At 58.4% G+C, this 56,225-nt stretch carries 53 protein-coding genes (1 of these 53 running past the window's edge); 20 read left to right on the forward strand and 33 right to left on the reverse strand.

Translation table 11 applies throughout. The features are described 5' to 3' along the window. Window positions 1-328: 328 nt before the first annotated feature. Window positions 329-1,006, reverse strand: a complete 678-nt coding sequence (locus AUK77_RS02730) for a DUF4197 domain-containing protein (protein ID WP_296125826.1) — start codon at window positions 1,004-1,006, stop codon at window positions 329-331. A gap of 211 nt (window positions 1,007-1,217) precedes the next feature. On the opposite strand from AUK77_RS02730, the gene AUK77_RS02735 reads away from it, so the two are divergent. Then, the gene (locus AUK77_RS02735; RefSeq protein WP_296125942.1) at window positions 1,218-2,678 is read left to right on the forward strand and encodes a lytic transglycosylase F; all 1,461 of its coding nucleotides are present in this window, start codon (window positions 1,218-1,220) and stop codon (window positions 2,676-2,678) included. A 1-nt stretch (window position 2,679) separates the two neighbouring features. Here the strand turns inward: AUK77_RS02735 and AUK77_RS02740 are convergent, their stop codons facing one another. Beyond that, complete coding sequence (locus tag AUK77_RS02740; RefSeq protein WP_296125827.1) at window positions 2,680-2,901, reverse strand: hypothetical protein; 222 nt, start codon at window positions 2,899-2,901, stop codon at window positions 2,680-2,682. A 212-nt stretch (window positions 2,902-3,113) separates the two neighbouring features. Then, window positions 3,114-5,597, reverse strand: coding sequence for a glycerol-3-phosphate 1-O-acyltransferase PlsB (gene plsB, locus AUK77_RS02745; protein WP_296125829.1), 2,484 nt, complete (start codon window positions 5,595-5,597; stop codon window positions 3,114-3,116). 369 nt (window positions 5,598-5,966) lie between these two features. On the opposite strand from plsB, the gene AUK77_RS02750 reads away from it, so the two are divergent. The 3 genes from AUK77_RS02750 (at window position 5,967) to AUK77_RS02760 (ending at window position 9,511) form a co-directional block, all read left to right on the forward strand. Then, entirely contained in the window at window positions 5,967-7,298 is a 1,332-nt protein-coding gene (locus tag AUK77_RS02750) for a porin (RefSeq protein ID WP_296125831.1), read from the forward strand. 85 nt (window positions 7,299-7,383) lie between these two features. Next, window positions 7,384-8,301: a ParB/Srx family N-terminal domain-containing protein gene (locus tag AUK77_RS02755; protein ID WP_296125833.1), complete on the forward strand. Its 918-nt coding sequence runs from the start codon at window positions 7,384-7,386 to the stop codon at window positions 8,299-8,301. Between the two features lie 82 nt (window positions 8,302-8,383). Then, window positions 8,384-9,511, forward strand: a complete 1,128-nt coding sequence (locus AUK77_RS02760) for a GNAT family N-acetyltransferase (RefSeq protein WP_296125835.1) — start codon at window positions 8,384-8,386, stop codon at window positions 9,509-9,511. Between the two features lie 21 nt (window positions 9,512-9,532). Here AUK77_RS02760 and AUK77_RS02765 read toward each other — a convergent pair whose 3' ends face one another. Genes AUK77_RS02765 through AUK77_RS02775 form a run of 3 tightly spaced genes read right to left on the reverse strand, consistent with a single transcriptional unit; the run spans window position 9,533 to window position 11,852 of the window. After that, window positions 9,533-10,087 carry a peptidylprolyl isomerase gene (locus AUK77_RS02765; RefSeq protein WP_296125837.1) on the reverse strand — a complete coding sequence of 185 codons (555 nt, stop codon included), beginning with the start codon at window positions 10,085-10,087 and terminating at the stop codon, window positions 9,533-9,535. Window positions 10,088-10,099: 12 nt separating this feature from the next. Next, window positions 10,100-10,912 (reverse strand): alpha/beta hydrolase, encoded by an 813-nt coding sequence (locus AUK77_RS02770; RefSeq protein WP_296125838.1) that lies wholly within the window; start codon window positions 10,910-10,912, stop codon window positions 10,100-10,102. Between the two features lie 13 nt (window positions 10,913-10,925). Further along, a complete protein-coding gene (locus tag AUK77_RS02775; RefSeq protein ID WP_296125840.1) occupies window positions 10,926-11,852 on the reverse strand; it encodes a LysR family transcriptional regulator in 927 nt (308 codons plus the stop codon). Between the two features lie 84 nt (window positions 11,853-11,936). Between AUK77_RS02775 and AUK77_RS02780 the strand changes: the two genes are divergently transcribed. The 3 genes from AUK77_RS02780 (at window position 11,937) to rarD (ending at window position 14,584) form a co-directional block, all read left to right on the forward strand. Further along, the gene (locus AUK77_RS02780) at window positions 11,937-12,251 is read left to right on the forward strand and encodes a 3-phosphoglycerate kinase (RefSeq protein ID WP_296125842.1); all 315 of its coding nucleotides are present in this window, start codon (window positions 11,937-11,939) and stop codon (window positions 12,249-12,251) included. Between the two features lie 145 nt (window positions 12,252-12,396). Then, a complete protein-coding gene (locus AUK77_RS02785; protein WP_296125844.1) occupies window positions 12,397-12,996 on the forward strand; it encodes an FMN-dependent NADH-azoreductase in 600 nt (199 codons plus the stop codon). Between the two features lie 682 nt (window positions 12,997-13,678). Beyond that, window positions 13,679-14,584, forward strand: a complete 906-nt coding sequence (gene rarD / locus AUK77_RS02790) for an EamA family transporter RarD (protein ID WP_296125846.1) — start codon at window positions 13,679-13,681, stop codon at window positions 14,582-14,584. Here rarD and AUK77_RS02795 read toward each other — a convergent pair. Further along, window positions 14,574-15,227 (reverse strand): 7-cyano-7-deazaguanine/7-aminomethyl-7-deazaguanine transporter, encoded by a 654-nt coding sequence (locus AUK77_RS02795; RefSeq protein WP_296125848.1) that lies wholly within the window; start codon window positions 15,225-15,227, stop codon window positions 14,574-14,576. The genes rarD and AUK77_RS02795 overlap by 11 nt on opposite strands. A 233-nt stretch (window positions 15,228-15,460) precedes the next feature. Here AUK77_RS02795 and AUK77_RS02800 point away from each other — a divergent pair, with 233 nt between their 5' ends. Beyond that, window positions 15,461-16,810 carry a DEAD/DEAH box helicase gene (locus tag AUK77_RS02800; RefSeq protein ID WP_296125850.1) on the forward strand — a complete coding sequence of 450 codons (1,350 nt, stop codon included), beginning with the start codon at window positions 15,461-15,463 and terminating at the stop codon, window positions 16,808-16,810. A 53-nt stretch (window positions 16,811-16,863) separates the two neighbouring features. Here the strand turns inward: AUK77_RS02800 and AUK77_RS02805 are convergent, their stop codons facing one another. Further along, window positions 16,864-17,844 carry a zinc-dependent alcohol dehydrogenase family protein gene (locus AUK77_RS02805; protein ID WP_296125851.1) on the reverse strand — a complete coding sequence of 327 codons (981 nt, stop codon included), beginning with the start codon at window positions 17,842-17,844 and terminating at the stop codon, window positions 16,864-16,866. Between the two features lie 159 nt (window positions 17,845-18,003). Between AUK77_RS02805 and AUK77_RS02810 the strand changes: the two genes are divergently transcribed. Beyond that, window positions 18,004-18,732, forward strand: coding sequence for a transporter substrate-binding domain-containing protein (locus AUK77_RS02810; protein WP_296125853.1), 729 nt, complete (start codon window positions 18,004-18,006; stop codon window positions 18,730-18,732). 2 nt (window positions 18,733-18,734) lie between these two features. Here AUK77_RS02810 and AUK77_RS02815 read toward each other — a convergent pair whose 3' ends face one another. Together AUK77_RS02815 and AUK77_RS02820 are read right to left on the reverse strand one after the other, a co-directional pair. Beyond that, a complete protein-coding gene (locus tag AUK77_RS02815; protein WP_296125855.1) occupies window positions 18,735-20,957 on the reverse strand; it encodes an LTA synthase family protein in 2,223 nt (740 codons plus the stop codon). 203 nt (window positions 20,958-21,160) lie between these two features. Next, window positions 21,161-21,349, reverse strand: coding sequence for a hypothetical protein (locus AUK77_RS02820; RefSeq protein WP_296125856.1), 189 nt, complete (start codon window positions 21,347-21,349; stop codon window positions 21,161-21,163). 312 nt (window positions 21,350-21,661) lie between these two features. Here AUK77_RS02820 and AUK77_RS02825 point away from each other — a divergent pair, with 312 nt between their 5' ends. Together AUK77_RS02825 and AUK77_RS02830 are read left to right on the forward strand one after the other, a co-directional pair. Next, complete coding sequence (locus AUK77_RS02825) at window positions 21,662-22,504, forward strand: S1-like domain-containing RNA-binding protein (RefSeq protein WP_296125858.1); 843 nt, start codon at window positions 21,662-21,664, stop codon at window positions 22,502-22,504. Window positions 22,505-22,587: 83 nt separating this feature from the next. Beyond that, the gene (locus AUK77_RS02830; protein WP_296125860.1) at window positions 22,588-22,923 is read left to right on the forward strand and encodes a hypothetical protein; all 336 of its coding nucleotides are present in this window, start codon (window positions 22,588-22,590) and stop codon (window positions 22,921-22,923) included. A 1-nt stretch (window position 22,924) separates the two neighbouring features. On the opposite strand, the gene AUK77_RS02835 is transcribed toward AUK77_RS02830, so the two are convergent. From AUK77_RS02835 to sstT, 13 genes are all read right to left on the reverse strand, one after another. Continuing rightward, window positions 22,925-23,308, reverse strand: coding sequence for an abscisic acid-deficient protein Aba4 family protein (locus AUK77_RS02835; RefSeq protein ID WP_363079355.1), 384 nt, complete (start codon window positions 23,306-23,308; stop codon window positions 22,925-22,927). A 158-nt stretch (window positions 23,309-23,466) separates the two neighbouring features. Continuing rightward, window positions 23,467-24,129 (reverse strand): peptide-methionine (S)-S-oxide reductase MsrA, encoded by a 663-nt coding sequence (gene msrA / locus AUK77_RS02840; protein WP_296125861.1) that lies wholly within the window; start codon window positions 24,127-24,129, stop codon window positions 23,467-23,469. 2 nt (window positions 24,130-24,131) lie between these two features. After that, window positions 24,132-24,647: a peptide-methionine (R)-S-oxide reductase MsrB gene (msrB, locus tag AUK77_RS02845; protein WP_296125863.1), complete on the reverse strand. Its 516-nt coding sequence runs from the start codon at window positions 24,645-24,647 to the stop codon at window positions 24,132-24,134. Window positions 24,648-24,753: 106 nt separating this feature from the next. Then, entirely contained in the window at window positions 24,754-25,746 is a 993-nt protein-coding gene (locus tag AUK77_RS02850) for a GGDEF domain-containing protein (RefSeq protein ID WP_296125864.1), read from the reverse strand. 137 nt (window positions 25,747-25,883) lie between these two features. Then, on the reverse strand, window positions 25,884-26,309 hold the full coding sequence (locus AUK77_RS02855) for a GNAT family N-acetyltransferase (protein ID WP_296125866.1): 426 nt from the start codon (window positions 26,307-26,309) through the stop codon (window positions 25,884-25,886). A 313-nt stretch (window positions 26,310-26,622) separates the two neighbouring features. Then, complete coding sequence (locus AUK77_RS02860) at window positions 26,623-27,510, reverse strand: hypothetical protein (protein ID WP_296125868.1); 888 nt, start codon at window positions 27,508-27,510, stop codon at window positions 26,623-26,625. Window positions 27,511-27,612: 102 nt separating this feature from the next. Beyond that, a complete protein-coding gene (locus AUK77_RS02865) occupies window positions 27,613-29,352 on the reverse strand; it encodes an amidohydrolase family protein (RefSeq protein ID WP_296125869.1) in 1,740 nt (579 codons plus the stop codon). A 116-nt stretch (window positions 29,353-29,468) separates the two neighbouring features. Beyond that, the gene (locus AUK77_RS02870; RefSeq protein WP_296125873.1) at window positions 29,469-29,795 is read right to left on the reverse strand and encodes a DUF2025 family protein; all 327 of its coding nucleotides are present in this window, start codon (window positions 29,793-29,795) and stop codon (window positions 29,469-29,471) included. Between the two features lie 156 nt (window positions 29,796-29,951). After that, window positions 29,952-30,572, reverse strand: a complete 621-nt coding sequence (locus AUK77_RS02875) for a hypothetical protein (protein WP_296125875.1) — start codon at window positions 30,570-30,572, stop codon at window positions 29,952-29,954. Between the two features lie 188 nt (window positions 30,573-30,760). Continuing rightward, the gene (locus AUK77_RS02880) at window positions 30,761-31,462 is read right to left on the reverse strand and encodes a YebC/PmpR family DNA-binding transcriptional regulator (RefSeq protein WP_296125879.1); all 702 of its coding nucleotides are present in this window, start codon (window positions 31,460-31,462) and stop codon (window positions 30,761-30,763) included. Window positions 31,463-31,570: 108 nt separating this feature from the next. Then, window positions 31,571-31,825, reverse strand: coding sequence for a hypothetical protein (locus AUK77_RS02885; RefSeq protein WP_296125881.1), 255 nt, complete (start codon window positions 31,823-31,825; stop codon window positions 31,571-31,573). 131 nt (window positions 31,826-31,956) lie between these two features. Further along, on the reverse strand, window positions 31,957-32,238 hold the full coding sequence (locus tag AUK77_RS02890) for a peptidylprolyl isomerase (RefSeq protein ID WP_296125882.1): 282 nt from the start codon (window positions 32,236-32,238) through the stop codon (window positions 31,957-31,959). A gap of 83 nt (window positions 32,239-32,321) precedes the next feature. After that, a complete protein-coding gene (sstT, locus tag AUK77_RS02895) occupies window positions 32,322-33,542 on the reverse strand; it encodes a serine/threonine transporter SstT (RefSeq protein ID WP_296125885.1) in 1,221 nt (406 codons plus the stop codon). A gap of 276 nt (window positions 33,543-33,818) precedes the next feature. Here sstT and AUK77_RS02900 point away from each other — a divergent pair, with 276 nt between their 5' ends. Next, entirely contained in the window at window positions 33,819-34,451 is a 633-nt protein-coding gene (locus AUK77_RS02900; RefSeq protein ID WP_296125888.1) for a DUF480 domain-containing protein, read from the forward strand. A 43-nt stretch (window positions 34,452-34,494) separates the two neighbouring features. Here AUK77_RS02900 and AUK77_RS02905 read toward each other — a convergent pair whose 3' ends face one another. Continuing rightward, window positions 34,495-34,971: a phage infection protein gene (locus AUK77_RS02905; protein WP_296125891.1), complete on the reverse strand. Its 477-nt coding sequence runs from the start codon at window positions 34,969-34,971 to the stop codon at window positions 34,495-34,497. 446 nt (window positions 34,972-35,417) lie between these two features. Here AUK77_RS02905 and AUK77_RS02910 point away from each other — a divergent pair, with 446 nt between their 5' ends. The 4 genes from AUK77_RS02910 to AUK77_RS02925 are packed head-to-tail and all read left to right on the forward strand — an operon-like array spanning window position 35,418 to window position 39,332. Then, window positions 35,418-36,659: a glutamine synthetase family protein gene (locus AUK77_RS02910; RefSeq protein ID WP_296125948.1), complete on the forward strand. Its 1,242-nt coding sequence runs from the start codon at window positions 35,418-35,420 to the stop codon at window positions 36,657-36,659. Window positions 36,660-36,712: 53 nt separating this feature from the next. Then, entirely contained in the window at window positions 36,713-38,029 is a 1,317-nt protein-coding gene (locus tag AUK77_RS02915) for an MFS transporter (RefSeq protein WP_296125893.1), read from the forward strand. Next, window positions 38,026-38,718 carry a TIGR04283 family arsenosugar biosynthesis glycosyltransferase gene (locus tag AUK77_RS02920; protein ID WP_296125894.1) on the forward strand — a complete coding sequence of 231 codons (693 nt, stop codon included), beginning with the start codon at window positions 38,026-38,028 and terminating at the stop codon, window positions 38,716-38,718. The genes AUK77_RS02915 and AUK77_RS02920 overlap by 4 nt, the downstream gene beginning before the upstream one ends. Then, a complete protein-coding gene (locus tag AUK77_RS02925; protein ID WP_296125898.1) occupies window positions 38,715-39,332 on the forward strand; it encodes a TIGR04282 family arsenosugar biosynthesis glycosyltransferase in 618 nt (205 codons plus the stop codon). Before AUK77_RS02920 ends, AUK77_RS02925 begins: the two co-directional genes overlap by 4 nt. A gap of 19 nt (window positions 39,333-39,351) precedes the next feature. On the opposite strand, the gene AUK77_RS02930 is transcribed toward AUK77_RS02925, so the two are convergent. The 4 genes from AUK77_RS02930 to flgA all read right to left on the reverse strand — a co-directional run bounded on the left by AUK77_RS02930 (window position 39,352) and on the right by flgA (window position 41,985). Beyond that, the gene (locus AUK77_RS02930; protein ID WP_296125899.1) at window positions 39,352-40,101 is read right to left on the reverse strand and encodes a flagellar brake protein; all 750 of its coding nucleotides are present in this window, start codon (window positions 40,099-40,101) and stop codon (window positions 39,352-39,354) included. Window positions 40,102-40,179: 78 nt separating this feature from the next. Continuing rightward, window positions 40,180-40,647, reverse strand: coding sequence for a flagellar protein FlgN (locus tag AUK77_RS02935; RefSeq protein ID WP_296125902.1), 468 nt, complete (start codon window positions 40,645-40,647; stop codon window positions 40,180-40,182). Between the two features lie 78 nt (window positions 40,648-40,725). Further along, window positions 40,726-41,073: a flagellar biosynthesis anti-sigma factor FlgM gene (flgM, locus tag AUK77_RS02940; RefSeq protein ID WP_296125904.1), complete on the reverse strand. Its 348-nt coding sequence runs from the start codon at window positions 41,071-41,073 to the stop codon at window positions 40,726-40,728. Window positions 41,074-41,226: 153 nt separating this feature from the next. Continuing rightward, on the reverse strand, window positions 41,227-41,985 hold the full coding sequence (flgA, locus tag AUK77_RS02945; protein ID WP_296125906.1) for a flagellar basal body P-ring formation chaperone FlgA: 759 nt from the start codon (window positions 41,983-41,985) through the stop codon (window positions 41,227-41,229). A 73-nt stretch (window positions 41,986-42,058) separates the two neighbouring features. Here flgA and AUK77_RS02950 point away from each other — a divergent pair, with 73 nt between their 5' ends. After that, window positions 42,059-42,991: a chemotaxis protein CheV gene (locus AUK77_RS02950; protein ID WP_296125910.1), complete on the forward strand. Its 933-nt coding sequence runs from the start codon at window positions 42,059-42,061 to the stop codon at window positions 42,989-42,991. Window positions 42,992-43,035: 44 nt separating this feature from the next. Further along, window positions 43,036-43,863: a protein-glutamate O-methyltransferase CheR gene (gene cheR, locus AUK77_RS02955; RefSeq protein ID WP_296125911.1), complete on the forward strand. Its 828-nt coding sequence runs from the start codon at window positions 43,036-43,038 to the stop codon at window positions 43,861-43,863. 56 nt (window positions 43,864-43,919) lie between these two features. Here the strand turns inward: cheR and AUK77_RS02960 are convergent, their stop codons facing one another. Beyond that, window positions 43,920-46,997, reverse strand: coding sequence for a transglycosylase domain-containing protein (locus AUK77_RS02960; RefSeq protein WP_296125912.1), 3,078 nt, complete (start codon window positions 46,995-46,997; stop codon window positions 43,920-43,922). A 367-nt stretch (window positions 46,998-47,364) separates the two neighbouring features. On the opposite strand from AUK77_RS02960, the gene AUK77_RS02965 reads away from it, so the two are divergent. Continuing rightward, a complete protein-coding gene (locus tag AUK77_RS02965) occupies window positions 47,365-47,775 on the forward strand; it encodes a hypothetical protein (protein WP_296125913.1) in 411 nt (136 codons plus the stop codon). 67 nt (window positions 47,776-47,842) lie between these two features. On the opposite strand, the gene AUK77_RS02970 is transcribed toward AUK77_RS02965, so the two are convergent. From AUK77_RS02970 to metR, 4 genes are all read right to left on the reverse strand, one after another. Beyond that, entirely contained in the window at window positions 47,843-50,992 is a 3,150-nt protein-coding gene (locus AUK77_RS02970; RefSeq protein ID WP_296125915.1) for an efflux RND transporter permease subunit, read from the reverse strand. A 1-nt stretch (window position 50,993) separates the two neighbouring features. Continuing rightward, a complete protein-coding gene (locus AUK77_RS02975) occupies window positions 50,994-52,091 on the reverse strand; it encodes an efflux RND transporter periplasmic adaptor subunit (protein ID WP_296125917.1) in 1,098 nt (365 codons plus the stop codon). Next, a complete protein-coding gene (locus AUK77_RS02980; protein ID WP_296125919.1) occupies window positions 52,084-52,740 on the reverse strand; it encodes a TetR/AcrR family transcriptional regulator in 657 nt (218 codons plus the stop codon). Before AUK77_RS02980 ends, AUK77_RS02975 begins: the two co-directional genes overlap by 8 nt. Window positions 52,741-52,832: 92 nt before the next feature. Continuing rightward, window positions 52,833-53,750: a transcriptional regulator MetR gene (gene metR / locus AUK77_RS02985; RefSeq protein WP_296125921.1), complete on the reverse strand. Its 918-nt coding sequence runs from the start codon at window positions 53,748-53,750 to the stop codon at window positions 52,833-52,835. Between the two features lie 218 nt (window positions 53,751-53,968). Here metR and metE point away from each other — a divergent pair, with 218 nt between their 5' ends. Then, window positions 53,969-56,225, forward strand: the 5' portion of a protein-coding gene (gene metE, locus AUK77_RS02990; protein ID WP_296125923.1) for a 5-methyltetrahydropteroyltriglutamate--homocysteine S-methyltransferase. It continues 32 nt past the right edge of the window; only the first 2,257 of its 2,289 coding nucleotides appear in the window; it begins with the start codon at window positions 53,969-53,971; its stop codon lies beyond the right edge, outside the window.

The raw sequence follows: 56,225 nt of genomic DNA on the forward strand, positions 1-56,225 counted from the left end.
GATCGTGACGCGTTCTTCAATGCTGAGTTCGTGATAGGACATAGGGCCGACACCTTACCGAAAGGTTCAGGTGTTGCACTCAGTTTCCGCGGCCGCCCGGTCTTTTGCCGTCTTGATCATTTCTTCCAAGTAGTAGTTGGTGGCGCTGGTGTTGAGAAATTTAGCCATGGGTCTTCCTTGGGCTTCTGGACTTTACGGTCGGGCGGTGGAGTTTAAGCGAGCTAGGCTGACCGACAAAGAGTTTGGCTAGCGCATCCAGTTCTGACTTGGTGTCGCATAAAAAAGCCAGACCTCACAGCCTGGCTTTTTCACATCTACGTCACCCTTCTTACAAAGCCCCAAACACCTTTTTAGCCAAGCTAGTCGCCGCACCAGCCGGGTTTTCACGGATGCTGGCTTCCTGTTCCGCGATCATGGCAAACAGACCATCCAGCGCCTGCTCGGTTACATAGTTCTCGATATTCGCGCTTTTCGCATCGATCACGCCAAAGCTCGCGGCTTGGCCGGCGAAGCTGTTGTATTGCTTGGCCAGGCCGACCTGCGCGGTGGCTTGTTTGACGATGGGCAGGAACTTGGCGCGCAGTTGCTCGCGGCTGGTTTTGTTCAGGTATTGGGTGGCGGAGTCCTGCGGGCCGCTGAGGATGCTTTTGGCGTCTTGCACGGTCATTTTCTTCACGGAGTCGAGCAGCAGGGCTTGTGCTTGCGGCACGGCGGCTTCGGCGGCTTTGTTCATGCTCGCTTCAAGCTGATCCACCTGCGCGCCCATGCCCATCATTTTCATGGTCTTGGCGGCTTTGCCGAGGTTGCCCGGCAGTTCGATGCGCACGTCTGGGTTGTTGCTGAAACCACCGGGTTTACCCAGTTGCTGCACGGCCACTTTAGCGCCTTGGCTGAGGGCATCTTTGAGGCCACCGCTGGCATCGCCCTGGGTTAGGTCGGCGAGGGAGAGGGCCATGGCACTAGTGGAAAGCGCTAAGCCGGCAGCCAGGGTCAGTAGACGAAGCATGATGAGCATCCTTGTGGGTGAGGGGCAGGAACTGGAGCTTAACGGAGAGTGGCCCCCCAAACCACATACACAAATGACGGATGCCTGGCGCCAATACAGGGCCTGAGCCAGTATTGATGAGAGCTGACGCAGCAGGCCGGATAACTCAGGCGGGGGAGTGTGGATGAGAGGGCGTTTGGGGATGGGCAGTGCACTGTTGGTCGGGGTGCTGATGGCGGCGGTTTCGTTGTCGGCACAGGCGATTGCGCTCGACTGGCTGGCGGTTGAACTGGATGAGGCTGAAGAGGCCGAAGTGGAAGAACTGGTGTTGCCAGTGCCGGATGACTGGATTGGCGACTTCGATGGCATGCGTGAGCGCCGTTTGGTGCGGGTGCTGGTGCCGTATAGCAAAACCTTCTTTATGGTCGACCGTGGCCGTCAGCAGGGCATCAGTTATGAATTGGGTAAAGCGCTGGAGGTGTGGCTGAACCGGCATCACCCGTACCCGCAAAAGTCGCTGCGCTGGCAGGTGATGTTTATTCCGGTGGCGCGTAACGAATTGATGCCCAAGTTGCTCAGTGGCGGCGGTGATATAGCCGCCGGGGGCCTGACGATTACGGAAGGGCGGCTGCATACGGTGGACTTTGCCGCGCCATTTTCCAGCAATATCCGTGAAGCGGTCATCACTGGGCCGTCCAGCGCAGCGCTGAGTCGGCTGGAGGACTTGTCCGGGCAAGAGGTGACCGTACGCGCCTCCAGCAGCTACTTCGAGCATTTGGTGGGGATTAACCGGCAGTTCAAGGCGCGCGGGTTAAAGCCGATCAAAATCATCCCCGCGGATGAAAATCTGGAATCCGAAGACCTGCTGGAAATGCTCAACGCCGGCTTGCTCAATGCCGTGGTGGTGGACCGCTACATCGCCGAGGCCTGGAGCCCGCTGTATACCCGGTTGAAGATCCATGACAGTTTTTATATCCGTGAGGGGGCCGAATTCGCCTGGGCGATTCGCAAGAGCAGCCCGCTGTTCAAGCAGGAACTGGCGGCGTTTGTGGATAAGCACAAAGCAGGCACGGCATTTGGTAACAACCTGCGCAATAAGTACGTGAAAAACAGCACGCGTGTGCTGAACGCCGCCAGCGAAGCTGAGCTGGCAAAGTTCAATGCGTTGGTTCATTTATTCGAGAAGCATGCCGGCACCTATGACTTCGATCACCTGATGTTGATGGCTCAGGGGTATCAGGAGTCGCAGCTCAATCAGGCTGCGCGTAGCCCACGCGGTGCGGTGGGGATTATGCAACTGTTGCCCAGTACCGCTGCAGACCCGGTGGTGGGCATCAGGGGCATCGACAAAAGTGCGGATAAAAACATTGAGGCCGGCAGCAAGTACATGCGTGTGCTGGCCGATAAATACCTCAATGACCCCGAGCTGACGCCGATGAATCGCACCCTGCTGAGCTTTGCTGCGTACAACGCCGGGCCCGGCAATTTGCGCAAGTTTCGCCGTTTGGCGGAGAAGTCCGGCTTGGACAAGAACGTCTGGTTTGGCAACGTCGAACATTCAGCCGCGCGAGTAGTGGGGCGCGAGACGGTCGATTATGTCGGCAATATCTACAAGTATTACGTGGCTTACAAACTGGCCGAAGCCAAGAACCGCACCCGTCAGGAGCTGACGCAAAAGTCCGCGCACCCTTGAATCAGGTGGCGTCGCTTAGCCGCTGCAGTTCACGGCGCACCATCTGTGCATAGGTCGCGGGTTTGAGAGCGTACAACTCCGCGGCGACCCAACTCAGCCAGCGCCCGCCCAGCTCGGGCTTGGCCGCCAGCAGGCGCTGGGCTTCAGCTTCTGCGCGAGCCTGGTTGGCCTGATGAAACTCGGCGCGGGAGTGTTTGTGGGTTGGGTCGTTGTCTGGAGGCATGGCGTTCGCAGGACTTGGGGCTGTGTAGGGAGGATCGGGGCGCGCAGCTGACGCTTTATCCATCCACCAAATCGTAGGGTGGATGAAAAGAGCGTCATCCACCCTACGGTTATGCAAGTCTCGCAGAACGTAGGCGCGGGCTATGCCCGCGATGACCACGCTAGGCATGTGCCTTATTTGTGGTCATGGGCCGCTCCTACAATTCCCCTGACTTACACCGGCTCGGCGACATCCTCGTTGCGGTCCATGGCCACTTGACGGATCGACAGGCGAATCTCCGCCGGCAGCACGCGTTTGGCCGCGCCTTCGGCCAGTTCGCTGAGCAACGGGTGGTGGCTGAGTTTGCCGGCTTCATCCTGACGCAGCACGCCTTGATCCAGCAGGCTCTGGATAAAGTGGCGGAACAGGCTCTTGTCGAAAAACTCCGGGGCATTCAGGCCATGCAGGATCGACAGGCGCTGGGCCATCACGGTGCAGAGGTCTTCCAGTTCTTCGGCGCTGATGGCGTTCTGCCCGGCGTTAAGCAGCAGGGCGGTGGCCATGTAGAAACGCTGTAGGGTCTGCACGATGGCGCGGGCCAGCAGGGTCAGCAGGACGAATTCGCGCGAGCTGGGCGCCGGGCGCACGTACATGTCGCCATCCAGCTTGAGCAGGCCTTGTTCGACAAAGGCGGCCAGCCACTGATCGACCACGGCGTCCAGTTCGTCGAGGTTCCAGCGGATAAACAGCTCGGACTGCAGGTAGGGATACAGCGCGCGGGTAAAGCGCAAAATCTGCTCGCGGTTCATCCGTGCGCTGCTCTGGAAGAAGCTCGCCAGCAACGCCGGCAGGGCGAAGATGTGCAGCACGTTGTTGCGGTAGTAGGTCATCAGAACGGCATTCTGCTCGTCCAGATAGAGGATCTTGCCGAGGGCATCCTTTTGTTCGGCGAGCAGGTCCATCTTCTGCACGTATTCGATCAGCGCCTGGCCGTTGCCGTCTGGCAGGGTGGTGTGCGGCGAATAGGGCACGCTGCGCAACAGGGCCAGGTACAAGTCGAGCACCCGTGACAGGGCGCGCTCGTCCAGCGCCAGTTTGCTGGTGGAAAGTAGCGCCAAGGCCACCAGATTGACCGGGTTGATCGCCGCGGCTTCGTTGAGGTGCTGGGCCACGCGCTCGCCGAGGCGGCCGGTGGTTTCATTCAGCCACGCCGGGCGGAACTGGGTGCCGTAATCCTGCTCGCGCCAGTCGGGCTGCTCGCCGTCGAGGAATTCCGCCAGCTTGATCGGCTCGCCAAAGTTCACCCATACATGACCGAAACGCTGCTTAAGCGCGCCGATGACCTTAAAGATGTCGAAGATCGACTCTTTCTTCTTGCTCGCGCCGCGCAGCTCGCCCAGGTAGGTGCGGCCTTCCAAAACGCGCTCGTAGCCGATGTACACCGGCACGAACACCACTGGCAGGCGGTTGCTGCGCAAGAAGCTGCGCACGGTAATGGCCAGCATGCCGGTTTTCGGTTGCAGCATGCGGCCGGTACGCGAACGCCCGCCCTCGACGAAGTACTCCACCGGGAAGCCTTTGGTGAAGAGGGTGTGCAGGTATTCATTAAACACTGCGGTATACAGCGGGTTGCCCTTGAAGGTACGGCGCATAAAGAACGCGCCGCCCCGACGCAGCAGGCCGCCAATCACCGGCATGTTGAGGTTGATGCCCGCAGCGATGTGCGGCGGCGTCAGGCCATTGCGGAACAGCAGGTAGGACAGCAGCAGGTAGTCGATATGGCTGCGGTGGCAGGGCACATAGATCACCTCGTGGCCCTGGGCGACTTCCTGCACGCCCTCGATATGGTTGACCTTGATGCCGTCGGAGATCTTGTTCCAGAACCAGCTCAGCACCAGTTCAAGGAAGCGAATGGCGGTGTAGGTGTAGTCCGAGGCGATTTCGTTGCCATAGCGCAGGGCCTGGCTTTCAGCCTTCTCCAGGCTGATGTTCTCGCGTTCGGCTTCTTCGATGATCGCCTGGCGCACCTGCGGGCCATGCACCAGGCCTTTGACCAGGTTGCGCCGGTGCGACACGTCCGGGCCGATCACGGCGGCCTTCTGATTGCGGAAGTGCACGCGCAGGATGCGTTGAACCATGCGCAGGGTGCGCTCGTGGCCTTTGTCCTGCTCGACCAGCTCGCGCAGATGGATCGGCGTGGAGAACTGCACGCGGGTCTTGCGGCCGAGGATCAGGATGCTGACCAGGCGGCGCAGTCGCCCTGTAACCGCCCAGCTGTCGGCGAACAGCAGCTTCCACGGGCTGGTTTCACGGTCCGGCGATTGGCCCCAGAACACGCTGACCGGGATGATTTGCGCATCGTCCACGGCCTGTTGGCTCAGTGCGCTGACCAGGCGTTGCAAGGTCGGCGAGATGCCGCGCTTGTCCTGGCGGCCCAGCCAGCTCGGCTCCGGCGTTAGATAAAAGAACGCAGCAGGTTCCAGCAAATCGCCCACCGCCACCGGCAAGATCGGCCGTGGTAGGCCGGCTTTGCGGCATTCGGTGTCGACCACCGCCAAATCACTCGTTGAGGGCTGCTGCAGCACATAAAACACCGGCTTGCTGCGGTCGAGCTTGAGGGTAAAGGCGGATTGGTTGATGGTTTCAGAGCGCACCCAGAGGTACAGCATGCGGCGCAAGATGCCAAAGACGAGGCGGCGGAGCGGAGATCGGGACATACGGAGTCTGCAGGCTTGAAAGCGAGCACGTGCTCGGGGCGCGTAGTGTGCCGGATCGTTCCGCTTGCGGCAAAAATCTTCTGGTGGGTTTAGCACAATCAGCGGCGGGTGGTTTAACGCATTCACCGCGCGGCCTCGTCACATGCGTGAAGTTGCTCGTGACAACACCCGAAAGCATCGCTATCAAGCCATAAGCCGACCCTGGGCTGTCTGGTTATATGTAAAGGAAGTAAAAAGTTCCGTTGTCATCAAATATTCATATAACAGCAATTGAGCTGAAATAACCCCCCGCCAAGATTCCCTCCAGCACGAACGAGCCCTAGCGCTCGGGTGTTTTCAACACTTAACGTCCATTTAGAGGAATCTTCGATGATCCGTAAGCACAGCTTTCGTGGAGTAATGGCCGGCTTCGCTACCAGCGCCCTGGCCCTGGCCGTTTCCGCCCAGGCTTTCGCTGGTACCGTTACCACTGACGGCGCCGATATCGTGGTCAAGACCAAGGGTGGCCTGGAAGTAGGCACCACCGACAAAGCATTTTCCTTCAAAATTGGCGGCCGCCTGCAGGTGGATGCTGACAGCTTCGATGGTTTGTATACCGCAAACGGTAACCGCGCGGACGAAACGTATCTGCGCCGCGCCCGTCTAGAAATTTCTGGTGTTGCCTACAAAGATTTCGAATACACCTTCAACCGTAATTTCGGCGACAGCGGTACCGATGACGATTGGGATGAAGCATCCATTTCTTACACTGGTTTCAAGCCTGTGACGCTGACCATTGGCCGGATGGATCCAACTTTCGGTCTTGAAGAGGCTGTCAGCTCAAAGTGGATCACGGCCATCGAGCGCTCGGCCATCTATGATCTTGCGCCCTGGGTCAACGACCATATGAATGGTGAAGGCGTTCGTTTGCGCACAACCTTGGGTGACGTATTCCATGGGGAATTCGGTGCATACCGTCAAAACCTCGGCGATGACAACGAGTTCTTCCAAAACGAAGATGGCGAGAACAACCATGCTTTCGTTATGCGTGGCGTGTTTGCACCGATCGTCGAAGCGGATCAGGTTCTTCACTTTGGCCTCAACTACGCCACGCGTGACGTAGAAGAAGGCTATCGCGAACGCATTCGTTCACGTCTGTCCGTACGCGGCACTACTGAAGACACTGTAAACGGCAATCGCGGCACCTATGGGGATGCCTTTTTGGACGGTGATGACAGTGCTTATAGCCTGGAAGCCGCTTACATGATGGGCCCATTCTCCGTCCAGGGTGAGTACCTCAGCCGCACTGCGGAGGGTTCCGAGGCGCTGAACGGTAATGACAAAGACTTGGAGGCATCCGGCTACAACGTACAGCTGGCCTACACCCTGACTGGCGAATCGCGTAGCTATAAACTCGATGGCGGTAAGTTTGACAAGATCAAGCCAAACGATAAGCAGTTGGGCGCTTGGGAAGTGTTCTATCGCTATGACAACATTAGCGTAGATGAAACCCCTCGACTGCCGGCCGGTGCTATTGCAGGGCTGACCGCAGATAGCATCGATGCTGGTGCCAAAGTGCATACTTTGGGTGTGAATTGGTATGTCAACGAAGCCGTCAAGATTTCTGCCAACTACCTGAAAGCTAGTGCCGACGATATTGAGAACGCCAATGGCGATGATGATGGCGATGCAATAAGCCTGCGAGCTCAGTACGTGTTCTAAGTAACACCGCTCAACTGCTGCTCCTATCTTTAAGCCCCGCCTAGTGCGGGGCTTTTTTTCGCAATTTTTATGTGGGGAAGGACCGATGCGCGTTTGTGCTGTGTTGCTACTGATGGCGGGTATGAGTGCTGCGGCTGTGGCTGAGGATTACCGTGCGGCCAAACCGGGTGAGTTGTTGCAGGTGCGCCTTGAACAGTTGCACCCGACCCAGGCCGTGGTGGGTTATGACCAGATTTTTTACAAACTCGGGCGTTTTGCCAAAGAGCCGAACAAACTCTTCGATGAGTACTGCGAGGGCAATGGCCAGGGCGAAAGCAGTAAGGTGCCAAAGGGCGCCAATCTGCATCAGCCGGACAGCTTCAGTTGCCAGGGCGCAGTGGCTTCACGCAGCAGTGAGATGAAAACTGTGGTGGTCGGCCCAGAGGGTAAGTTGTACCTGACCGATGGTCACCATACGTTCACCACGTTGTGGGAGCAGCCCGAAGGCGGCGCCAAGCTGCAGATGTGGGTCAAGGTGACCGACAACTTCAGCGATAGCGCGGATCTGGCCAGCTTCTGGCAGCGCATGCAGGCCGCGCGCAAGGTCTGGCTCAAGGATGGCCAAGGTCAGGTGATTACACCGGAGCAGATTCCAGCGCAGCTTGGCCTGGCCAATCTGGGCGATGATCCCTACCGCGCGCTGGTGTATTTCACCCGCGAGGTGGCCTACGACAAACCGCGTTCGGGCGACGTGGCCCCTGAGTTTCTCGAGTTCTACTGGGGCAACTGGCTGCGTGGCCAGCTCAATCTGAGTGAGTACGACCTGCGCGACAAAGGCGACTACCGCGACGCGATTGGCGAGGCAGCCAAGCTGATGGTAGCGCTGCAGGCTGACAGCCCGGTGGGTGACAGCGGCTTCAAGGCGGCTGAGCTGGGCGGCTACTCCTCCGTCGACCGCAAGGAAATGAGCAAGATGGCCAGCAAGAAACTGCCGTATATGGTTGCCTACAAGGCCACTCGCTGACACGGTCATATCGCGCCAGGCAAGGTGTCTGGCGCTGGGCTTGGCGCTATAGTGCAGCCTTGCCCGAATCACCGAGCTACCGATGTTGCCTACCTGCCTGAACTCCATCCATGAAATTGCCGCCAGTCAGTGGGACGCGCTGCTGACTGATGCGCAGCCTTTCTTGCGCCACGCCTTTCTCGCGGCACTGGAAGACAGTGGCAGTGTGGGCGGGCGCTCGGGCTGGCAACCGGCCCATGGCGTATTAGCAGATGCTCAGGGGCAGGTGTTGGCAGCGATGCCGAGCTATGTGAAAAGTCACTCCTATGGTGAGTACGTATTCGACCACGCGTGGGCTGATGCCTGTTCCCGCGCGGGTATCGACTATTACCCCAAGCTGTTGGCGGCGATCCCCTTTTCGCCGGTAAGCGGCCCGCGCTTGCTGGGTGCGCCGGCCGCAGTTGGGCAACTGTTGGATGAGCTGACCGCCAACTTAGAGGTGCAGGGGCTGTCCAGCCTGCACATCAACTTCACCACCGAGGCTGAGCATGCATTGCTGAGGGGGCGCGAAGGTTGGCTGGAACGCTTGGGCTGCCAGTTTCATTGGCATAACCGTGGCTATCGCGATTTTCAGGATTTCCTCGACACGCTCAGCTCGCGCAAACGCAAGCAGATGCGCAAGGAACGCGAGCAGGTCGCCGGGCAAGGCATTGAATTCGAATGGCGCGAAGGCCATCAACTGAGTGAGGCCGAGTGGGATTTTGTCTACCTGTGCTACGCCAACACCTACCGTGTGCGCGGCCAGTCGCCGTACTTGACCCGCGCCTTCTTCAGCCTGCTGGCCGAGCGCATGCCGCAGATGATTCGCGTGGTGCTGGCGCATCAGGCGGGTAAGCCCGTGGCCATGGCCTTCAGCCTCATCGGTGGCGACAGTTTGTATGGGCGCTATTGGGGCTGTTTAGCCGAGTTCGATCGGCTGCATTTCGAGACGTGTTTCTATCAGGGTATGGAATACGCCATCGCCCATGGCGTGCAGCGTTTCGATGCCGGGGCGCAGGGCGAGCATAAGTTGATTCGCGGCTTTGAACCGGTGATCACCCATTCCTGGCACTACCTCTGCCATCCGGGCCTGCGCGCGGCGGTGGCGAACTTCCTCGCCGAAGAACAGCAAGGTGTGCGTGGCTACGCCGAACAGGCGCGCAGCCTGTTGCCTTATCGCCAGGCGGATTGATCACCCGCCTGGCAGGCCCGATTACAGGCGTTTGGCTTCGGTGATCAGCACCGGCTCGCGCGGGACGTTCTGATGGCCGCCACGGTTGGCGGTTGGCACTTGGGCGATTTTGTCGACCACGTCCATGCCTTTGACCACTTTGCCGAACACCGCGTAACCGAAATCACGCGAGCCGTGGTCGAGGAAGGCGTTGTCTTTGTGGTTGATAAAGAACTGGCTGGTGGCCGAGTCGCGCACCTGGGTACGGGCCATGGCTAGGGTGCCGCGTACGTTGTGCAGGCCGTTGTCGGCTTCGTTCTTGATCGAGGCTTGAGGGTCTTTCTGCTGCATGTCGGCATCGAAGCCACCGCCCTGCACCATAAAGCCCGGAATCACGCGGTGGAACTGGGTGCCGGCGTAGTAGCCGCTGTCGACATAGCTGAGGAAGTTGGCGGTGCTGATGGGGGCTTTTTCAGCATCCAGTTCGATCTCGATTTCACCGAGGCTGGTGGTCAGCAGCACTTTTGGGTTTTCTGCGGCCAGCAGGCTGCCAGCAAACAGGACGGAGCAGGCGGCGAGGGTAAGCGTCTTGAACATACAGGGAGATCCTTATTGTGGTTTAGCGGTTGAGGCGGCCTGGTCGACTTCTGCAAGGAAGGTCAGCAGGCTGCTGTTGAACTGTTCGGGTTGGTCCATCGGTGTGGCATGGCGTGAGTCTTCAATCACCAGTAGACGAGCGTTAGGCATTTCATCGACATAGGCCTGTTTGAGTGCCACCGGGGTGTAGTCACGGTCTGCGGTGACCACCAGTGTCGGACAAATAATGCGGCTCAGACGTTCCCGCACGCCCCAGCCGATAATCGCATCGAGGCTGGCCAGGTAAGCGCGTTTGTCGTTTTGCGGCCAGCGTTGGCGGATTTTCTGCCGCAACTCTTCCTGCTCTGGCTTGGGGAACAACAGCTTGCCCAAGGCTTTGGCAATGGTATCGAGGCTGAGCAAGCGCGACAGGCTCCAGCGTTTGGCGATTTCTACGTAATCACGCAGGCTCTTGGCTTTGACTTCCGGGCCGCTGTTGACGATGCACAGGCTCTTGAGCAGTTCCGGGCGATCGACGCCCAGTTGAAAGCCGATCATGCCGCCCATGGAAATACCCACCAGATGCACGGGTGGCAGGTGCAGGTGTTCGATCAACGCCGCTACATCCTCGGCAAAATCCTGGATGCTGTAGCGCTCGTGCGGTTTGTCGGAACGGCCGTGACCGCGCACATCCAGGGCAATCACCCGGTAGTGACGCGCGAGTTCGGGGATCTGGTATTCCCAGTCGCGGGTACTGGAACCAAGGCCATGCACTAAAACCAGCGGTGCGCCGTGACCGTATTCCTCGTAGTGCAACTGGCAACCGTCGTAATCAAAAAATGACATCTGGCGCAATCTCTCAGTTGGAGGGCAAGGGCGCAGCGAAGGCTGCATGCAATGGAATGGCGTCGAAGCGCTGGATCAGCTCGATCATAATCTGTGTGGCTGGGCCGAGCGGTTTGTCCTTGTTGGAATACAGGTAGAAACGCGGATTACGGCGTGCGCCTTGATCCAGTGGCAGCGGTTTGAGCAGGCCATCGGCCAGTTCACGTTCGATCAGGTGGCGCGGCAGCCAGGCAAAGCCCAGGCCGCTGCTGACAAAGGTGGCGGCGGTGGCCAGGCTGCCGACCGTCCAGCGTTGTTCAGCGCCGAGCCAGCCAACATCCTTGGGTTGCTGGCGGCCGGAGTCACGAATGACCACCTGCATCTGGGTTTCCAGATCCTGAAAGGTGACCACGCGTTGCAGGCGGTGCAGGGCGTGGTCGGGGTGGGCCACGGCCATAAATTCCACGGTACTCATCTCTGCGCCCAAAAAGCCGGGGATGTTCAGCGCGCTGATGGCCAGATCTGCACTGCCATCTTTAAGCACTTCCTCAACGCCCGACAGCACCTCTTCGCGCAGGCGTACTCGGCAGCCACGGCTTTGCGGCATAAATGCGGTGAGTGCGCGCACCAGCCGCGCGTTGGGGTAGGCGGCATCGACCACCAGGCGCACTTCGGCTTCCCAGCCTTGCTCCATGTGGTGCGCGAGGTCTTCCAGTTGGCTGGCCTGTTTAACCAGTTGCCGCGAGCGGCGCAGCAGCACATTGCCCGCTTCGGTGAGCACCGCTTTGCGCCCATCGATACGCAGCAATGGTACGCCCAGTTGTTCTTGCATACGCGCCACGGTGTAGCTCACCGAGGATTGTGAGCGGTGCAGCACTTCGGCGGCTTGGGCAAAGCCGCCGTGGTCAACCACCGCTTGCAAGGTGCGCCATTGATCAAGGGTGACGCGGGGGGCTTTCATATTCTTTTTCCGTACACGGGTTCTTGGGTGCACACGTCGGCGTAATCGCCCTAAACTGGCTTCTTTTGGCCGGAGACTGCCCTGATGAAACAACTCTGTTGCGCGCTGCTGGTCTGCTTACCCATGACGGCCATGGCCTACTCGATTGAGGTGGAAAAACAGCTCAACGGTGCCGAAGTGTCCGCCACTTCACAGGAAGTCGACCACAACATGGGCGCGTTACAGCTTTATAACTACGGCAGCAGCGATGCGAAGTGCACCGCCATTTTCCGCAGCGGCCCTGAAGCGCCGCGCACCCGCCGCGTCACTCTGCCGGCTGGTGAAAGCCACAACCTGACGTTTAAATCCAATCGCAGCATCATCAAGCTGCGCATCAAGCTGACCTGCGAGTTGCTTTAGCCTGACTCTGGTCAGAGACTAAGTCGCCATCCTTTATAAATCAATCTAGTCGATTGTTTTGTGCTGCTTTTTGCGCTTTTTAATCAGTTGTGTTGTTTGTACGCTGTGCCCATCGACGTTCTCACCCTCCGATGGAGCACGCAAAATGACCAAGGTTCTGGTAATTGAAAGCAGCGCCCGCCAGCAAGGCTCGGTGTCTCGCCAGCTAAGTCAGCAATTTATCGCTAATTGGCAGAGTGCCCACCCGGCCGATGCGATCCATGTGCGCGACTTGGCGGTTGATCAGGTGCCGCACTTGGATGCCAACCTGCTGGGCGGTTGGATGACGCCGGCCGAGCAACAAAGCGACGCCGAGCGCGTAGCGCTGGCGCTGTCCAATCAACTGACGGATGAACTGCTGGCTGCCGATGTTCTGGTGCTGGCCGCTCCGATGTACAACTTCGCCATCCCCAGCACGCTCAAAGCCTGGTTTGACCATGTGCTGCGTGCCTGCGTGACCTTCAAATACACCGAATCCGGCCCGCAAGGGCTACTCAGCGGCAAACGTGCTGTTGTCCTCACCGCCCGCGGTGGCATCTATGCCGGCGGTGCGCAGGACCATCAAGAACCCTACCTGCGTCAGGTACTGGCTTTTATTGGCATTCACGATGTCAGCTTTATTCATGCCGAGGGCCTTAACCTCAGCCCTGAGGCTTACGAACAAGGGCTGAATCAAGCGCTGGCGCAACTGACCACGGTTGCCTAAAGGACTCCACTTCTCGTATCGATGCTCTGTTTGATGCGACCAGGCGCTTAGCGCCTGGTTTTTTGTTTCTGGCCTTCAATGAATTGGCTTTTCCATGTGTGTCATGCGCTCTACTTCTCTGCAGTCAAACGGCATGGTGGTGCCACATCTGCATAGCCTCTTGTTCATGGGCGGGGCACCCAAAGGCTGTTGCGTTGGCGGTGTCTTGGCGGGGTTCGCTGCGCCAAATGGCTCATGCGTAGCGTTCTGCTCACTGTTTTGGCCACTGTGATCGGTGCTTGCGAGAGGTTCTTCAACGGGGCGCGCATTGCTGAACGCGCTGTTCACGGGTGTCAGCGATTCGCCGGAAACCGCGCCATGAGCCGCCGTGTGGCGATCATCATCGACCAGTGCGGCTGCGATGATCGGCACGGCGATCAACGGCTTAGCCTGTTGCCGGACGGTCAAGGCAGGCGGTTGTAACTGGCAGTTCAATCGTGCCAGTTCAACCGTTCCCTACCTCTGCTAGGCTCGCCAGCCATACTGCAATGTGACGGCAGGCCGTCTGCGGTTCGTCCTGCGTTTGTCTTTACGTTTTTTCACCGCCGTTGTCAGCTTACTTGTACGCGTGCTTCAGCGCGGCAGCAGACTGGTGCGGCGTTTTGCGCGTCTGGCTTAGCAGTTCAGACGCTAAGGTTTATTGATGAATTTATCCGGACGCGGTGTAGCGCTGTCGATCGCCGCATCAGGGCTGTTTGCGCTGGTGCCTGGCTATGTGCGCTTGTTGGAGCCGCTGGACGGCTTGCAGGTGTTTGCCCAGCGGGTGTTGTGGTCATTGCCGGCGGTGTTGCTGCTGGTCACGTTGATGCGGCAATGGCCGTTATTGCTGGCCGCGTGCGCGCGGGTCAGGCGCGAGCCCTGGCTGTTCGCCAGTTTGCCGCTGGCGGCCCTGTTGATGGGCATTCAGTGGGCGCTGTTTGTCTGGGCACCGCTGGCGGGGCGTATGTTGGAGGTGTCGCTGGGCTACTTTCTCTTGCCGTTGGCCATGGTCTTGGCCGGGCGGGTATTTTATGGCGAACGCCTGCGCCCATTACAGCGCTTGGCCGTGGCCTGCGCCTTACTCGGTGTGGCCCATGAACTGTGGCTGACCCAGGCATTCTCTTGGGTGGTGCTGGTCACTGCGCTGGGCTACCCGCCGTATTTCATGCTGCGTCGCTGGATGCGTCTGGATGCGTTGTCCGGGTTTGTCTTCGAGATGCTGTTTATGGCGCCGGTGGCCATCTGGCTGGTGCTGCAGTGGGGGCCGGCAGATCTGTTCAGCCAAGCGCCACAACTCTGGTGGTTGCTGCCGGGGTTGGCGCTGCTTAGCTCGTTGGCCTTTGCCGCCATGATGGCGGCCAGCCGTTTGCTGCCTCTGGGGCTGTTCGGCATTCTCAGTTATGTCGAGCCGGTGCTGTTGTTCTTGGTGGCGCTGGTGTTTTTGGGCGAGCAGTTCAACAGCGCACAATGGCTGACGTATATCCCGATTTGGCTGGCGGTGCTTTTGGTGGGTTGGGACAGCACGCGCCTGCTGCTCAAGCAGGCGCGTCAGGGCAGGCTCAGCGAGTAGCCTGAGCGCGTCCGGCCAGCATGCGTAATATGGCATTGAGCAGTACACCGTAGAGCGGCACGAACAGCAGCAAGCTGACCACCAGTTTGACACCGTAATCGACCGTGGCGATTTCCACCCAATGTTCGGCCATAAACGGGTTGCTGCTGTTCCAGAATGCCACCGAGAAGAACGTGAAAGTGTCCAGCAGGTTGCCCAAAATCGTGGAGACGGCTGGCGCTACCCACCACAGTGACAGCTTGCGCAAACGGTCAAACACCTGAATGTCGAGGATCTGCCCCAGCACGTAGGCAAGGAAGCTGGCGATGGAGATACGCAGCACAAACTCGTTGAACTCAAGCAGTGCAGCAAAACCGCGAAAGCTGGCTTCCTGAAACAACACTGAAACGCTGTATGAAATCAGCAAGGCCGGCAGCATGACTTGGGCGATCACCAGGCGTGCATGACGTTTGCCGAGCAGGCGCACGGTCAAATCAGTGGCCAAGAAGATGAACGGAAAGCTGAACGCTCCCCAGGTGGTGTGCCAGCCGAACAGGGTAATCGGCAACTGCACGAGGTAGTTGCTGGCAGTGATGATCAGGATGTGAAACAGCACAAGCGTGACCAGCGCCATTCGCAGGCGCTGAGCAGGAATCAGGGACATGGCATGACCTTTTTGCTGGATGGGGTTAGGGAACCCATGCCGTTCGGGATTGAACAGCGGCGCGCATTCTACTGGCGCAAGGCCGCGTTTGAGTAGTGAACTGACAAAAGGAGCCTGTTTGCCGCCGTGTCAGACCGGCGGCCCTGCACCTTTGGCCAGGCCGTTCGGGCTTTTAGGCGGCAGAACCGGTAATCTATGCCGCTGTATTGCTGATTTTTTGTCGAGGTATACCCGTGTTTTCCCAATTCGCCCTGCATGAACGCCTGCTCAAAGCCGTGGCCGAGCTTAAATTTGTCGAGCCCACCCCGGTGCAGTTGGCGGCCATTCCGCTGGCGCTGCAAGGAAAAGACTTGCGGGTTACCGCGCAAACCGGCAGCGGCAAAACCGCGGCTTTTGTGCTGCCGATGCTCAATCGTCTGCTGGGCGATGGCGCTTCTCAGCCACGCATGAGCGTGCGTGCGATGATCCTGCTGCCGACCCGCGAGCTGGCGCAGCAGACCCTCAAGGAAGTCGAGCGTTTCGCTCAGTTCACCTTCCTCAAGGGCGGGTTGATCACCGGTGGTGAAGATTTCAAAGTGCAGGCTGCCATGCTGCGCAAGGTCGACATCCTGATCGGCACGCCTGGCCGTCTGATCGAACACGCCAATGCCGGCAACCTGCTGCTTGATGAAGTTGAAGTGCTGGTGCTCGACGAAGCCGACCGCATGCTCGACATGGGCTTTGCCGAAGACGTGCAACGCCTCGGTGAGTTGTGCAATGCCCAGCGGCAAACCCTGCTGTTCTCCGCCACCAGCGGCGGCGCGGCGCTGCGCGAAGTCGTCGGCAATGTGCTGAAAGACCCTGAGCACCTGCAACTCAACCGCGTCAGCCAACTGAATGAAGGCACTCGTCAGCAAATCATTACCGCTGACCATAACCATCACAAAGAGCGCTTGGTCGAGTGGTTGCTGAAAAACGAGACCTACGACAAGGCGATCATCTTCACCAATACCCGCGTCCAGGCCGACCGCCTGTATGGCAAGTTGGTCGCGCACGATTTCAAAACCTTTGTGTTGCACGGCGAGAAAGACCAGAAGGATCGCAAGCTGGCGATTGACCGCCTCAAGCAAGGCGCGGTGAAGATTCTGGTGGCCACCGATGTGGCGGCGCGTGGCCTGGATGTCGACGGCCTGGATCTGGTGATCAACTTCGATATGCCGCGCTCTGGCGACGAATACGTTCACCGTATCGGCCGCACCGGCCGTGCTGGCGCTGAAGGTCTGGCGATTTCGCTGATTTGCCATAACGACTGGGCGCTGATGTCGAGCATCGAGCGTTACCTCAAGCAGCGTTTCGAACGGCGCAATATCAAGGATCTCAAGGGCATCTACCAAGGCCCGAAAAACCTCAAGGCGTCCGGCAAGGCCGTTGGCCCGAAGAAGAAAAAAGTCGACCCGAAAACCGGTAAGAAGCTGGTGAAAAAACCAGCGGCCAAAGCACCGAGCAAGCGCAACACCATCAATAAGCCAAAGGCTGATGCGCCAGTGCTGGTCAGTCAGGACGGTTTGGCACCGCTCAAGCGTCGCACGCCGGCCGCTGAGTAAGTGTCTGTTTGAATAACGGCGGATAGGCTTATCCGCCGTTACGTTCTCAAGGTTTACTTCGGCACGATCAGAATTTTACCGTCACGCTCGCCACCGGCAGCGGCGGCAACTGCTTGCTTGATCTCGCTGAGGTCATAGGTGGCGGCCACGCGGGTCTGCAGTTTGCCGCTGGCAATCAGTTGCACCAACTCGCCAAAGACTTTCATCTGCTCGGCCTGGCTGGCGTTCTGGAACCATTTGGCCAGCCAGAAACCGCGCAGGCTGACATCGCGGAAGACGAATGACGAGGGTGATACCTGGCACGGCTGACGGCTCATCATGCCGTAGTTAACCAGTACGCCACCCTCACACAGGCTTGCGGCCAGGTGATCAGTGGCTTCACCGCCCACTGCATCAATACCCAGGCGCACACTGGCACTGCCTGTGGCTGCGCGCACGCGCTTGGCCAGGTCCGGGCCGTCTACGAGCACCACATCGCCACCCTCGGCTTCAACACCGGCAACGGCTGATTCACGGCGCACCACGTTAATGGTTTTGAAACCACGCAGCTTCGCCAGTTGGATCAGGTAGCTACCAACGCCCGAGTTGGCTGCGTTTTGAATCACCCAGTCGCCTGGCTTGAGGTCAACGAATTGGCTGAGCAGCAGCGAGGCTGTAGGCGGATTGACCGTGAGCATGGCCAACTGCTGCGGATCTGCTTCCGGCAGTGGGATCAGTTTGCTGGCCGTGGCGTTGAGGTGGCTGACCCAGGTGCCGCAGCCAACCGGCAACAGCACCATTTGGCCGACTTTGAGGTTGCTTACATCAGCCCCCAAGGCTTCGACACGGCCCACGCCTTCGTTACCGCCAACGGCAGGCAGCGGGGGTAGCAGGCCGTATTCGCCGGTCAGGGTCAGAACATCGGAGGGGTTGATGGGCGCGGCCAAGACTTTGATGCGCGCTTGGCCGGCTTCAAGCTCGGGCAGGCTCAGTGCAACGGCTTCGATCACTTCTTGGGGTTGTGGGCCGCGATGCTGATATTCGGCTTTAAGCATGACTATTCTCCAGGGCTTGATTGGCTCAAATGAGTGCGCAGAGTCTAGCCCTGTGTGGGTATCGGGCGGCTAATTCGACTCAATCGATTTCAGTGATGAAGATGCGCGCAGTGTGCTGTCATCCCGCTATGCTGCTTAAGCACTTTTACGAGTATTGCCATGAAGTGGTTGTGGATGTGGGTACTGCTTTTCATCAGTCTGACTGCTTCGGCGCAAAGCCTACGGTTTGGTTTTGGCACGCACAAACCGCCGTACATTTATGAAAATCAGGCGCGCGGTTTGGAATATGACATCGTCCTGGCGGCCGCCAGCTTGGGTGGGCTCGAGGTTGAGCCCTACTACGCGCCGATGGAGCGTCTGAGCATGATGATGCGCAAAGGCCAGTTGGATGCCATGGCCACCACCAATGAGCTCAATGGCGACAGCCCGTTTTATTCGGATGTGTATATCCGCTATCAAAATGTCGCGGTGGCCCTGCGCTCGCGAAACCTCACGATCGAGCGCATCAGCGACCTGACGGCTTATTCAGTGAATGCCTTTCAGCGTGCACGCGTCATGTTGGGAAGTGAGTATCAGACCATGGCTGAGAGCAACCCACGTTACCGCGAAGAAGCGTTTCAGATCGCGCGTAATCGCATGCTCTACAGCGGCCGGGTAGATGTGGTGGTGACCGATATGCGCATTCTGCGTTACTTCAACCTCGAGGTGCATACCCAGGTTGATGTCAGCCAGCCATTGACGATCTATCCGATCTTTCCGGTGACTGACTATAAGCTCGGTTGCCTGAAGCAGAGGGACTGCGAGCGTTTCAGTAAAGGTTTGGCGCTGTTGCGCAGCAGCGGTGATTACGCCCTTATCGAACAGCGTTACGAGTACGCGGCGCCCTGAGTTTAAGGCACCGCCAGTTCTGAATCAGGCCCTTCCTGGGCCGCGAGCAAATTCTCGTCGCTTTGCAGCGGCGTGCTGCGCACCGTGAAGTCAACAATCTCGATGGCACCAGATCCTTCGCCAAGCAAGTGGAAAGAGAACGCTTTGCGCGCTTCGGGATTGTCAAAGCTGAAGCTCAGCTCAATCGGCTTGTCGCGTGTCAGCAGTGGCAGCACCGGTATTGGCAGGGCGACATCGCGATCGTATTCCTTGGTTTTCAGATGTAGGCGCGCGCCATCAGGGTCTGCGCGCACGGCACGAATTTTCAGGGTTACGGTGGTTTGCGTATCGGCCGGAAGCGTCAGGTACTGCGCGCCAACCAAATTGTCAGTCCAGTCATCACCCGCTTGCGGGCTGAGTTTAAGCGGCTGCGGATGGGCAAACTGGTAGCTCTGTTCGTCTTGGCTACTGGTCAGTGATTGATCAAGTAGGCTGGCCCGTTGACTCATCAGGCGTGCGGCTTGCCCGCTGAAACGACCTAGATAGGCGGCGCTGTCAGCAATAAAGCCTTGGCTGGCATAGCGCCGGCAGATCTGCTGAAAGTCGCATTCGGTCAGCGTGCCCAGCCCGTCATGGTGACGAATCAGCCCGTTGGTGTAAGACATGATTTCCCGACCGCTGTTGTACTCGCGCAGCATGGAACGGCCGGAGATGTTGGCCGGTACAGGGAAGGCAAAGTAATCGAGCACCGTGGCCGTGAGATCAACTGCGCCATAGGTGCCCTGCTTGCGTGATGGTAAATCGGCCTGCTCGGGAGCGAGAAGCAGGTTGAAACCCCAAGCCGAGGCCAAGCGCACATTTTCCAGTCCATGCGACTCATCTGAGGTAACCATGACTAGGGTGTCTTTGAGCACGCCTTGAGCCTGCAGTGCATCAAGGAAATCGGCGACGGCGTCATCAAGGTAGGCAATGGCGGCGAGCTTGGCGGTCGGGTGGCGTTCCAGATAGGCCGGTGGTGCGGAGTAGGGTTGATGCGTGCCGACCGTCAGCAGTGTCAGCATCCACGGTTGTGGTTTCTGGCGCAGTTGCTGGATGTATGTCAGGGCACCTTCAAAGTACGCCTTGTCATCCATGCCCCAGGGGAACTCGATATAGGGTGTGTTGCGAAACCACTCGCGGCCGAGGGTTTTATCAAAGCCCATCTGCGGCATGATCTGGTCTTTGGCCATAAAGCGCAGCCCGGCGCCCTGCAGAAAATGTGTGCTCAAGCCGCGCTCACGCAACTGAGCGGGCAAGCATTGTTCGCTGCGGGCGGGGTTGTTCAGCAGTTCAAGACCTTTGGGTGTTCCGGAATCGAGCTTGTTGTAGTCGCCGCAGAGCATGGCGTACAGGCCACGGATGGTTTGATGGCCATGCAGTACATAGTCGCTGGTCAGCATGCCGCGCTCGGCCCATTGGCTTAGACGGGGCATAGGGTCTTCGTTGTAAGCGCTGCCAATCGCCTGGCGACTGGCTTGCAGGTAGGCGCCGGTCACGCCTTCCAGGGTGATGATCAAAACGTTACGAGCACTCCCTGCCTGGGCGAGCAGTGGTGTACCACTGAGGTCGAGTTGGTTGAGTGCGCGGATGTCAGGTGGGCTATTGGGCGTATCGCTCGCCAGTTGCTCAGCAATACTTTGTTGAAAACCGCTGGCCGTTTCTGCCAACAATTTGTGCGGCAAATTGAACTGCATCCATTGATCCGCCTCACTGGGTTTGGCCAGTTGCAAGGCCGCGTGAAGGCCTAGCAGGGCGAGCGGCAGAATCAGCCAGCGATTGGACAGGGGCGCGGCGCGCCGCGGCAATTGCCAGTAGCGCAAGCCTAAGTACAGGGCAATTAATGCCGCCATGGCCAGCGCGATCAAAGGGTGACTTAGGCCGCCGCCTTGGGTCGAGTGGCTGACGAACTGTGCATCAGTCAGAAATTGCAGATCAGCGGGCTCTGGCATGCGGCCCACGGCATTGACCAGCTCCGCCGTGCTCAAGTTGAACACGCTCCAGGTCAGCAGCACGGGTACGGCCAATAGCCACGATCGCTGATGAAGGCAAATCATCAGCGCAGCGCCCACGGCTAGGTCCGACAGATGCCCGTAGGCATGCGACCAGCCCAACATAAACCGGCTCAGCATCGGCAAGGCCAGCAGTAACAGTGCAAGAACAATCAGATTGCTGGCAGGGCGTTGCAGCCATTTACAGGTAGAGCGCACATGTACTCCCGGGGCATTTGCCATTTTCAGTCACGGCAACGCCGAATCAGCCGCACAATGCGGGCTGACATGATTCTGAAACAAGGATGTGTTATGCGCCAGAGGGGAGCTGTAAATGATTGAAACAGACGTGCGGGGAAGGGCGTTACTGTGCTGGCCAGCGCCTTGTCTGAATGAGCAAAGCGCTGTTAGACCAGGGCACGTTATTTTTTGCCGATGGTGATCTGCTTGGTGGTGCCGTACACCTGACCGCTCACGCCTTTGGCGATTTGCTGAATTTCGCCGCCGGATTTCAGGAAGGCTTCGATCTGCGCATCAATTGAAGCGCTGGTTTCAACGGCTGGAGCCGGCTTGGGTTTGCTGTTGGATGCTTTGATGCGCATGACGGCCATTAACCTGTTTAAAAATTAATTTGGCCGCGCATCGTACCTGAAAAGCTTGACAATTGCTTGGTAAATAAAGATCGGATGATGTTTTCGGTGAGTAAGTTATTTTTTAAACCTACGTTGTAACTGCCGGATATATCTCTATGTTTTGCTTTTTTAGGCCTGCTACGCAGCGCCGAATATTATGTGCGACCCCTCTGGGTTATTGGCGGCACCCAGGTGGGCGCGGGAAATGTCGGTCAAGGAGCTAGCGGTCATGCTGAGTAATTCCTAGGCGAGTCGGCTAGAATGCTGGGCTGGAAACGAGGGTAGGGCATCATGGCAGTAATTGGACGAATGAATAGTTTGCAGGTCGTGAAGCACACCGACTTCGGCCTGTATCTGGATGGCGGCGCAGATGGCGAAATCCTGCTACCTAAGCGCTACATTCCAAGCGATAGCCCAAGTGAAGTGGAAGACTGGTTAAACGTCTTCATTTATTTGGACAGTGAAGACAAATTGATCGCCACCACGGAAAAGCCAAAAGTTCAGGTGGGCGAATTTGCCAGTTTGAAAGTGGTGGATATAAATCGCGTGGGCTTATTCCTTAATTGGGGCCTGCCTAAAGATTTATTGCTGCCGCACTCCGAAGAAAAACGCCCGCTACAAGTTGGCGATTATTGCGTGGTGCATGTGTTTCTCGATAAACGCAGCAAACGCATCACCGCCACCGCTCGCCTGGACCGTTACCTGGACATTGCTCCGGTCACCTACAGCGCCGGTGAAGAGGTTGATCTGTTGGTGGTTGAAAGCACCGATATGGGCTTTAAGGCCATCATCAATGGCAAGCACTGGGGCCTAATCCATAAGAACGAAGCGTTCAAATTTCTTCGCTCGGGCATGCAGGAAAAGGGTTACATCAAAGAAGTCCGCAGCGACGGCAAGATCAGCCTGAGCCTGCAGCCGATAGGCGAAGACGTGCGTGACAGCCTGGCGGAACAGATCATGACCAAGCTGCGCGAGCAGGGCGGCAGTCTGGCGCTCAGCGACAAGAGCTCGCCTGAGGCGATCAGCGCTCACTTCCGGGCGAGCAAGGGCAATTTCAAGAAAGCCATCGGCGGGCTGTATAAGCAGGGCCGCATTGTGATTCATGCTGACCGCATTGAATTGCCGGGTAGTTAAGCGGAACCTCTCTGTCGGGGTGGTGATCTGATTAACTGGCATCGATACCCAGCGCGATGTCAGTTTTAACGGCCGAGGTGCTTATGTTGAATGTCCGCTGCATTGTTGGTTTGACGGCATTGCTGTTGAGCATGCCGCTGTATGCCGAACAACAGGCGTCGCAGCCGTTGCGTGTCATTCCGAAAAGCTACATCAGCCCCGGTGCTAGCGGCAGCATCGGCACGTATCAACAGATCGAAAGCCATACGTTGTATGGCGGGCAGCGCCTGCCGAGCGGCGTTCAGCGCAACGAACAGCGCTATGACAGTCAGACGCTAGAGCATCGCGGTGCCATTCAGCAGCGTATCGAGTACCCCGGCGGCTACTCGGTGCAGCAGTACCCCGGACAGAGCAGTCACACTCAAGAGCGCAGCCGCTGATTCAGGCGGCAACCGCTATGCCCCAGCGCAGGGCCAAAAACGTCAGTAAACCCAACGGGCCGAACATCAAGGTCAGCACGTAGCAGGGCAGCAGTGCCCAATGGCTGATTCCGGCGATGGCACCCTCATGGCGAATGTACAGCCCCACCATCAGGTCGAAGGCCAGAATGTGTACCCAGGCAGCCAAAGCGGCCGTGGGTTGGCGCAGTAATGACAGCACACCCCCGAGACTAAAAAACCTGGCCTGCCTGTGCCTGGTTCCGGGCGTTGGCGCATGGCAACAAACAGCAACCAGCTGTAGATGATGGCCAGCAAAACCACGCTTAGGCCCAGCACCAACTCGTCGGTGTAGTGCCAGAACGGCAGGCAGACGAGCATTAACCAGCCGGCTAGCGCAAGGAGTGAAGTGATTTGGAACAAGGGTTTCAACGGTGCCATGGTCTGATCACGCCTGAGTTGGGTGTCTGACCATAGCTGAATTAACGATGCCCGCGACGTTGTATGAGCGTCTGAATACTCGGGCATCAGCCGATTTGAGTGGGGTTACTTAGCTTTGCCCCACAGTTGCTCCAAGCGTTGATCGCGCCCACAACCATTGCGGTAGTAGTTGTAGCGCAGCGGGTTACGCAGGTAGTAATCCTGGTGGTAATCCTCGGCCGGATAAAACGTACTGACCGCCAATATTTCCGTGACCACGGGGCCTGGCAGGCGGGCTGAGTTCTCTAATGCTGCTTTGGAGGCTTCGGCCAGTTGCTGTTCTTGCGGCGTGCTGTAGAAGATCGCGCTGCGATATTGCGGGCCACGGTCGCAGAACTGCGCGTTCGGCGTTATCGGGTCGATGGTTGGCCAAAAGGCCTCGAGCAGTTGGGCGTAGCTGGTTTTGCTGGGGTCATAGCGCACGCGCACGGCTTCAATATGCCCACTGTTGCCGGCTGAAACCTGTTCGTAAGTCGGATTAAGCACATGACCGCCAAGATAACCCGACGTGGTTTCAAGCACGCCCGGCAACTTATCGAAGTCGGACTCAGTACACCAGAAGCAGCCGCCCGCAAAGATCGCCACGCCTGCGTTGGCCACTGCCGGTTTCTCGGTTGTAGCGACCGGCGCTTGCGCCGCGCTGGGTTCACAGGCCGCCAGCAGGCCGCCCAAAACAATCAGGCTGCTGGCCAATAAACGCTCTCGCCAGGTTTTAGTCGTTGAGTGCATGGTCAGCTCCGCAGCTCAGGCAGGGGCTCGCCTTGGGCAATAAAGCGCAAGGCCACACCGTTGTTGCACCAACGCTCGCCGCGCGGTTTTGGACCATCGTTGAACACATGGCCTTGATGCCCACCACAACGCGCGCAGTGATATTCGGTGCGCGGGAAGATCAGTTTGTAGTCCTGTTTGGTGCCGATATGGCCAGCGATTGGCTGGGTAAAGCTGGGCCAGCCGGTGCCGCTTTCATACTTGTCCTGGCTGGTGAACAGGGGCAGGTAGCAAGCTGCGCAGACAAATGTGCCGTCGCGGTGTTCATTGTCCAGCGGGCTGCTGCCGGGGGCTTCAGTGTCTTCTTCAAAGAGCACTGCATAGGCTTCATCGGAGAGTAGCGAGCGCCACTCGTCGTGTGGTTTGTTTAACGGTGTGACGGTGCTGGCGATAGCTTGCGCCAGGCTTGACTGGGTGTATCCGAGAAGCGGTAGGGTCGGCAGAAGCGCCAAACCCTTGAAGAGGGTGCGTCTTTTCATGGCGATGGTCTCAAGTAACGACGGCCTATAGACCAGGCTCACGCCAAGTTGTTACAGATGCACTGGCAAAAAGAAGGGGGGACGCGTGACACGCCGTTGCGGCCGCTCAGTGAGCGGCGAGGGGCTCATCAATCATGGCGCCATCTTCGATGATGATGCAGTTGCGTCCGGCTCGTTTGGCTTGATAAAGGCGCTGGTCGGCGCGTTGCAGCAACTCTTCCCAATGCTCACCGGCCCGCAGGATTGCACCACCGACCGACATCGTTACAGGTCCGCCTGGGCCTACGAGTTTTAGGCCAACCTGCTCTTGTAACTGCTGCGCGGCTGACAGAAGACCGGATCTGTTGGTATTGGGCAGCAGCAGGAGAAACTCCTCTCCGCCAAAGCGGAACAAGCGATCTTCTTTGCGTGAAGCCCTTTTGATCAGGTCGACAAAATCCACCAACACCTGATCGCCCGCCTGGTGGCCGTGGTTGTCATTGATTCGTTTGAAGTGATCCAAGTCCATGATCAACACGCCGTAGGGATTGCCGTGACGGTGGCTGAGCGAGGTGGCGATCTTCAACTCTTCATTCATTGCCCGGCGATTACGTGCGCCGGTGAGCGGGTCCTGAATGGCCAGTTGCTGCAGCAGATCGCGCTGGTTACGGGTGCGGTAGGCAAATATAAAGCTGAGAATGCCGGCCATCATGCCTGTGACTAAAAAAGACACCATCTGATAGTCACTTTCAAACACACGCTGGGGCTGCACTTTGCCGTAAATCATTAGCGTGGCTAAGACCAAAATCGTCGCCAGTAGCGCCTTGCCTGGCGTCACCATAAAGAAATTGAACAGGATCAGCGGGTAGATCCAGAACAGACCGTTAACGCCCAGGTTGATGGCGATAAGGGTGGCACCGGCAGAAAAGACAACCGCCAAGTACACGCCGGGCTTGACCGTGTCGCCGGTGCGCCAAGCATAAATAACGGCAATTACGGTCGAGAGCACAATGACGCTGTCCGTGACACCCACTAGATAGCTGCCACTGGCCAGTCGATAGATCGCATACGGGGTTATACCCACGACACCCAGTAAGCCCATCAGCGTGATGATGGACAATTGAAAATCGTGACGCAGGCGCCTGAATAAGCGCGATATCTGCATAAAGACTCGCTATCAGTGTGGTTTCTATTAGTTAAGCACGCGGCGTCTGATCTGGCGAAAGCAAATCCCAAGGCTTTTGACTGGTTAGTGACTTAGCGGCGCAGGTTTACGCCTTGATCAGCCGGGCGATAACAGGCGCTCAAGGGTTTGCTGCGCTGGTAACGTGCCAGTCGTGACGCTAAGGCGGGCGGTAGTTGCGACGTCTGGCTGAACCCCGAGCGCTGATAAAAAGCCACCAACGACGGCTCGCAGAACAGCCAGACATCGGCGGCGCCTGCGCTAAAAGCCGCGCTCATCAACTGGCGTGCCAGCCCTTGGCAACGATGCTCTGGTGCTACCAGCAGGCTGGTTAGCCAGAGGCCGCTCTCGACGTGCTGGAGGCACAGTGCAGCGACAATCTCTTGCTCTTCAACCACCCAGACCTGTGCCTTTTTACTGGCTCGCATAGGCGAACGCTGAGCGCGATAGAAGGTGTCGGCCCGTGTTTGTTGCTCTGAGGGAAGGCAATAGATGTGCATACAGGAAGCGTATCAGGGGCGGGGTGCCTGATGACAAGTCCGTGCTTGCACCAGGCCAAAGGCAGCGGCGGTTAATGGCTGCCGAGCAGGCTTTTAGTGCCCTGTTTATCTTTTTTATCCAGACGTTTTTCGCTGGCTGTTTTTTGTGGCTTTTTCTTGGTTTGTTTTTTTGAATCCATACCTTTGCTCATGATCTTCACCTCTGACAACGTCGTGGTTGAATGTTCTGGAGCATGCCAGCTGTCACTGCAGGGCGAGTCTGGCCCAAGCAGTCTACGCCAATGGCCCAACAAGTATCTGGATTGAAGGCCTGCTAGGGCTGTGATGGCAGCGGAGTGAACCACAATTCGTCACGCTGCAAGGGCGTGGCGGCGGGTAACAGCGGATTTGTCAGTTCGATCACGGTGCGTTGAGTCAGTTGGGCCCGTTCAAGGTGGGCAGCAAAATGCTGATGAAACAGTTGGTCGAATGAACCATCGGCCAAGGCTATTTCCATGCCTTTCTGCAGGGTGTGGGCGAGGTCGGGGCGTTGTTTGGAGACGAAGAAATACAGGGCCGTGGGGTAGCGGATCAGCAGATGTTCGTCAGCGCGCAGACGCTTACCACGCGGATGCTCCAGTTCATCCCAAATCTCCAGCACCGAACGCGGGAAGTAGTCAAAACGTTGCGCCTGCAACATGCGGAATAGGCTGCCGTAGCTGGAAGACACTTTTATTGGCAGGCTGTGGCTACGCAGAATCTCAGTGTCGGGCCAGTCATGGCCTTGGCCGGCGATAAACTGGCGCAGGTCCTTTATGTCTTCAACACCCTTGAGAAGTTGTGTGCGGTCAGATGGCAGCAGGGCGATGCGCCAGCCGAACAGACCTTTGTCGAGCGGGATGCGTACTGGCAGCAGGCGTTGCTCGCGCTCAACGCTGGTCATGCTCCAGGCGACATCCAAGTGGCGGTTGTGTTCCAGGTTCACCAGTGCGCGCTCTTGCTCCATGCTGTAGCGCGAGGGGTGCAGGCGCAACGCGCTACCGGCTTTATCGAGTGCCAATTGCAGCTGAGCCAGGGCGTAGATTGAGCGGAACTCATCGCCGTCCGCGCGACGCGGGTAGCGCACAAGGTTGCTTTCGTTAGCCACCGCAGGGGTTAGCAGGCACAGCAGTAACAGGGCGATAAGCCAGCGCCAGTGGGTTGGCGAAAGCAGGCGATGCATGTCGATATGAGTCCTTTCAATCGTTCCCGGATTATTGAGCCGGGTGTGCGTCGCGCATTATGCCAGTCTGGTCCTTTTACGGTGCGCCACAGGTCGCACGCTTCATAAGCTGCGCAAGAACTGTCCATAGCCGCGCGCATGGCCAAGGTCGGGCGCAAACTCGCCGTTCTGGAAGGCAACCTGGCCATTGATCAGCACTGTCTGCACGGCTGCGCCACGATTGACCATGCGTTGCAGGCCGCCGAACGCTTCCATTGGGGCCTCTTGATAGCTGGCCAGTGAGTCATCCAACGCATGAGGGGCGATGATCACAAGGTCAGCGCGCGCACCTTCGTAAAGCTTGCCAGCATCGATGGCAAACCAGTCAGCCAGCTCGCCGGTCAGCCGCCACACGGCTGTCTCGATGGGCATCACGGGTTGGCCGCGCAATTTGGCATCGCGCACCAGTTTGAGCAGGCGCACGCCAAAGTTATAGAACGCCATGTTACGGATGTGCGCGCCGGAGTCGGCAAAACCGATCAGGGTGCTCGGTTCGCACACCAATTTTGCGACCACCTCGGGACGATGATTGGCGATCAGCGTGCGCCAGCGCAGGCGCGGGCCGTGAGCGACCAGCAAATCAAGGAACAGGTCGGCGGGGTGCTCGTTGCGCGTTTTTGCCAGCTCACCAACGCTTTTGCCGACCACGCTGGCGTCCGGGCAATCGACGATCCAGGCGTCGTCAAAATCGCGGTGCCAAACCCGTGGGCCGAACTTTTTCTCCACGTCCTGGCGAAAACGCAGGCGGTAGGCCGGGTCCTGAAACAACTCGCTGCGCAGGTCGTGGCTGGCCAGGTGCAGCGCGGCTTGCCCGGCGGGGAATTCCTCGAAGACAACAAACTCCATGCCGTCGGCATAGGTTTCAAAAGGCACGGGCAGGGTTTGCCAGCGAAAATCCGCCCGCGTCAGGCGATTAACCCAGCGCGTCAGTGGGCCGAGGACCGGGGCCAGCCAGGGATCTGCTTTGACGTCCATCAGGGTGATCAGAGTGGTCTTCAGCGGCTTGCGCCACCAACCGCCGATGCTGTCCCAGAGAAAGGCCAGCACATTAAGTTTGGTCACCAGATTCGGCGCGCCCTGATGGATGCGCCCGCGTCGGCGCAATATTTTGTTCAGTCGCGCGTACTCAGCCCAGGGTGCATACACGGAAGGCAGCGATTTTGAGCGCTGGCGGTCGCCGTCGAGTTTATCCCAAGGGTTGGTCATGCTCGACAGGCCCAGCAAACCGGCATCCAGGGCTTCTTCCAGCAGGCGTTCCATCTGCTGCAGTTCCGCTTCGCTGGGTCGCACATGGGCATCGACGGCGCGCTCAAGCCCGAGCACGGCGACGCGCAGGTCGGAATGACCGAGGAACGAGCAGATATTCGGCCCCAGCGGATGCTGATCAAGAAAATCGGCGAACTCGCGCGAACTGCTCCAGGTTTTACGCGCCTGCAGCAACGGCAGAACATGCTCGCGCGGCACCGATTCAACGCGGGTGAACAGGTCGGAACAGTCTTCTGCGCCAGACAGCACCATGCTGATCGAGCAACTGCCGATCATCACTGTGGTGACGCCATGGCGCACCGACTCCTTGAGCGCGGGGGCGGCCACCAGTTCGGCGTCGTAATGGGTGTGCATGTCGATAAAGCCGGGCGTCACCCAACGGTTTTGCGCATCGATCACCTGAGCGCAACCGCTTTCATCCAGGGCGTCGGCGCTGATACGGGCTAGCTTGCCGTCACGAATGCCCAGATGGCGCAAAAGCCCTGGGGTGCCACGGCCATCGAAAAACAGCGCGTTTTTAATCAGCACATCGAACATCGGCAATGCCTCGGGTGAATGGACTTAACCCGATGAGCTTAGCTGGCGCTGCGCGGCCTCAGTAATGGCGTATGTGAACAAGCAGGGGTCAATTCGGCCAAGTATGAGGTGCGCGTTCAGGCATTCAAGCGATGACGCTCGGCGCTGATTTCCGGCAGATCCGTGCGGCGCATGTAAACCCGCAGCGGCTCGCTGATGTTTAGGCGGTCATCGATGTTTTGTTCCAGCAGCAATTGCAGGCGTGCGCGGTCGAGGTTCATTAATTCGCCTGCAAAGGTGCGCCAAACAAATTCGCAGGTAGGGGTGATGCTGGCTTCAAGCACATCGAGGCCAAAAGAATCTTCGGAAAACCGCACGATGTAGCGGCCGGTCTTGGCGTTGAAGCCGACAAAACCCTGAAGTTGATCAGCAGCGGCGCAGATGCTGGCAGACGTAATGCTCATAAGAACCTCGACGATGGCAGTGGCAGGGCAGCGCCCTCAATATCATCGGCATAGGCTAAAGCGCTCTAGCGTGAGCATCTTGCGGTGGATCAATAAATACTACGGTGCTGGTGACAGACCGTCTCTGCAGGAGGGCGCAGAGACGGTTAGCCCGCGTTAGGGTTTGCGCGGGCTGGAGAACGCGCTGATGTTGCCGAATGGCGAGCTGTGCATGCCCACTTTGACCGCCATTAGGGGGGAATTATTGACCCACACATCATCAATCACGATGGTTTGGCCTACATCATCGTTATCAGCGGCGACCAGCAGGTAGTAGGTGCCGTCTTCGCTGGCTTCGCCATCCCAGCTGAGGCTGATTTGCCCGACCACGGCAGAGGCGCGCGAAGGTTTGTCGGCGATCACTGCGCCGTAGGCATCCAGCAGCATGGCGCGAGGTTTCAGTGCATATTTACTGACGCCCATGCAGGGTTTGTTGCACAGCGAGTGGACGTTGAGGGTGTAGCGCTCGCCTTTTTTCAGCTGCAAGGAAAAGATTCGGTAGTTGGAAATGGAGCTGCCGAAATCCAGGCGCGGTTGGTCGGCACTGATCGGCCATTGGGGCGCGAGTAGCCCGGTGTTGAGCGGCAAGGGGATGGCTTGAGTGGTGTGGATGGCTTCCAGGGCGCTCTTGGCCATTGGGCTTTTGCCCGTTTTGACCTCTTGCTGGTAGGTTGTCTGCGGGTTGCTGGCGCAGGCGCCGAGCAGCAGGCAGGCAGCCAAAATCAGAAACTTATGCACGGTAAAACTCCTGTGTGACGACGTCCTTGTGTACACGCCTGGCGCAGTTGGCGCGGCGGGCGGCGATTCTACCCGCTTTAGGTGATGCCGGTGACGAACAATCTGCCGAATCGACGAGTTGCGCACGTTGAGCAGTGCCACTCGGGGGCCTGCGGCACGTCCTGTGCGGCAGGCCGATTCGGTTGGTTTTAGCCCGCCAGTCCGACATAGACGTTTTGCACGTCATCGTGCGCATCGAGGGCTTCAAGGAAGGCTTCGACTTCTTCGAGTTGCTCTGCGCTCAGGTTGCTCACCGGGTTTTTCGGGATGAAACCGATTTTCGCCGAGTTGACGTTAAAGCCCTGTTCCGGCAACGCGCGGCATACGGCATCCAGGTCAGTGGGTTCGGTGATAAACAGGGTGTTGCCTTCATCGGCAGGTTCGAAATCCTGCGCGCCCGCTTCGATGGCAGCCATTTCCGGGTCGGCACCGTTATCACTGCTGGCTTCGATCATGCCAACGTGGTCAAAGTCCCAGGTCACGGAGCCGGAGGCTCCCATCTGGCCTTTACGGAACAGCACGCGGACTTCGGCCACGGTGCGGTTAATGTTGTCGGTCAGGCATTCGATGATCACCGGCACCTGATGCGGGGCGAACCCTTCATAGGTGGCCGAATGGAAGGTGACGGTGTCGCCCAGCAGGCCTGCGCCTTTCTTGATCGCGCGTTCCAGGGTCTCTTTGGGCATCGAGGCTTTCTTGGCCTGATGGATGGCCAGGCGCAGCTTGGGGTTCAGGTCTGGATCGGCCCCGTTGCGGGCGCAGATCATGATTTCCTTGACCAAGCGGCCGAAGATTTTGCCGCGCGCGTTGGCGGCGGCTTCTTTAGGTTTGGCTTTCCACTGGGCGCCCATGGGATATCTCGTCGTGACGGGTTGATGAATAAAGCGGCGATTCTAGCCCTTCGAGCCGTTGTCGGCACCCCTGGCGCTGCAAACGGCCGATGGGCGCTGCACCTGGCGTTAGCGCTTGCCCATTGAACGGCGGCTGCCGTTTGGGGCTGGACCGATTTTTTTGGAGTGGGCGCTCAGGTTGCGTTTCGACTGCCGTGGCTGATCGCCTTGCTTACCTGCAGCCGCTTTGGCCGCGCTAATCAAAGAGGCAAAGCCTGTGGTTTTGCGCGCAGGGGCAGGTGCGGCTTCTGCTGCGTGCGTTGCAGTGGCGCAGTCGGCAGCATGAGTGGCTGGATCGGTTTCGACGTCGGGGGTGTGAGTCATGACAAGGTCTGCGCAGCAGGAATGGCTGGCAAGTATACCCGGCTATCGCATCGGGCTTGTGGCGGGTGTTGGCTATTGCGAGTGTGCTTTCAGGTTGCGCTGGGCCAAGGCGGCCCAGCGCGGCGGCAGGATCAGTCCTGACGGCTGGTCACTTCCAGCAGGTGATAACCGAATTGGGTTTTCACCGGGCCTTGCACGACGTTGATTGGCGCACTGAATACGACGGTGTCGAATTCTTTGACCATCTGGCCGGGGCCGAAGGAGCCAAGGTCACCGCCGCTGCGGCTTGATGGGCAGCTGGAGTTGTCTTTGGCCACTTGGGCGAAGTCGGCGCCGGCTTCGATAGCGGCTTTCAGTTCGTTGCACTTGTCTTCGCTGGCAACCAGGATGTGACGGGCAGTGGCGCGGGCCATGGGGATACTCCTAATAATGAAGTGGCAAAGCCTACCGCAATCGTGCGATGAGGCAAATGTCGGGCGATGGTTGGATTGGCCGGTTAAACGCGCGGCTGCTGCGCTTGGCAGGCCGCAGCGGTAAACAGAACGTCGGTCGAGGAATTCAGCGCGGTTTCGGCAGAGTCCTGCACGATACCGATGATAAAGCCCACGGCCACAACCTGCATGGCCACCTCATTGGGGATGCCGAACAGGCTGCAGGCCAATGGAATCAAGAGCAACGAACCACCGGCTACACCGGACGCACCGCAGGCGCAGATTGAGGCCAGCAGGCTAAGCAGCAGGGCGGTTGGCAGGTCGACGGTGATGCCGAGGGTATGCACCGCGGCCAGCGTCAGTACGGTGATGGTGATGGCGGCACCCGCCATGTTGATGGTTGCGCCCAGCGGGATCGATACCGAGTAGGTTTCTTCATGCAGCCCCAAGCGCTGACACAGTTGCAGGTTGACCGGGATATTAGCCGCCGAGCTGCGGGTAAAGAAGGCTGTCAGACCGCTTTCGCGCAGGCATGTCAGCACCAGTGGGTAAGGGTTGCGGCGGATTTTCACGAAGACAATCAGCGGGTTCACCAGCAGTGCGACAAAAAGCATGCAGCCAACCAACACCAGCAGCAGGTGCAAATAGTCGAGCAGTACCGACATGCCAGATTCGGCCAAGGTGGCGGCGACCAAGCCAAATATGCCCAGCGGAGCCAGGCGAATCACCAGTTTGACGATGCTGGTGACGCCATCGGAGAGGTCGGCGAGCATCTGCTTGGTGCTTAGGCTGGCATGACGCAGGGCAAAGCCCAGGGCGACGGCCCAGGCCAGAATGCCGATAAAGTTACCTTTAAGCAGGGCATTGATGGGGTTGTCCACCACGTTCATCAGCAGGGTTTTCAGCACTTCAGCGATGCCACCGGGCGGCGAAAGATCGGCGCTGGTACTGGCCAGCGTGAGGCTGGAAGGAAAGGTAAAGCTGGCCGCCACCGCAATCAGTGCGGCGCTGAATGTGCCGATTAGGTACAGCAGCAGAATCGGCTTGATATGGGTTTGTTGGCCGTGCTGATGGTTGGCAATCGAGGCGGCCACCAGCACGAATACCAACACCGGGGCGACGGCTTTAAGCGCTGCGACAAAGACGTTGCCCAGCAGGCCCACACTGGCTGCAGCTTGCGGTAGCAGCAGCGCCAAAGCGATGCCGGCGACCAGGCCGATAAAGATTTGCAACACCAGGCTGGTGCGGTTGAGCAACTGGATTAACGGGTTTGCAGCGGCAGACATAACAGATTTCTCTACTGGGCGAGCGAGCCCGCCACCTCTTCTATGGCCGGTTGACCTGGGTGGGATGCTGGGCGGCGGATGCGCGTTAGAAGGCTTTTCACGGGGCGGTAACGCGAGGCCACGCTGAAAAATAGCGCGCGAGTCTAACACAATGGTCAGCTTTTACAGCGCATGAACCGCCCTGCACTGCCCAGCGGTGCGGGTGTCTATCAGGCCGTCAGCCTGTTAGGTTATTGAAATAACGAGGTTGTTCTATTTAACGACGAGGTGCAGGCCATGGCTGTTGAACCCCTGAGCGCTGTCGAGGCGCGGGTGTTGGGTTGTTTGATCGAAAAGCAACTGACCACCCCTGAGGCCTATCCCCTCACGCTCAACGCTTTAGTGCTGGCTTGTAATCAGAAAACCAGTCGCGAGCCGGTGCTTAACCTGACTGCCGGGCAGGTGGGCCAAGCACTGCGCAGCCTTGAGGGTCGAGGCTTGGCGCGTTTGGTCATGGGCAGTCGCGCCGATCGCTGGGAACACCGCACCGATAAAGGGCTGGAAGTGGTGGCGGCGCAGGTTGTTCTGCTGGGCCTGCTGTTATTGCGCGGGCCGCAGACCCTTAATGAACTGCTGACGCGCAGCAGCCGTATGCATGATTTTGATGATGCCGAGCAGGTGCAGCATCACCTTGAGCGACTGATGAGCCGCGAGCTGGCTTGCCTGGTGCCACGCCAGGCCGGTCAACGAGAAGATCGCTACATGCACCTGTTGGGTGATCCGGCGGATCTGCAGGCAGCCTTGGCGGCTAAAGTCAGTGAGCCGCAGCGCCCCTCATCGGTTCAGTCGGACGAGCGGGTAGAGGCGCTTGAATTGCGCATCGCTGCTTTGGAAGAGCGCTTGGCACAACTGGAAGCCGCTCTCGGCTAAACAAAAAAGGTGCTCAATTGAGCACCTTTTTCTGGGCGGGTGATCAGCTCAGGCGAATGCCAGGGGTGCGATCCGCGCCATCAGCAGCTACACGCAGACGCTCTTGCAGGCGATCTGCGCCACCTTCCGCTACGCGATTGGGGCCTACACGGTCGGCACCCTCTTCAGCGACACGCAGACGCTCTTGCAGGCGATCTGCATCACCTTCTGCTACGCGATTAGGGCCTACACGGTCGGCACCGTCTTCAGCGACACGCAGGCGCTCTTGCAGGCGATCTGCGCCACCTTCCGCTACGCGATTGTGGCCTACGCGGTCGGCACCGTCTTCAGCGACACGCAGACGTTCTTGCAGGCGATCTGCACCACCTTCGGTTTGCAGGTTGCGACCAAAGCCAGCGTCACTTTCGATGCTGCTGTCGTGTTTTTCACCCAGCAGCGGCTGTGGATTGCTCTGTGGCAGGGCGAAGGCGTTGATGGACAAGCTGCTCAGGATCAGTGCGGCGAGAATGTGCTTTTTCATGTTCAGGCTCCTCGTGAGGGCGGGTTATCAGTGAGTACGAGGGCCATCATACGGATGGAAAATTGATGAAGAAGTGCATGCTCAGCATGGTAATCATCGACAAGATTGATAGTCCATAAAAGTCCTTATTTATTAATTATTTACTGGTTTATTTGGGGGCTCTTTAAGCGGATTTACAGGGATTTATGCTGGGTCATAAATATCGAATAATTCGATTTATTAATGGTTTGCTCGCCTTGCGCGAGCATGTGTAAGCGCTTTGCTTGAAATATCGAACGGCTGATGCGTATTTTGTGCGCTTTGCCGCTCGTGGCGGCACCCCGCATACATAAGGACAAAAGCAAATGAGCACCCTCGACCGCACCGCCTTGGCTGAATTGCTGCGTGGTGTTGATGAAATCGAATGCGTGACGCCGGATCTCAACGGTGTGCCGCGTGGCAAGGTGATGACGGCCGAGGGCTTTTTAGAAGGGCGACGTTTGCAATTGGCGCGAGGGGTTTTGTTGCAATGCATCATGGGCGGCTATCCCGCGCCGCGTTTCTATGGCAGTGACGACGGTGATCTGGCGCTGAACGCTGAACCCACTCAAGTCCATCGGCTGCCCTGGAGTGATACGCCGAGGGCGTTCGTCATTTGTGATGCGGATGAACTGGATGGGCGTAGTTCGGGTTTATCGACCCGTGGTTTGCTTAAAAAAGTCATCGCACGCTACGCCCAGCATGGCTGGCAGCCGGTGGTGGCCACTGAACTGGAGTTTTTTGTGTTTGCCCGCAATGCTGATCCGCAGCAGCCGTTCCAGCCTCCGTTGGGCTTAGACGGTCGGCGTGAGGATGGCGCTTCTGCTTTCAGTGTGAGCTCTAATAATGGTTTGCGGCCGTTCTTCCAAGAGGTCTATCAGTGCATGGCGGCGCTGGGGTTGCCGCGCGATACCTTTATGCATGAGATGGGCGTCAGCCAGTTTGAGATCAACCTGCTGCACGGCGATCCGCTGCTGCTGGCTGATCAGACGTTTCTGTTCAAGCACCTGCTCAAAGAGGTCGCACTCAAGCATGGGCTGACGGTGGTGTGCATGGCCAAGCCACTGGCGCATACACCGGGCAGCTCCATGCATATCCATCAAAGTGTGGTCGAGCAGGGCAGTGGGCAGAACATCTTCAGCGCCGCCGACGGTCAGGCCACGCCAGCGTTCTATCACTTTATCGCCGGTCAGCAGGCGGCTATGGCTGATTTCACCTTGCTGTTCGCGCCGCATGTGAACTCTTATCAGCGTCTTTGCCACCCATATGCCTCGCCCAATAACGCCTGCTGGTCTGAAGACAACCGCGCCGCTGGCATGCGTATCCCCGCCAGTGCGCCAGTGGCGCGCAGGGTGGAGAATCGCTTGCCGGGCGCGGATGCCAATCCTTATTTGGCGTTGGCGGCGAGTCTGGCGGCAGGCCTGCATGGCATTGAGCAGCAATTGCAGCCCAGCGCACCTATTCAGGGTGAGTTCGAAGTGCCGGACGAGTTAGCGCTGCCCTGCACTCTGCATGCCGCTATTGAACGGCTCAAGCGCAGTGATCTGGCGCTGGAACTGTTCGGCAAAGAGTTCATCGAAGGGTACATTGCCAGCAAGACGCTGGAACTCACCAGCTTCTATGATGAAATTACCCCATGGGAGCGCCGTGTGCTGGCGGCCCACGCTTAAATCCAGGCTGCTAGCAAGTGTTCCGGCGTCCCTACTGAGTTTTCTACAACCCCATGTCTGTGATCCTCAAGTCCTTTAGCTCGTTGTACTTCGCCACCCTGTTGATGCTACTCGGCTCAGGCCTGCTAAGTACCTATCTGGCCCTGCGCTTATCGGAAACAGCCGATGGCTTGTGGGTAGGTGCGCTGATGGCTGCCAACTACCTGGGGCTGGTGCTGGGTGGCAAGCTGGGGCACAGGCTGATTGCTCGCGTCGGGCACATCCGCGCTTACGTGGCCTGCGCGGGTGTCGTGACTGCAGCGGTGCTTGGCCATGGGCTGAGTGACTGGCTGCCCAGTTGGCTGTTGCTGCGCATGCTGGTCGGCGTGGGCATGATGTGTCAGTACATGGTGGTTGAGAGTTGGCTCAATGAGCAGGCGCAAACTGAGCAGCGTGGTCAGGTGTTTGCCGGCTACATGGGGGCTTCCTACCTGGGGTTGATCCTTGGCCAGTTGGTGCTGGTGGTGCATCCGACGCTCGGCCCGGAGTTATTGATGTTAGTGGCGCTGTGCTTTGCCCTGTGCCTGGTGCCAGTGGCGTTGACCCGCAAGTTGCACCCCGCGCCACTGCACCCCGCGCCGCTGGAGATGCGCTTTTTTATCGACCGTGTGCCGCTTTCGCTGACCACTATTGTGGTCGCGGGGCTGCTAATCGGTGCGTTCTACGGTTTGGCACCGCTCTATGGCACGCGCATTGGGCTGTCCACCGAGCAGGTGGGTTTGTTTATGGGCTGCTGCATCCTGGCCGGTTTATTGGTGCAGTGGCCGTTGGGCTGGCTTTCGGATCGGTATGACCGTGTGCGCTTGATTCGTGGCTGTGCGGCTCTGCTGGTGTTGGCCGCATTGCCTTTGGCGATTTTGCCGCAGGTCAGTTTGCCGTTGCTGTTTGCCGTCGGTTTTGTGGTTTGTGCTTTGCAATTCAGTCTTTATCCGCTGGCAGTGGCGTTGGCTAATGACCATGTTGAGGCCGATCGACGTGTATCGCTGACCGCCATGTTGTTAGTGACCTTTGGTGTTGGGGCTAGTATTGGGCCACTGCTGGCCGGTGTGCTGATGCGGTTTATCGGGGCCAACATGCTGTATGCCTTTGTCTGCGCATGTGCCTTGATTCTGGTATTTCGCGTGCGCCCTGAGCGTGTCACGCACTTGCATCAGGTTGATGATGCGCCGCTGCACCATATTCCAATGCCCGACAGCACTGCCAGCTCGCCACTGGCCGCCGCGCTTGACCCTCGTGTTGATGAGCAGATGGTGCACGAGCAGATGCACGACCAAGCGCCGCCTGCAAATGTGGGCGGTGAAACTGCGCCGTCAGCGGATGTGCGTTCATGAACTCGTTGCTCAGTGTGGTGATTCCGGTGCGCAACGAGGCGCAATCCCTGCCGTTATTGCTGGGCGATCTAGCGGGCCTGCGCGCGGGTGGCGCTGAAGTGATTGTGGTCGATGGTGGCAGCAGCGATGCCACCTGCGAGCTGGCGCGCGCCAAGGCAGATCATGTGCTTGTCTGCGAGCCAGGGCGTGCGGTGCAGATGAATGCCGGTGCTGCATTGGCCCAGGGTGAGTACCTGTGGTTTGTTCACGCGGATACGCGGGTCAGCGTTGAGGCTCTTGCTGCGTTGCAAGATGCGCTGGCAGATCGACCGTTATGGGGACGTTTTGATGTACGTCTTTCTGGTGAGGGTGCCGCCTTCAAGCTGATCGGCAAGATGATCAGCCTGCGCTCGCGATTGACCGGTGTGGCTTCTGGTGATCAAGGTATTTTCGTCCGCCGTGAGCACTTCGACGCCATGGGTGGCTACGCGCCGATCGCTCTGATGGAGGACCTGTGCCTGTGTCGTCACTTGAAGCAGCAAGCCAGGCCGCGCTGCATAAGCGTCGCGCTATCAACCTCCAGCCGCCGTTGGCAGCAGAATGGAGTGTGGCGCACCGTGATATTGATGTGGTGCCTGCGCTTGGCCTACTACGCTGGGGTTAATCCCACCACGCTTGCGCGTCATTACCGACGAGGGTCATTACTGTGAGTTTGAGTATTTCACTGCATCTGCTGGCGCGTGCGCCTGTCGCCGGACAGGTTAAAACTCGGCTTATACCGGCCTTAGGTGCGCAGGGTGCGTGTGATGTGCAACAGATGCTGCTTATGCGTGCATTGCAACTGCCAGCAACCGGGTTCAGTGAGCGTTTTTTGTGGTTGGACGGTTTGCCCGCTGCTCAATTACAGGCCTCGGCTGAGGCACTAGGCTGGACGCTGGTTGAGCAGCCCGCTGGCGATCTCGGTGAGCGGATGCGTCTTATCGCCACCTTGGGCTTGGCTGAAAGCGATGGCGTGGTGTTGATCGGCAATGACTGCCCTGCTATCGATTCTGGCTATTTGCAGGCGGCGTGTGCCGCGCTGGACGACCACTCTGTGGTGATTGGTCCAGCCGAGGACGGCGGTTATGTGTTGCTGGGCTTGCGCAAGAAGGAGGTTAACCTTTTCGCTGATATGCCTTGGGGCACTGATCAGGTGTTAGCGTTGACCTTGCAGCGCTTGAGTCAGCAAGGCTGTAAACCCGAATTGCTGCCTACTTTATGGGACGTTGACCGCCCGGAAGACCTCGGGCGGCTAGCAGCGTTGGGGATTCAGATAGACGCTTAACGCTCTTGCTTAACCGGCATCAGAAGAAACCATCGCCCTCAATGCGTCGTGCTTCGCGTTGCAGTTGGTAGACGAAACGTTCAACCAGTCTCTGTTCTTGTCCATTAATCCGGTGGAAGCGAGCGCCCACGAACGTAGTGGACAATTTTTCATCGAAAACCACGTGGCGAGCTTCAATCGCTGTGGTCATTGGGCCGAAGGGGAGCCTGACAGTCAGTCGCTCGTAAACTTGGCCCGCTTGTAGGGCATTACTCAAATTGCCGGGAAAGCGCAGCTTGCAACCTGTCGCAGAAATATCCAACAACTGACCCGGCAGCACGGTGCGAAGTTTATCTCCGGCCAGTTCAATTTTGATCAGCTCTGCTTGCTTGAGCGGGGCGCGGAAGGCGTTGCGGCGCTGGTGGTAGGTTATTTCGCTGGGCAACGTACCCAGGTAACAACGAGCCCCCTCAAGTTCGCTGATGCGCATGCTTTGCTCGCATGTCCAAGCTACGCGAACGCCTTCATGAAAAGCCTCAACGTGAAACGTCTCCCCGTTCATCAAAAAACGTTCACCGTCATTGGGCACTAGCTCATCAAGCATGAGCCTGTTCTTGTCACGATCAACCTCAACCACATAGCTCTGAAAGCGCTGGCTGCGTTCGGCAAAGGTAATAATCAGTGGGTCATGGTTTTGTTGTAATTGACGCAAGTTGGCCACAACTTCCACGGGCGTTTTCAGCACCTTGGGCGGCTGTGGTCCCTCTTCCTGATTAAAAAGGCTGGACACGGTCCGTTCGACTCCGAGCAAATTCTTTGGCACTAGCATACTGGCTAGATGACAGTATGTCCTTGTGCCTTATGAGGTTCAGGCTTGGCTGAGTGGGCGCTGCTGGCCGATTCTAGCGGCGCCTCCGCGGCTGTCATAGAGACTTGGGGTATCGTTGCCGCGCAGGATGCCAATCATACTGCGGGTCGAGGCCTGACTGGAGCGAATCAGGCGACCATTGCGCAGGTTGGCTGCTTGGCAACTTTCAAGCAGGCTGTTGAGTTGATCGCCTTGCTCGACCAAGTGCTGGCCTTGGCTAAAACCTTGTGCCAGCACATGCAGACCGGCACGGTCGGGTGTGCAGTTTAGCGATATCAGTAGTTGGCTGCGTTCTTTGCCGTGCTGATCTAAAAGGGCGAGCAGAGGTATCTTTTTGTTGAGGATATCTTGCAGCAGGTGCAGGTCACGATCACCAAGCGCTTGAAACTCGCTGTCTATCAGCTCAAGCAGCTGTGTGGCTGTGCTGATGTCATCGGTAAACAGTTCAAGTAGCTTGTTCTCGGACATGGTGAACTCTTCTGGGATATGCGTTGTTGTGTTGCGCAAAAACCTGCGCCGCTGCAATCCCCGGTCAAGCCTTGAGAACTAGCGCTGTGATTCGAGATTGAGCAGTTTGCCAGCTACGCGCATGCTGTCCACTTGGTAGCTGCCGTCTTCAATGGCTTGCTTGAGTTGAGCGACCCGCTCTTTATCAACAGCCGGCAGATCGCGCAGTTTTTCGCTGACTTTTTGCAACTGTTGGGCGTCTTTGCTCAGTTGAACAGATTCGCCACTTTTACCCGCCTGCTGCGCTTGTGCAGCAGGGCTGGGAGTCGCAGGAGCCGTTTGTTTATTGCTGATGGCTTCGTTCTGGCCACCTGCCTGAGCACTGCCAGCACGCCCTGAATTTGCAGGGGTGGCGGCATTGTTAAGCCGGTTAATGTCGATGACCATGGCGCAAAACCTCTAACAGTGTTGGATGCTTGCCTAGTTTTCGGCTTGTGCGATAAAAACTTTAGAGCAAAAACGAAATCTCATAAGTACTTAGATGCAGTGTGAAGCAGTCGTCAGTCTGTTGACAGTCTAAACCTTAATCAAAAAGCGTGCCTACATTGCAACTTCTACCTGCCCAGGCCCCACGACTCTCGCTCTTATCACGCGGTTCGAGCGTTGGTTGCGAACGCTGATCTGCTTGCCGATAACACCGTCAGACAGCGCCTCACCGGGCATTCGCACGCTAACCGTACCGCTGCGTGCGGTTATAACCACCTGATCGCCCTTGCGAATTGCTTCGGCAGGCTGCACATGGACGGGCGCAAGAACTTGGTCCGGTTGCAGTGGTCGCGTCAATTTTTTGCCGATGGCCTGGTTGAGGTCGCTCAAATAGCCCTGATTGAGTAAGCCTACATCCCGTTCTGCCAAAATTACATCCATATCCGATACGACGTTGTCACGCTTGAGTGGCCGGCTGGCGATTACCACATCTCTATATAGACGAACCTGGGCGGGAACAAAGACTGTCCAAGGTGTTGAGCCATTGCAGCGCACGCGCAGAGTGACGCGTCCGATGGGTTCTGCTGGGCTTTCCAGTGTGGTGAGCAAGGGCTCCGAGCAGAGCGGCAGGCGCAGGCGTGGGTCTAATCGGTTGATTTGCACCTCATGCCGGCCGCTTATATTGCTACGCTGCAAATAATCGCTCACCGCTTGCTCAAGAAAAGCTTCGCCTGCGCCGATAAGTTCTTCGGAACGAGTCACGGCCGCCGTCGCCACGCAGCTATAGCCGAGTGCCAGCAAAGCAGGTAAAACTGCCAGCAAGCAAATGCATTTTGTATATGGGCGTCGATTTGTTGTCGTTTCAGTTTTCATATGAGTCAGATAGCAAGGCGCGTGCCGCCTGCTAAGCTGACGATAATCTGTTACTCAAATAAGGAGTTTGGGTATGGCCGGTGTGATGGATTCGGTTAACCAACGAACTCAGTTGGTTGGGCAGAATCGTTTAGAGTTGCTGCTGTTTCGTCTGAACAGCAAGCAGTTGTACGGCATCAACGTCTTCAAGGTGAAGGAGGTGCTGCAGTGCCCGAAACTCACCATCATGCCCAAGTCCAGCCCTGTCGTGCGCGGTGTGGCCAACATTCGCGGCGGTACAATTCCGATTCTCGATCTGTCGATGGCGACGGGGAATACGCCGCTCGCCAACATTGAAAACAGTTTTGTGATCATCACGGAATACAACACCAAGGTTCAGGGTTTCCTGGTGCATTCGGTTGAACGCATTGTGAACATGAACTGGGAGTCGATTCATCCGCCACCCAAGGGCACCGGTCGTGACCATTATCTGACGGCCGTAACCCATCTTGATGACCGGATGGTTGAAATCATTGATGTCGAGAAAATCCTCGCTGAAGTGGCGCCAACGTCGGAGGTGATTTCCGATGGTGTGTTGGATGCCAAAACTCAGGCGCGTGCAGTCACCATGCGCGTATTGACCTGCGACGACTCTTCTGTAGCGCGCAAGCAAGTGACACGCTGTCTGGAGACAGTTGGCGTAGAAGTGGTGGCGCTAAATGACGGTCGTCAGGCTCTGGATTATCTAAAAGCCATGGTCGATGAAGGGAAGAAGCCTGAGGAAGAGTTCCTCATGTTGATCTCCGACATTGAAATGCCTGAAATGGATGGATACACCCTCACTGCTGAGATTCGTGCCGATCCACGCATGCAAAAGTTACACATCATCCTGCATACTTCACTTTATGGGGTGTTTAACCAGGCCATGGTTAAGAAAGTGGGTGCCGATGATTTTCTTGCCAAATTCCGCCCGGATGATCTGGCCGCACGTGTAGCGGCTCGCATCAACATCGCGGCAGGGGACTGAGGGTCAGACCCTCAGTTAAATATATGTTTGTCGAGGCTTCGCGAGTGTCTACAGGTAATTTGGATTTCGAGCAGTTCCGGACATTTCTGGAAAAAGCCTGTGGCATCCTGCTGGGCACTAATAAGCAGTATCTGGTGTCCAGTCGGTTGAATAAGCTGATGGAGCAAAACGGCATCAAAACCCTGGGTGAGTTGGTGCAGCGCATGCAAAGCCAGCCTCGCAGCGGTTTGCGTGAGCAAGTCGTTGATGCCATGACCACCAACGAAACGCTTTGGTTTCGTGATACCTATCCGTTTGAAGTGCTTAAAAGCCGAGTGTTGCCAGAGCTGATTAAGGCTAATCCCGGTCAGCGGTTGCGCATTTGGTCGGCGGCTTGCTCATCGGGGCAGGAGCCTTATTCGCTGTCGATGACCATTGATGAGTTTGAGAAAACCAATCTGGGCCAACTCAAAGGCGGCGTTCAGATTGTGGCCACGGACTTGTCGCCTTCGATGTTGATCAATTGTAAGTCCGGCGAATACGACAGTTTGGCCATGGGCCGCGGGTTGTCGCAGGAGCGTTTGCAGCGCTACTTTGATCCGAAAGGACCAGGGCGTTGGGTGGTGAAACCGGCGATCCGCAGTCGCATCGAATTTCGCGCGCTTAACTTGCTGGACAGCTATGCCAGCCTTGGTAAGTTTGATGTGGTGTTCTGCCGAAATGTGCTGATTTACTTCTCGGCAGAAGTGAAGAAGGACATCCTCACGCGCATTCACGCCATGCTCAAACCTGGCGGTTATTTGTTCCTCGGCGCCTCTGAAGCGCTCAATGGATTGCCTAATCATTATCAGATGGTGCAATGCAGCCCTGGGATTATCTACAAGGCGAAGTGAACCTTGAGGGACAACATAAGCGGGAGGCTCGTTAAACGCTGGCGCAGTTGATACACCTAGCCTTGAGTCAGTGCGCTCGTTTTACAGCGGCTCTGGCTGTCAGATTGTAGGTAGGGCTGCAGAATCGGCGCCATGCCTTTGAGTACCTGCACGGGTAGTGCGGAGGTAAAGCGGAAGTTTTCAGCGCTACGTCCCGGGACAAAGGCGGTTAGCGTGCCGTAATGGTTTGGGCCCAGATAGAACACGAAGGTGGCCGTGCGGTTCATTGCTCTGGAGCTCAACACGCGGCCACCTGTACCGACTGTTTCGATGCGGTTGTCACCGGTGCCGGTTTTGCCGCCCATTTTGAGCGGCTGGCCGTCGGGCTGTTGATAACTGCCCTGCAAGCGCCTGGCGGTGCCGTTTTCCACTACATCCGCCAGCGCGCTGCGTAACGCCGCAGCCACTTCAGCGGCCATGACACGGGTGCCTTCATTCTGATTACGCATCACCAAGGTGTCGTAAGGTGTGCCGGCAGCAAAGTGCAGGCTGTCGATGCGTGCAACGGGTTGGCGTATACCATCGTTTTGAATAATTCCCATCAGCTCGGCCAGCGCCGCTGGACGGTCGCCAGAGCTGCCAATTGCGGTGGCCAGTGACGGCACCAGATGGCCAAAGGGATAGCCCAGGTTTTGCCAGCGTCGGTGAATATCCAGGAACGCTTCCACCTCCAACATGATGCGGATACGGCTGTCCCGTGCGCTTTTATGGCGGCTGCGAAAGAGCCAACCGTAAACCTCTTGGCGCTCTGCTTGGCTGGCGGCTACGGCGTCGCCAAAGCCGGCTTGCGGCTGTTGATTCAGGTAGCTCAGTAGCCACAATTCCAGTGGGTGGACACGGGCGATATAGCCTTGATCAGGCAGGCTATAGCTGCCTGGGGCGTATTGCCGGTAAAGCTGACTGAGGCGCGAATCACTGAGTTGTTCTTGTGCCTGGTACTTGCGCAGGAAGGCCGCGAAACTGGCCTCATCGGCATGTGGGTACAGGTAACGATGTGCTGCCGCCAAGCGCGTGGGGGTGTGGCGCAGGCCATTCAGAAAGGTATCCAGGCGTTGTTGTTCCGGCTGGTCTTGGTACTTGCGCCAGAATCGCTGCAGAAAGCGGGTGCCTTCTCGGTCGGCAAATTCACTGAGATAAGCCTGTCGGCGCGGATCGTTATCGTCTTTGAGCAGTTCGGCGCTGTTATTGGGACCCTGGAAGGTGCTGTAGCGCACCAGGTCGCGCATCAGGCGGATGAACGGCAGGTTGAGCGATTCGCGCAGGGCGACACGAAGGCTGGCTACGCGTTGGTCATCTTCACGGCGAAAATTGCTGAACGTGTGCAGGCCGCCGCCGGTAAAGAACTGTTCGTGGGGGCTGGCGGAATAGCGACGCTCCAAGGCGGCATCGAGCATGCTGGTCAAATCCGCACCGGGGTTGGCCTGCAAATAGGCGACTGCCCAGCGGGTGAGATTGTCTTGGGGGTTCACGGCATTTAACTCGGCGATACTTTGCCGGGCATGACGTTGGTGCAGTTCGGCTATCACTTCCAGGTAGGTGGCCAGCACCCGCAGCTTAGCGGTGGAACCGAGTTCAAGCTTGCTGCCTTCGTTGATGTCGAAGGGTTGGTCGGTGTTATCGGTTTGCACCCTTACTACGCTGCCATTTTGCGTGCGTTCGAAGAGGGTGAAGCTGTAACGCACGTCGGCGGTTTTTTCCGGTGACAGTAGGCGTTCGCCAAACAAACCGACTTGTCCGGCAAATTGCGGGTCAGCCAACTGCTGCAAATACTGACTTACGGCTTGCTGCAAATTGTTATTCAGGGTGCTGGTGGCGCTCAGATCGAGGCGATCAAGGTCATACAACGGCATGTTGAGCAGGGCCGAAAGACGTGTACGCGAAACGCTGATGCCTTTGTTGCGCTCGACTGGCTGGATGTTCGGCTCCAGCGCCCAATCACGAAAGCTCAGCGATTGTCCCAGCGCCGCATCGCGCAATGGCGCGTCAATCAGCCCGCCGTTGGCCAGTAAGCGCAGGTGGCTGTCGGTCAATTTCGCCAGGTCATGACGGCCTTGCGCCAGATAATAGGAAGGGCGTCGCTGGGCAATCATCAGGGCAAGCACTTGGCGCAGGGCTAGGCCGCGATCAGCCGGGCTGGCACCTGCAGCGTTAGACGGATCAAGCAGCCGGTTGACCTGGATAAAGTCCGCACCAAACCAGATGCGCAGGCCATCGGCCAACCCGTGCACTTCGCCATGCCCCGGTGCGGCAGAAAGCGGCACGCTGTTGAGGTAGTCGCGCACGATGTTTTGTCGCACAGGCAATGTATTGGGGCCGCTTTGATAGGCGCGCACGCTGGCCGAGATCATCTGCTTGAGCTTTTCGTTGGCCGAGACAGTCAGGCCATCAGGTGAGTGGCGATACTTTTCCAGTTGGGTGGCCAAGGTACTGCCGCCAGCGGATTGCGCCTGCATGTCGAGTAGCTTACCGGCCTGCGACAGCGCGGCGATAACAAACCGTGGCCAGTCCACTGCCGGGTTGGCCGTTGGCTGGTTGGGGTCGAGCAGGGTGCGGTTCTCGATAAACAGCAAACTGTTGACCACTAAAGGCGGGATGTCGGTAAAGCTGGGGTAATGCTGTTGCGGGTAGCGAAACTGGTAAAACGGTGTGCCGGTGCAGTCATGGACGCGCAGGCCACTCTGGACTTTTTCCGCGTAGGGCACAAACAGCCCGCGTTGCGCGTAGTCGAGTAAGGCCGGAGAAAATTGCGCTTGGTGTTGCACGCTAAAGTCACGTTGCTGAAGGCGTTCCAGCATCAAGGGCAGGTGACTGTAACCCTGGCGTTTATCGAAGGGGCCTTCTTTAGGGTAGACAATGGCGTGGCTTGGACCGGGCTGAACGTCGTAGGTCAGGGTCTGGGCGTAACGACTGATTTCTTTCGATTGCAGGCGCGAGGTGCGCAGTTCATCCGAGATAAACAGGCCGGCAGCCGCCAGTAGCACAAGCACCAGCAACCAAATGATCAGGGTCAGCACCCGCTGGTAAAAGCGTCCGGTCGCGAGTTGTTGTTGCCGTTGGCTGGCGCTGCCAGTCGTATGGTGGCGGTGTGTGCCCATCGTCATTAAGCCTGTTACATGCGCTAAAGGGGTGCTGATTGCTCACAGAGAGCGTTCACAAAGTAGGCCGTAGTTTAACCCTTGGCATGCCGATGAGGCGGGACGGGTTTGGCAGCTGCGGCTTTACATCGCTGGTTTAGGACGGATCGAGTCCCTAGATTCGAGCAGGTTTGCATCACAGGCGGATTAGCGATGCAACGCGACCACCGATAGCAACTGCGGCTTAGCTGGCAGGCCAATGCCGATGCCTGGACCGCTGCCGAGCGTGGGCAGCGTATCGAAAGTCGCCGCCTGGTGACTGACGCCGCCATCCTGCAGACCATCCTGGCCCTTGCCCTGGCTCCCCTGCGCATTTTGGACTTGGGCTGTGGCGAAGGTTGGTTACGCCGAACTGCACACTCACGCCGCGCAACTGGGCCAGTTTGATCTGTTAGTGTGCAATTTCGCCCTGCTGGAGGAGCCGCTTGCTCCTACCCTAATTGCCCTGCACCGATTGCTAGTCAGCGATGGCAGTCTGCTGATTCAATCCTTGCACTCCTTGCACTCCTTGCACTCCTTGCACTCCTTGCACTCCTGGCGCGCCTGCCATGACGCCCATTACCGCGACGGCTGGCGAGTAGAGGCATTCGCCTGTTTGGGTGAGGGTTTTGCCGAGCCGATGCTCTGGTTCTTTCGCACACTGGAATCATGGCTGGCGCTGTTCAGCGAAACCGGCTGGCGTTTGCAGTGGCTGCAGGAGCCGCTGCACTTGCTCAGCTCTGGGCGTGAGGCCGCTTAACGATGCTGCGGCCTGAGTTGCGGTCATCAAGCGTGCGCCCAGGCCGGTGCCGACCGGGGCGCGTTGCTTAGGGCGTGCGTTGCAGTTCAGCCTTACCCGTGTTGCTGGCCAGCAGGTGTTCGGGCAGGTCGAGCAAGTCGTCGTCGAAGGTTTCCAGTGGTGGCGGGCGGCGCTCGAAGCGTGAACCGAGCACCAATAGGCAGGGTGTCAGCAGCAACGTCAGCACGGTGGCAAAGCTCAGGCCGCCGGCAATGGCGCTGGACAGTTGCGTCCACCATTGGGTCGAGGGCGCGCCCACCCCCAGGCTGGGGGTCAGCAGGTCGACGTTAATGCCCACCACCATCGGCACCAGGCCCAGCACCGTGGTCACGGCGGTGAGCAATACTGGGCGCAATCGCAGGCTACCGGTTTCCAGCGCCGCCGCACGCGGTTCAAGCCCTTGCCGGCGCAGTTGGTTGTAGGTGTCGATCAGGATGATGTTGTTGTTCACCACAATACCGGCCAGGGCGATCAGGCCCATGCCGACCATGACAATGCCAAACGACTGGCCGTTGATCAGCAAACCCAGCAGCACCCCGGCCGTGGACAGCACGATGGCCGACAAGACCAGCAGCGCCTGAAAGATGCTGTTGAACTGGGTGACCAGGATGATGAACATCAAGAAGATCGCCACCGCAAAGGCGGTGCCTAAGAAGGTGGCGGCCTCACGCTGGTCCGCTGCTTCGCCGGCAAACTTCACTTGCACATCGGCTGGCACGTCGCCCATGGCTTCGCGCAGGGCTTGTAGGCGTTCATCCAACTGCGCCCCGGCTGCCAGGTCGGCCTGTAAGGTGATGGTGCGGTTGCCATCGACCCGGCGCAGGGTGCCGACTTTGGGCGCTTGCTGCAGGGTGACAAAGTTACCCAGCGGCACTTGCCCGGCCGGGGTGTTGAGGGTCAGGCGGCCGAGTTGATCTAGCGAGCGCCAGTTGGCCGGCAGCCGCACGCGGATGTCCACTTCATCGGTGGCATCTTCCGGCCGATAGGTGGCCAGCTTCAGGCCATTGGTGACCATCTGCACCGCGTTGCCTACGCTCAGCACGTCTGCACCGAAGCGCGCGGCGGCCTCGCGGTCTACTTCAATGCGCCATTCAATGCCGGGCAGGGCGCGGTCATCTTCGATGTCCTTGAATCCGCCCAATCGCTGCATGGTCTGGCGAACCTCGTCGACCCACTGGTCAGCGGTGTCCGGGTTTATGGCACTGATCTGCAGTTTGACCGGTTTGCCGCTGCTGGGGCCTTCTTCCTGTTTGCGGAACTCCAGCACCACGCCGGGAATGTCCGCTGTGCGAGTGCTCATGTCGGCCAAAATCTCTGTGGCTGAGCGCCTCTCGTACCACTCCACAAACTGAAATTGCAGGGTGCCGATCACGTCCGCACCGAGCTGGCTGTCTGGTTGGGCGAGTGAGCGTGCGTACAATGCCTTGACCTCACTCATGCCGAGCAGGCGTTTTTCCACCCGTTGTAGCAACACATCTTTCTCCTGCACGGATAAGTCGCCGCGTGCGCGCACCCAGATCTGTGCGCTTTCCGGCTCGACTTCCGGGAAGAACTCCACGCCGTGGTTGAAGCGCCCGTAGGCGGTGTAGATCAAGGCAATCAAGGCGAGCATGCCGAGCAGGGTCAGGCCCGGTCGCTTGAGTAGGGCGTTCAGTAAGCGGCGATAACCGAGGGCGCTGCGGCCTGGTTGGGTAGCTTGTGGCAGCGGTTGGCCACCGCCTGTGACTGCACCCAACACCGGGAGAAACACCAGGGCCATGGCCAGCGATGCCAGCAGGCAGAGAATCACCGTGGCCGGCAGGTATTTCATGAATTGGCCGACCACACCTGGCCAAAACAACAGCGGCAGAAATACCACCAGTGTGGTGGCGGTGGAGGCAATCACCGGCCACGCCATGCGCGTGGCGGCATTGGCCCAGGCCTGACGAGGGCTTTGCCCTTGATGCAGGTAACGGTCGGCCAGTTCGGAGACCACAATCGCGCCATCGACCAGCATGCCCGCGACCAGAATCAGGCTGAACAGCACCACAGTATTGAGGGTAAAGCCGAGCATCCAGATCAGCAGAATACCGGTCAAAAATGCCCCGGGAATCGTCAGCCCCACCAGTAGTGCTGAGCGCATGCCCATACAGGCCACCACCAGAATCAGCACCAGCACGATGGCCGTCATCACGTTGCTGAGCAGGTCGCTGAGCATGCTTTGCACCTGCTGCGACTGGTCCATGATGTAGCTGATCTGCAGGTCCGCCGGCAGCATGGGCTGCGCTTTGCTCATCAGCGCCTTGACCTGCTCAATGGTGTCGATGATGTTCGCGCCGCTGCGCTTGGAAACCTCCAGCACCACGGCCGGCTGGCCATTGATGCGTGCATAACCCGTGGGGTCTTTGAAGGTGCGGTGAATGGTGGCGACATCGCCAAAGGTCACCACACTGCCGGCCACTACTTTGATTGGCATGGACAGCACGTCGTCGAGGTCTTCGATCACGCCGGGTACTTTCATGCTCATACGGCCCGCCCCGGTGTCCAGGCTGCCGGCGGCGACCAGGCGGTTATTGCGGCTGACCAGATTGAACAGCTCGGTGTAGTCGATGCCGTAACTGTCGAGCACCTGCGGGTCGACGATGATCTCCAGCAGGTCTTCGCGGTCGCCGCCGATTTCCACTGAGAGCACTTCGGCAATGCCTTCAACGTTCTCTTTCAAGCGGCGGGCGATGTAGACCAATTCGGTTTCGGCAATCGGCCCGGAGAGGCCAATCGACAGCACCGGGAACAGCGCCACGTTGACTTCGTTGACGGTCGGTTCATCGGCTTCGTCGGGCAGTTTGCTGCGTGCGGTGTCGACTTTTTCACGCACATCGGCCAAGGCGGTTTTAGCGTCAAAACCAGCATCAAATTCGAGGGTCACCGAGGCATGGCCTTCGCTGGCCATGGAGCGCATTTCCTTGATCCCTTCAAGGCTGCGCAACTCCTGCTCCAGCGGCCGTACCAGCAGGCGCTCGGCGTCTTCCGGGCTGATGCCTTCCAAGCTCACCGATACGTAAATGATCGGAATGCTGACGTCGGGGTTGGCTTCCTTGGGGATGGCGAAATACGCGCCTAGCCCACCGATCATCAGAAAAGCCAACACCAGCAAGCTGGTGCGGCTGCGGTCGAGCGCTGCGGCAATCAGGCCGTGCATATCAGCGGCTCCCTTCGGCCAGTTGGCTGATGACTTCTTCGCCCGCCTCGACAAAACCTTGGCCGAGGATGATCAGCGCGACTTTTTCCGGCAAACCGCTGACCCACGCGCCTTGGTTGTTCACGCTGAGCAACTGCACCGGAGTGAATTCGACCCGTTGTGCGTCATTGACCCACTTGACCCCATGGCGACCGGCTTTATCCAAGCTGAGCAGGGCCGGCGAGAGGCGATGTGCCAGGGTTTCCCCGGTTTGAATGTGCAAGGTGGCGCTGGCCCCGGCCAGGCGCAACGCCTCGGGGTTATCGACTTTGACTTCAATACGGAAGCTGCGTGAGCCAGGATCGGCGGCCGCCGCAATAAAGTGCAACTCGCCTTGCAGATTGCGCCCATCGAGCAACTCGACGCGCACGGGCTGGCCCAGTTTGAGCTGGGTTACGTCTTGCTGCGCGATCTGCGCACTGACTTTCAGTTGGCCGATGTCCACCAGGGTCAGCAGGCTTTGTCCTGGCTGGAGGAAATCGCCCAGTTCCACCATGCGCTGGTCATAAATACCGGCAAAGGGGGCGTTGATCGTGGTGTTGCTCAGCTCAATGCGCGCAAGATCCAGTTCGGCGCGGGCTTTGGCCAGTTCGCTTTGCAGGCGGATCAGCTCGTTGGCGGACACCAGCTTGCGTTCACGCAAACGCTCAGCCGCGCTGACATCCGCAGCGCGCTGGCGCACATCGGCTTCACCTTTGGCCACTTGGGCTGGGCGGTTGTCGGTAGACAGGCTCAGCAGGCGCTGCCCCTGTTTGACCGTACTGCCTTTGTCCTGATCCAAGCGCTGCACGGTGCCGCTGATTTGCGCGCGTAACTCGACCCGGCGCCAAGCTTCTATCTGGCCTTGAACCACATGCTGGCGCTGCATGGGTTCAGCTTGCAGCCACTGCACCTGAACGCTGGTCAGCTCTTGCTCGGGTGAAGGCGCATCGGCGCTGGCGGTCTCCTGGGCCTTGAATACGCCGCCGCTGAACAGCCACAACAGCAATAGCACGGTGATGGCGACGGCAATCAACCAGGGACGTTTGGACAACTGACTGAACATGGCGGATTTACTCATGGCGAGAAGGGTGAGCCAGCAGGTCGGCGGCTTGGGTGCGCAGGCCAGCAATGATGAAGTCGCTGACGCGGGCGAAGTATTCGTGCAAGGAAATTGGCTCGGCCCAGTGGGCGAAACCACCGGAGGCGATGCGCGCCATCACACCGTTAACGCAAGCTTCGACACCCCACAGCAGGTTTTGACAATCCGCTTGGGTGAGTGCCTGGTTATTCAAGGTGACGCTGAGCATGTCGCGGAAAAACGCCTGGTACTGCCGCTCGATATCAAAAAACTGCAGGCGATAGGGGGCTTCGAGGCGTTCTTGAAAGTCCGGTCGGTCGCAGTGCAGGCACAGTTGGGTGTGGATCGGGTTGTCCAGCATCAGCTCAAACGAGCGCCGGATCACCTGGCGCATGGCCTCTTGCGGCGCACTGGTCGCATGCAAGGCGCGAAGCTCATGCAGGTTTTGCAGGCTGTTGTCGAGCACCAGGCGCGCATACAACGCTTCCTTGCTGGGGAAGTGTTTATACACCGTGCCTTTACCAATACCGGCGGCGATGGCCACCTCGGCAATGGTGACGCGGTCCCAGGGGGATTCGCTGAACAACTGGCGGGCCGCCGTGAGAATGGCATTTTCCCGTTGCTCGAAAAGTTGATCTTGAAGGCGCATAAACGAAGCTTCTACTGATTGTGACCGTTGGTCATGCTATGACTGTTGGTCACAATCAGCAAGCGAGGAGATGTAACAGGCTGTGCGGTTTTTCAGCGCGCCACGCTGACCCCTTCCAGATTGGCAAAGGAGGTGTCCTTGGCGGTCAGTAGAAAGTCACGCATAAACGGTGCATCGAGCATGTCGGTGCGGATGCCGGCATACAGGGTGGCAAACAGGCCTTTCTCGCCTAAGCGCTTGGCGCTGACATAACCGCGCGAGCTGTATTCATGCAGCGCCCAGTTGGGCAGGCCGCACACGCCACGGCCACTGGCCACCAGTTGCATCATCATTACCGTCAGCTCTGAGGTGCGCACTTGCGCGGGCTCGATATCGGCCGGCTCCAGAAACCGGGTGAAGATATCCAGTCGGTCACGTTCCACCGGGTAGGTGATCAGGGTCTCTGTGGCCAGATCGTGCGGCCTGATGCAGGGCTTGCTGGCCAGCGGATGTTGATTGGCCACGGCCAGCATGGCCTCGTAGGTAAACAGCGGCACATAGGTGATGCCGGCCAGCTCAATTGGGTCGCTGGTCACCACCAGATCGAGATCGCCACGGGCCAGCGCGGGTAGCGGGGCGAAGGAGAAACCGGAAGCCAGGTCCAGCTCCACTTCGGGCCAGGCGTCGCGGAACTGGTCGATGGTCGGCATCAGCCACTGGAAGCAGCTGTGGCATTCGATGGCCATGTGCAAACGCCCGGCGGTGCCGCCTGCCAACCGCGCCAAATCCCGCTCGGCACTGCGCAGCATTGGCAGCAGCGTATCGGCCAGTTGCAGCAAACGCAGGCCCGCGCTGGTAAAGCGCACCGGCTTGGTTTTGCGCACAAACAGCGGCATGCCCAGGCGTTCTTCCAGCTCCTTGAATTGATGCGAGAGTGCCGACTGGGTGAGGTGCAGGCGCTCGGCGGCATCCACCAGGCTTTCACTTTCGCGCAGGGCATGCAGGGTTTTCAGGTGGCGTAGTTCGAGCATGGCGGGCCTCAGGGTATCTCGCAGAACGGCTGTGTGTAGGGGCGAGCTTGCTCGCGATCAGGGTTGTAAAAGCATCGCCAGCAAGCTGGCTCCTACAAATATGTGGGTTAGGAGAACATGAGGAAAACTATAGATCAAGACGAATATCTTGAGTTTGTCTCACTCATCAACACTGTCGAGAATAGCTCCATCGTATTGATCAGATGGAGCGTTATGACATGGCCTTGTCCCATTCCCTTGGATTTCCCCGCATCGGCGCGGACCGCGAACTGAAAAAAGCCCTGGAGGCTCACTGGAAAGGTGAGCTGGATGAAGCAGGTTTGCAGGCAGTCGGGCGTGAACTGCGCGCCGCTCATTGGCAGGTGCAGAAAGACGCTGGTATCGACCTGCTGCCGGTGGGTGATTTTGCCTGGTACGACCAGATGCTGAGCCACTCCCTGAGCTTCGGGGTAATCCCCGAGCGTTTCCGCCCGGCTGATGGCAAGCCGACATTGGACACCCTGTTTGCCATGGCGCGCGGCGTGTCGAAGGGTTGCTGCGCTGGTGCGCATGCGCAAGAAATGACCAAGTGGTTTGATACCAACTACCACTATCTGGTGCCGGAATTTAGCGCTGACCAGCAGTTTCAACTGAGCTGGACGCAGCTGTTCGATGAAGTCGACGAAGCCCACGCCCTCGGTCATCGGGTCAAGCCGGTGCTGATTGGTCCGCTGACCTACCTGTGGTTGGGCAAGGCCAAGGGCGGAGAGTTTGAACGTCTCGACCTGCTGGAGCGCTTGTTGCCGGTCTACGGCGAAATCCTCCAGCGCCTGGCAGCACAAGGTGTGGAGTGGGTGCAGATCGATGAGCCGATTTTGGCGCTGGATCTGCCGCAAGACTGGAAGAACGCCTTCGAACGCGCCTACAACCTGCTGCAGCGCGAGCCGGGCAAGAAACTGATCGCCACTTACTTTGCCGGTCTGGAAGACAACCTCGGCCTGGCTGCCAGCCTGCCGGTGGATGGCCTGCATATCGACCTGGTGCGTGCGCCCGAGCAGTTCCCAACCATTCTTGACCGCCTGCCAGCCTACAAGGTGCTGTCGCTGGGCGTGGTCAATGGGCGGAATGTGTGGCGTACCGATCTGCACAAGGCGTTGGAGATTCTGCGCGAGGCGCAAGTCCGTTTGGGCTCGCGCTTGTGGGTTGCGCCGAGTTGCTCGCTGCTGCACAGCCCGGTTGATTTGAACCGTGAAGACAAGCTGGATGCCGAGCTGAAAAGCTGGCTGGCCTTCGCCGTGCAAAAATGCGAGGAAGTCGCCTTACTCACCCGCGCCCTGAACGACCCGCAGGATGCCCGCGTGCAAGACGCCCTGGCCACCAGTGCAGCGGTGCAGGCCGGTCGCGCAGAATCGCCACGCATTCATAAACCGGAGGTGCAGGCGCGCTTGGCCGCTGTCACGGCTGCCGACAGTCAGCGCCAGTCGCCGTTTGCCAAACGCATCGAGCAACAGCGCGCCCGCTTGCAACTGCCGGCGTTGCCGACCACCACCATTGGCTCCTTCCCGCAAACGGCGGCCATCCGCCTGGCGCGTCAGGCCTATAAAGCCGGCAAGCTAAGCCAGGCCAACTACACCGAGGCCATGTACAGCGAGATTCGTCACGCGGTTGAGGTGCAGGAAAACCTCGGCTTGGATGTGCTGGTGCATGGCGAGGCCGAGCGTAATGACATGGTCGAATACTTTGCCGAGCAGCTCGACGGCTATGCCTTCACCCGTTTTGGTTGGGTGCAAAGTTACGGTTCGCGCTGCGTGAAACCGGCGGTGATTTACGGTGACCTGAGCCGTCCCAACGCCATGACCGTGGCCTGGATCGGCTATGCGCAAAGCCTCACGCAAAAAGTCATGAAGGGGATGCTGACGGGGCCGGTGACCATGTTGATGTGGTCATTCGCGCGTGATGACATCTCTCGCGAACAACAGGCGCGTCAACTGGCGCTGGCCATTCGTGATGAAGTGGTCGATCTGGAAACGGCCGGCATTAAGATCGTGCAGATCGACGAAGCCGCTTTCCGCGAGGGCTTGCCATTGCGCAAGGCGCAGTGGCAGGACTATCTGGACTGGGCTACTGAGGCCTTCCGTCTGTGCGCCTCTGGGGTGCGTGACGAAACGCAGATCCACACCCACATGTGCTACAGCGAGTTCAACGATGTGATCGCCTCCATCGCAGCCATGGATGCGGATGTGATCACCATCGAGACCTCACGTTCGGACATGGAGTTGCTGCAGGCTTTTGAAGCCTTCGACTACCCCAATGACATCGGCCCGGGCGTTTACGACATTCACTCGCCACGCGTACCGGACAGCCGTGAAATGGCCAAGCTGTTGCGCAAGGCCGCGCAGCGCATCCCGGTCGAACGGCTGTGGGTCAACCCGGACTGCGGCCTGAAAACCCGCGCCTGGCCAGAGACGGAAGCGGCGCTGGTGAATATGGTGGCGG

Origin of the sequence: Pseudomonas sp. Ga0074129 (assembly GCA_001465025.1) — a bacterium.
Classification (GTDB): domain Bacteria; phylum Pseudomonadota; class Gammaproteobacteria; order Pseudomonadales; family Pseudomonadaceae; genus Aquipseudomonas.

What these genes read in the sequence shown, in the direction of transcription:
- AUK77_RS02730 (WP_296125826.1), bottom strand. Translation starts at nt 1,006, where the DNA reads ATGCTTCGTCTACTGACCCTGGCTGCCGGCTTAGCGCTTTCCACTAGT.
- AUK77_RS02735 (WP_296125942.1), top strand. Translation starts at nt 1,218, where the DNA reads ATGGCGGCGGTTTCGTTGTCGGCACAGGCGATTGCGCTCGACTGGCTG.
- AUK77_RS02740 (WP_296125827.1), bottom strand. Translation starts at nt 2,901, where the DNA reads ATGCCTCCAGACAACGACCCAACCCACAAACACTCCCGCGCCGAGTTT.
- plsB (WP_296125829.1), bottom strand. Translation starts at nt 5,597, where the DNA reads ATGTCCCGATCTCCGCTCCGCCGCCTCGTCTTTGGCATCTTGCGCCGC.
- AUK77_RS02750 (WP_296125831.1), top strand. Translation starts at nt 5,967, where the DNA reads ATGATCCGTAAGCACAGCTTTCGTGGAGTAATGGCCGGCTTCGCTACC.
- AUK77_RS02755 (WP_296125833.1), top strand. Translation starts at nt 7,384, where the DNA reads ATGCGCGTTTGTGCTGTGTTGCTACTGATGGCGGGTATGAGTGCTGCG.
- AUK77_RS02760 (WP_296125835.1), top strand. Translation starts at nt 8,384, where the DNA reads ATGTTGCCTACCTGCCTGAACTCCATCCATGAAATTGCCGCCAGTCAG.
- AUK77_RS02765 (WP_296125837.1), bottom strand. Translation starts at nt 10,087, where the DNA reads ATGTTCAAGACGCTTACCCTCGCCGCCTGCTCCGTCCTGTTTGCTGGC.
- AUK77_RS02770 (WP_296125838.1), bottom strand. Translation starts at nt 10,912, where the DNA reads ATGTCATTTTTTGATTACGACGGTTGCCAGTTGCACTACGAGGAATAC.
- AUK77_RS02775 (WP_296125840.1), bottom strand. Translation starts at nt 11,852, where the DNA reads ATGAAAGCCCCCCGCGTCACCCTTGATCAATGGCGCACCTTGCAAGCG.
- AUK77_RS02780 (WP_296125842.1), top strand. Translation starts at nt 11,937, where the DNA reads ATGAAACAACTCTGTTGCGCGCTGCTGGTCTGCTTACCCATGACGGCC.
- AUK77_RS02785 (WP_296125844.1), top strand. Translation starts at nt 12,397, where the DNA reads ATGACCAAGGTTCTGGTAATTGAAAGCAGCGCCCGCCAGCAAGGCTCG.
- rarD (WP_296125846.1), top strand. Translation starts at nt 13,679, where the DNA reads ATGAATTTATCCGGACGCGGTGTAGCGCTGTCGATCGCCGCATCAGGG.
- AUK77_RS02795 (WP_296125848.1), bottom strand. Translation starts at nt 15,227, where the DNA reads ATGTCCCTGATTCCTGCTCAGCGCCTGCGAATGGCGCTGGTCACGCTT.
- AUK77_RS02805 (WP_296125851.1), bottom strand. Translation starts at nt 17,844, where the DNA reads ATGCTTAAAGCCGAATATCAGCATCGCGGCCCACAACCCCAAGAAGTG.
- AUK77_RS02810 (WP_296125853.1), top strand. Translation starts at nt 18,004, where the DNA reads ATGAAGTGGTTGTGGATGTGGGTACTGCTTTTCATCAGTCTGACTGCT.
- AUK77_RS02820 (WP_296125856.1), bottom strand. Translation starts at nt 21,349, where the DNA reads ATGGCCGTCATGCGCATCAAAGCATCCAACAGCAAACCCAAGCCGGCT.
- AUK77_RS02825 (WP_296125858.1), top strand. Translation starts at nt 21,662, where the DNA reads ATGGCAGTAATTGGACGAATGAATAGTTTGCAGGTCGTGAAGCACACC.
- AUK77_RS02830 (WP_296125860.1), top strand. Translation starts at nt 22,588, where the DNA reads ATGTTGAATGTCCGCTGCATTGTTGGTTTGACGGCATTGCTGTTGAGC.
- msrA (WP_296125861.1), bottom strand. Translation starts at nt 24,129, where the DNA reads ATGCACTCAACGACTAAAACCTGGCGAGAGCGTTTATTGGCCAGCAGC.
- msrB (WP_296125863.1), bottom strand. Translation starts at nt 24,647, where the DNA reads ATGAAAAGACGCACCCTCTTCAAGGGTTTGGCGCTTCTGCCGACCCTA.
- AUK77_RS02855 (WP_296125866.1), bottom strand. Translation starts at nt 26,309, where the DNA reads ATGCACATCTATTGCCTTCCCTCAGAGCAACAAACACGGGCCGACACC.
- AUK77_RS02860 (WP_296125868.1), bottom strand. Translation starts at nt 27,510, where the DNA reads ATGCATCGCCTGCTTTCGCCAACCCACTGGCGCTGGCTTATCGCCCTG.
- AUK77_RS02865 (WP_296125869.1), bottom strand. Translation starts at nt 29,352, where the DNA reads ATGTTCGATGTGCTGATTAAAAACGCGCTGTTTTTCGATGGCCGTGGC.
- AUK77_RS02870 (WP_296125873.1), bottom strand. Translation starts at nt 29,795, where the DNA reads ATGAGCATTACGTCTGCCAGCATCTGCGCCGCTGCTGATCAACTTCAG.
- AUK77_RS02880 (WP_296125879.1), bottom strand. Translation starts at nt 31,462, where the DNA reads ATGGGCGCCCAGTGGAAAGCCAAACCTAAAGAAGCCGCCGCCAACGCG.
- AUK77_RS02885 (WP_296125881.1), bottom strand. Translation starts at nt 31,825, where the DNA reads ATGACTCACACCCCCGACGTCGAAACCGATCCAGCCACTCATGCTGCC.
- AUK77_RS02890 (WP_296125882.1), bottom strand. Translation starts at nt 32,238, where the DNA reads ATGGCCCGCGCCACTGCCCGTCACATCCTGGTTGCCAGCGAAGACAAG.
- sstT (WP_296125885.1), bottom strand. Translation starts at nt 33,542, where the DNA reads ATGTCTGCCGCTGCAAACCCGTTAATCCAGTTGCTCAACCGCACCAGC.
- AUK77_RS02900 (WP_296125888.1), top strand. Translation starts at nt 33,819, where the DNA reads ATGGCTGTTGAACCCCTGAGCGCTGTCGAGGCGCGGGTGTTGGGTTGT.
- AUK77_RS02905 (WP_296125891.1), bottom strand. Translation starts at nt 34,971, where the DNA reads ATGAAAAAGCACATTCTCGCCGCACTGATCCTGAGCAGCTTGTCCATC.
- AUK77_RS02910 (WP_296125948.1), top strand. Translation starts at nt 35,418, where the DNA reads ATGACGGCCGAGGGCTTTTTAGAAGGGCGACGTTTGCAATTGGCGCGA.
- AUK77_RS02915 (WP_296125893.1), top strand. Translation starts at nt 36,713, where the DNA reads ATGTCTGTGATCCTCAAGTCCTTTAGCTCGTTGTACTTCGCCACCCTG.
- AUK77_RS02920 (WP_296125894.1), top strand. Translation starts at nt 38,026, where the DNA reads ATGAACTCGTTGCTCAGTGTGGTGATTCCGGTGCGCAACGAGGCGCAA.
- AUK77_RS02935 (WP_296125902.1), bottom strand. Translation starts at nt 40,647, where the DNA reads ATGTCCGAGAACAAGCTACTTGAACTGTTTACCGATGACATCAGCACA.
- flgM (WP_296125904.1), bottom strand. Translation starts at nt 41,073, where the DNA reads ATGGTCATCGACATTAACCGGCTTAACAATGCCGCCACCCCTGCAAAT.
- flgA (WP_296125906.1), bottom strand. Translation starts at nt 41,985, where the DNA reads ATGAAAACTGAAACGACAACAAATCGACGCCCATATACAAAATGCATT.
- AUK77_RS02950 (WP_296125910.1), top strand. Translation starts at nt 42,059, where the DNA reads ATGGCCGGTGTGATGGATTCGGTTAACCAACGAACTCAGTTGGTTGGG.
- AUK77_RS02960 (WP_296125912.1), bottom strand. Translation starts at nt 46,997, where the DNA reads ATGGGCACACACCGCCACCATACGACTGGCAGCGCCAGCCAACGGCAA.
- AUK77_RS02970 (WP_296125915.1), bottom strand. Translation starts at nt 50,992, where the DNA reads ATGCACGGCCTGATTGCCGCAGCGCTCGACCGCAGCCGCACCAGCTTG.
- AUK77_RS02975 (WP_296125917.1), bottom strand. Translation starts at nt 52,091, where the DNA reads ATGAGTAAATCCGCCATGTTCAGTCAGTTGTCCAAACGTCCCTGGTTG.
- AUK77_RS02980 (WP_296125919.1), bottom strand. Translation starts at nt 52,740, where the DNA reads ATGCGCCTTCAAGATCAACTTTTCGAGCAACGGGAAAATGCCATTCTC.
- metR (WP_296125921.1), bottom strand. Translation starts at nt 53,750, where the DNA reads ATGCTCGAACTACGCCACCTGAAAACCCTGCATGCCCTGCGCGAAAGT.